We start from the raw sequence: 56,144 nt of genomic DNA, 5'->3' as shown, positions 1-56,144 counted from the left end.
TGAGCCCGTCGGTCCCTGAGTGGGCCGGTCCCTGAGCCCGTCGAAGGGCTCCGGTCCCTGAGCCTGTCGAAGGGTGGGGTTCATCGCTCTCGGCGCAGGTGTTGATCGGTGTTCGTGTCGTCTGCAGGAGTGGTGGGCCCAGGTGGTGACGTGTAGAAGTGCACGAGCCAGACGAGCGGGCCGACCATCGGAATCAGCAGGACGAGCGCGAGCCAGAGTCCCTGCGGCGCGTGTCTCCAACGAAGCATCACCGTGACGATCGCCCACAGGAGGAGCAGGAACCACACAGCGGTCAACGCTGTCTGACCGACACCCCATCCCGGAGGGAGCTGGACGTCGTCGGTCACCGCGGAACTCCTTCGATCGATGGTCTTGCACGTCACACCATAACAAATTCGATGTGTGATATGGGAGTACAGTTCGGCAGGCTCAGTGACCGGGTTCCGGCCCCTGAGCTTGTCGAAGGGTGGAGCTATCGACGAGGGTCAGCGGTACTCGGCGGCACGGAAGAGGCGCACCGGGCGGGGGAGCGACGCCGGGAGGCGCAACCGGAGCGCCCCCGGATCGATCGTCATCCTCGCCCAGACGACCTTGCCGATCTCATCGCCGTCGGCCTGCAACGTCGCCTCCGGGGTGATCCGCAGTTCGAGGCTCGTCGCCGTCGCATACCGGAAGGAATCCGTGTTCACGGTCGACGGACCCGACGGCACGATGACCTCTCTGGGCGCAGCGGGACCGCGGGAGGGTCGCCGCATGCGCGCGACCGGGTTGTTGAACCGGTGCAACCAACGGGTGACCCGCGGACCGTCGACGTGATCGAGCGAGCGGACCATCAGCACGTCGAGCAGCCCGTCGTCGATGAGCGCGTCCGGCAGCACGCGGAAGCCCGCCGTCAGGGTCCCGCAGTTGCCGACGAAGAGCGAGTGGAGCAGCGCGGCCTGTTCGCGCTCGCCGTTCAACGTGTAGACGACACGAGGACGGTCTCGACGGAGGAGCCCGCGCACGATGGGGCCGACGTAGGCGACCCAGCCGATCCGACGTTTGAGGACGGGATCGGTCAGCGTCACCATGTCCGCGTCGACGCCGAACCCCGTCATCACGAGGAACGGCGTCTCACCGGGTCGGTCATCGATCGTGCGGTACTCGAGGAGCCCGAGGTCGATCGGATGGTCGTTGCCCGTGAACGCCGCCTGCACGGCGGCGGGGAGGTCGCCGAGCGGGATGCCCGCGTTCCTGGCGAGGAGGTTCGCGGTGCCGGCCGGGACCACGGCGAACGCCTCCGGCCTGCCCCGCATCGCCGATCCCACCGCCCGGACCGTGCCGTCGCCGCCCGCTGCGATGATCAATTCCACGCCGGCCGCGACGGCCTCGGTGACGAGTTCGTCACCCGTGCGGTCGAGTGCGGTGGGGATCCACAGGCTCGGCGCCCAGCCAGCGTCCGCCTCGGTGCGCTCGACGGCGCGACGGAGCTTGGCGATGGCGACCCGAGCCGGGTTGTAGAGGACGGCGGCGCGAGGTCGAGCGACGCCGGGTTCGGGGCGGTCCGGACGGACGGACCGATCCGGTCGGTGTGCCGGAGCGTCACTCGTGCTGCTCATGCACCCATCCTGCACCGCTCACGCCGCGAGTGCCGGCCACAGCACCGAGAGCACCTGGTCGGCCCAGTCGTCGTCCATGTCCGCTCCACGGACCAATTGGCCGAGGACGGCTCCGAGGAGCAGCGTCGTGACGAGGACGGGATCGAGATCGTCCTTGAGGTCTCCCGTGCCGATCCGGTCCTCGATGAGCACGGAGAGCGTCCGGGCGCGGTCGCGGGTGAGGCCGCGGAGGAGTCCGGAGAACTCGGGGTCGTCCTGCAGCAGGATCGACGCGATCGTGCCTCGACCGACGACGTCCTCGATCATCATGCGGGCTTCGCCGAGGAGCCATCGGAAGGTGTCGTAGGTGGAGAGGTCGTCGGGGATCTCGACGGAGGTCGCCATCGCGCGACCCACCGCGGCCTGGAGGAGCTCGGAGCGGTTGCGGTAGCGACGGTAGATCGTGGTCTTGGCGACGCCCGTCGTCTCGGCGACGGCTTCGATGTTGACGGCGACGGAACCGCGAGTGCGCATGAGGTCGAGGGCAGCGTCGAGGATGCGATCGCTCATCACCTGCGAGCGGGTCGCTCGTCGTGACTCCGTCATGCGCACGCCCTCCTCACCTCGTGTCGAACCGGGCCGACCGGATAAAGCGCTACGCCTACCGTAGCGTAAGGCGACTTTCCCCGCCAAACCAGGGGATTTCACACAGTTGTTGGTCAGCTGGGCGCGAACATCGACGCCCGATCCGGCTCCGGGACGCCCCGCGGTCGGTCGAGGCGCGCCGACCGCCTACCCTTGGTGAGTGGCACATCTCCTCGGCGCAGAATCCCTCCATCTCGAATACCCGACCAAAGTCGTCTTCGACGACGTGACGATCGGCGTGAACGAAGGCGACCGCATCGGCATCGTCGGCCGCAACGGCGACGGCAAGTCGACGCTCCTCGGCCTGCTCGCCGGCCGCACGGAACCCGACGGCGGGCGCGTCACCGTCCGCAACGGCGTGACCGTCGGCGTCCTCGACCAGTCCGACACGCTCGACGGCAGCCGCACGGTCGCGGACACGATCGTCGGCTCCTTCGACGAGCACGAGTGGGCGGGCGACCCCAAGGTCCGCGACGTCATCTCCGGCCTCGCCTCCGACATCCCCTGGGAAGCGCTCGTCTCCGACCTGAGCGGTGGTCAGCGCCGCCGCGTCGCGCTCGCGGCCCTCCTCGTCGGCGACCACGACATCCTCTTCCTCGACGAGCCCACCAACCACCTCGACGTCGAGGGCATCACATGGTTGGCGGCACACCTCAACCGCCGCTGGTCGCGCAACTCCGGCGGCCTCCTCGTCGTGACGCACGACCGGTGGTTCCTCGATGCGATCTGCACGGCCACCTGGGAAGTCCACGACCGCATCGTCGAACCGTTCGAAGGCGGTTACGCGGCCTACATCCTGCAGCGCGTCGAGCGCGACCGTTCCGCGGCCGTGAGCGAGTCGAAGCGCCAGAACCTCATGAAGAAGGAGCTCGCCTGGCTCCGCCGCGGGGCCCCGGCACGCACGGCCAAGCCGAAGTTCCGCATCGAGGCCGCGAACGCCCTCATCGCCGACGAGCCGCCGGTCCGCAACACGGTCGAACTCGCGAGCATGGCCACGGCGCGCCTCGGCAAGGACGTCGTCGACATCCTCGACGTCACCGTCTCCTACGAGGACAAGACGGTGCTCAAGGGCATCGAATGGCTCATCGCCCCGGGGGAGCGGACGGGCATCCTCGGCGTCAACGGCGCCGGCAAGTCCACGCTCCTCGGCCTCGTGACGGGCGAAGTGCATCCGACGACTGGCCGGGTGAAGCGCGGCAAGACCGTGCGCGTCGCTACCCTGACGCAGCAGCTGAGCGAGCTCGCCGAGTTCGAGAAGGACCGCGTCAGCGACGTCATCGGCCAGAAGCGGACCACGTACGTGGCCGGTGGCAAGGAGATGACGCCGAGCCAGCTGCTCGAACGCCTCGGCTTCACGAGCGCGCAGCTCCAGACGCCCGTCAAGGACCTGTCCGGTGGGCAGCGCCGTCGCCTCCAGCTGCTGCTCATCCTCCTCGACGAGCCCAACGTCCTCGTCCTCGACGAACCGACGAACGACCTCGACACGGACATGCTCGCCGCGATGGAGGACCTCCTCGACTCATGGCCGGGCACGCTCCTCGTCGTCTCGCACGACCGGTACTTCCTCGAGCGCGTGACGGACCAGCAGTACGCGATTCTCGACGGCACCTTCCGGCACCTGCCCGGCGGCGTCGACCAGTATCTCGAACTCAACCAGCAGACCGCCGGTCAGCGATCACTTGAGCACGACCGCCCCACGGCGTCCGGTGCACCCGCGAGCGCAGCGTCAGGTGCGGCATCGGCTCCGGGGAGTTCCTTGAGCGGCGCGGAGCTGCGCGCCGTCCAGAAGGAGATCTCCGCCATCGGTCGTCGCCTGCAGAAGCTCGACGGGCTGAAGGCGAAGGCCCACGAGGACCTCGCCTCGCACGACCAGTCGGACTACGAGGGCATCACCGCGCTCGGCACCCAGCTGCGAACGCTCGAGGACGAGGTCGGCACGCTCGAGCTCCGCTGGCTCGAGCTCTCCAAACTCACCGAGTAGGGTCGTCCGCCCGACGGCACGCGATGCGCCTCGGGACGTCTCTCACACACCTCCCCGAGCAGCGCCCCGCGACCCGACACTCGTCGCGGATTTCACAGACCGGACACCCGCCACAAGCGACGGTCCGCGGCTCTGGACGGGTCCGACACCACGGACCGGAGTCCTTGTGTTACGTATCGGTTCGACCGATGCAACCCGCACGCCTAACGTTGAAGGATCGCGACTCACCCGTGGACAGCACCGCGGACGCAGCCCCCTTCGCTCCACCCGAACCACACCTAGAGGAACCACCATCATGAGACTCAGCAAGAAGCTCCTTGCGGCAGCAGCCGTCATCCCCCTCGTCGCACTCCTCGCCGGCTGCGCAAGCGGCGCCGGCGAATCCGGCGGCGACGACAAGGGCACCTCCGGCAACCCGGTCAAGATCGGCGTCGTCGGCGCGAGCGACCCCTACTGGGAGACCTACAAGAAGGCCGCGGCCGACGAAGGCATCTCCGTCGACATCGTCGACTTCGCCGAGTACACGCAGCCGAACCCGGCACTGACCGAGGGTGAGATCGACCTCAACCAGTTCCAGCACATCGTCTACCTCGCGCAGTACAACGAGTCCGCGAAGCAGGACCTGACGCCCATCGGTTCCACCGCGATCTACCCGCTCGGCCTGTACTCGACCAAGGTCAAGAGCGTCAAGGAGATCAAGGAGGGCGACACCGTCGCCATCCCGAACGACGAGAGCAACCTCTCGCGCGGCCTCCTCGTCCTCCAGTCCGCAGGGCTCGTGAAGCTCAAGGACGGCGGCAACATCTTCTCGACCGTCGACGACGTGCTCCCCGAGTCCAAGGTCAAGGTCACGACGCTCGAAGCGTCGCTCACCCCGACCTCGCTCCCGGACGTCGCCGCTGCGATCATCAACAACGACTTCATCACGGACGCGGGCCTCAAGGCATCCGACGCGATCGCGCAGGACGACCCGTCCGACCCGAACGCCCTGCCCTACGTCAACATCTTCGCCGCCAAGGCGAAGGACAAGGACAACGCGACCTACCTGAAGCTCGTCAAGATCTACCAGGACACGAAGGACGTCACCGATGGCGTCGTCGAGAACTCCGGCGGAACCGCCGTGGTCCTCAAGACCCCTGTCGCCGACCTCGTGAAGTCGCTCGCTACCGTCCAGAAGGACATCGCGAACAAGAAGTAATTTCGTCCGACAATCGTCGTGCAACTCTCGATGCGTTCCCGTGGCAGACTGTCCGTCTGTCGCTGGAACGCATCGGGCGTTTCATCCATCACCTGCAGCTGAGGATCCCGTGCCCCTAGTCAGCCTCCGCGGCGTCGCGAAACGCTACCCCTCACCGAACCGGGGAGGCGAACCGATCTCCGCGATCGACGGCGTCGACCTCGACATCGAAGCCGGCGACGTCTACGGCATCATCGGCTACTCCGGCGCGGGCAAGTCGACCCTCGTCCGGCTCATCAACGCGCTCGAACCGGCAACGTCCGGCAGCATCGTCGTCGACGGCACGGACATCACCGGACTTCCGGAGCGGGGCCTTCGCGAATTGCGCCTCGGCATCGGCATGATCTTCCAGCAGTTCAACCTCTTCAACTCGCGAACCGTCCGGCGGAACATCTCCTACCCGCTCGAGGTCGCGAAGCTCCCCAAGGCGAAGATCACCGAGCGCGTGGACGAACTCCTCGAATTCGTCGGTCTCGCCGACAAGGCCAACAGCTACCCCGACCAGCTCTCCGGGGGGCAGAAGCAGCGCGTCGGCATCGCCCGCGCCCTCGCGACGTCTCCGCGCATCCTCCTCGCCGACGAGGCGACGAGCGCCCTCGACCCGGAGACGACGCAGGAGGTGCTCGCGCTCCTGAAGCGCGTGAACCGCGACTTCGGCATCACGATCGTCATCATCACGCACGAGATGGACGTCATCCAGAGCCTCGCGACGAAGGTCGCGGTCATGGAGAACGGCCGCGTCATCGAGCACGGCGAAGTGTTCGACGTGTTCTCGAACCCGCAGCACGCCGCCTCCCGCAAGTTCGTCGCGACCGTGGTCAAGGGCGTCCCGTCACCCGCCGAACTGGACGTGCTGCGCGAGCGCCACGGAGGCCGCATCGTCACGCTCTCCTTCCGCGACGGCGACGTCTCGCAGGCGAGCGTCTTCCTCACCCTCGCGGAGGCCGGCATCGGTTTCGAACTCGTCTACGGCGGCATCAACGACATCCAGGGCAAGGCGTTCGGTCACCTGACCCTCGCCCTCCGCGGCGATGACGGGGCGATCGATGCGGCGCTCGCGACCATCGGCGAACGCACGACCGTGACGGAGGTGCGCTGATGGACCACCTCATCGACCTGCTGCCCAAGCTCCTCCAGGCGAGCTGGGAGACTCTCTTCCTCGTCGTCCTCAGCCTCTTCTTCGGCGGCATCGGCGGCTTCATCGTCGGCCTCGGGCTCTACACGACGAGGCCGGGCAACATCCTCTCCAACAAGTGGGTGTTCAACGTCCTCAACGTGATCGTCAACGTGTTCCGGCCGATCCCGTTCATCATCTTCCTCGCCGCAGCGCAGCCGCTCGCTCGTCTCGTCGTCGGCACGGGCATCGGCAATCCGGCGTTCATCTTCATCATCTCGCTCGCCGCGACGTTCGGGATCAGCCGCATCGTCGAGCAGAACCTGCTGACCGTGTCGCCCGGTGTCATCGAGGCGTCTCGTGCGGCCGGTGCCAGCCGCCTGCGGACGATCTTCCGGATCATCGTGCCGGAGGCGCTCGGACCGCTCATCCTCGGCTACACCTTCATCTTCGTGGTGCTCGTCGACATGTCGGCGGTCGCCGGCTTCGTCGGCGGTGGTGGCCTCGGCGCCTTCGCGATCCAGTGGGGCTTCCGGCAGTTCGAGCCGATCGTCACCTGGGCGGCCGTGCTCATCATCATCCTGCTCGTGCAGGCCGTGCAGTTCTTCGGCAACTGGCTGGCCAGGCGGATCCTGCGCCGCTGAGCTCGCCCCGCGCCTCCACGCCCTGCCCGCCCCCAAACCTCCGTTTTCGTGCAAGAAGTGCCGTGCAAAACGGGCGGATTGCATGAAAACGGAGGTTTGGCGGAGGGGATCGCGACGAACGCGGATGAACCCTATGCTCGTCGCATGAGCGAGGGCATCACCAATCGGTACCGCGAACTGTTCGACACAGGACGAAACACCGACCGCACCGTGTTCTTCAGCGACGCCGTCATGGCCATCGCGATGACCCTCCTCGTCCTCGAGATCCGGATCCCCGACGTGCCTGGAGATCGGCTGTGGCAGGCGATCGTGGGGGAGTGGGACACGATCTCCGCCTACCTGCTGAGTTTCGTGATCATCGGCATGAACTGGATCTTCCACCACCGCAAGTTCGTCGCGATCGGCCGGTACGACGCAGGTTTGCAGTGGATCAACCTCCTGTTCCTGCTGTTCATCGCGGTCCTCCCGCTCCCGACGCGCATGCTGAGCGAGTACGGCGCGAACCGTGTGGCGGTCATCTGCTACGCCGGCGTGCTGAGCGCCACTGCGCTCGCCCAGACCTGGCTCTGGGTCCACGCCTGGCGGCGCGGCCTCATGAAGCCCGAGATCGACCACGCCGCCTACCGCTACGTGCTCGACAACCAGTTGCCGCAGCCCATCGTGTTCGGCCTCTCGATCCTCATCTGCCTGTTCATCGATCCGCAGGTCGCGATGTGGTTCTGGATCGCGCTCTTCCCGGCCCAGTGGCTCGTCGGGAGGCTCGCGACGAGGCGCGCCGAAGTGGAGAGCGGGCGGGAGGGCTCTGCCGACGCCGGCACGAACACCGGACCCGGCACCGGACCCGCCTGACGTTCGACGCCGCCGCTCAGGCCTGCTGCTCGCCCGCCTGATCGAGGTCGAGGCTGAGCTTCCGGAGCAGGACGGCAAGTCGGGCCTGCTCGCCATTGCTGAGCCCTCCGAGGAGATCGGCCTCCGCATCGACGAGTCGGGTGATCGCGGCATCGACCGTGTTGAGCCCGGAGTTCGTCATCAGGACCAGGATGCCGCGGCCGTCGTTGGGATCGCCCTGGCGCTCCACAAGCTTCCGCTCGACGAGCCGGTCGATGCGGTTCGTCATCGTCCCGCTCGACACGAGGGTCTGCTGCAGGAGGGCCTTGGGGCTCAAACGGTACGGAGATCCCGCACGACGGAGCGCCGCGAGCACATCGAACTCCCACGGCTCGAGGTTCGACCGGGTGAAGGCGGCACGTCTCGCGCGGTCCACCTGGCGCGCCAGACGGGCGACGCGGGACAACACCTGCAGCGGCGCGAAGTCGAGATCTGGGCGCTCACGGTTCCACGCATCGACGATGCGATCGACCTCATCACTGCTTCCGGGCATCTGTCCATTATCGAGGGAGTCGTGTCCGGATTGGCCAGTCGAAGCCCTCACGGCTCGTTTCCGGCCGACCGTCTGGCAGAATTGACACGGCCGACCCGGTGTGGTCGGTGGTCCGCCATAGTGTAACGGCAGCACGGCAGCCTTTGGAGCTGTTCGGTCCAGGTTCGAATCCTGGTGGCGGAGCCGAAACAGACAGCAGCACCGAACGGGGATTCGGCCTGCACATCTCGAGAAGAGGGACCCGTGACCGACAACCGTCTCGCCATCGTCATCCTGGCCGCTGGCCAGGGCACCCGCATGAAGTCCGCGACGCCCAAGCTCCTGCACCCGCTCGCCGGCGTGCCGATCATCGGGCACGTGCTCGCCACCGCGCGGACGCTCGACGCGGTGCAGACGATCGCCGTCGTGCGCCATGAACGCGACCGCCTCGTCGAGGTCATCGGTGCGGAGCTGCCGGACGCCGTGATCGTCGACCAGGACGAGGTCCCCGGTACCGGGCGCGCCGTCGAGCTCGCCCTCGCTGCGATCCCTGCCGACTTCACGGGCGACGTCCTCGTCGTCAACGGCGACGTCCCGCTCCTCGACGCCGGAACGCTCAGCGAACTCATCGAGCGTCACCGCGAGCGCCCCGTCGCCGCCACCATCCTCTCCACCTTCCCCGAGGACGCCGCCGGCTACGGCCGCATCATCCGCACCGCGGCGGGCGCGCTCGACTACATCGTCGAGCAGAAGGACGCGAACGACGCCGAGCGGGCCGTCGGCGAGATCAACGCCGGCATCTACCTCTTCGGTGTCAACCAGCTCCGCGACGCCCTCGCCGAGGTCACGACCGACAACGCGCAGGGCGAGAAGTACCTGACCGATGTGATCGGCCTCCTCCGTCGCGCCGGATCCGAGGTCTCCGCGCTGCCCGTCGGCGAGTCCTGGCTCGTCGAGGGCATCAACGACCGTGCACAGCTGAGCGCTGCGGCGGCCAAGCTCAACGCGCTCCTCGTCCGCGGCTGGCAGCTCGCCGGCGTGACCGTTCAGGATCCCGCGACCACGTGGATCGACATCAAGGCGAAGCTCGCGCCCGACGTGACGCTCCTCCCCGGCACGCAGATCCTCGGCGCGACCGTCGTCGAGACCGGCGCCGTCATCGGTCCGGACACGACGCTCGTCGACACCGAGGTGGGCGAGGGGGCGCAGGTCCGCCGCACCGATGCCACGCTGTCCGTCATCGAGGCGGGGGCGACCGTCGGCCCGTTCTCCTTCCTGCGCCCCGGCACGGTCCTCGGCGCCGACGGCAAGATCGGCGCGTTCGTCGAAACGAAGAACGCGAAGATCGGCCGCGGCAGCAAGGTGCCGCACCTCAGCTACGTGGGCGACACGGTCGTCGGCGAACACTCGAACATCGGCGCCGGGACGATCACCTCCAACTACGACGGCGTGAACAAGCACCGGACGACGGTCGGTTCGCATGTCCGAACGGGCGCGCACAACACCTTCGTCGCGCCCGTCACCATCGGCGACGGCGCGTACTCCGGCGCCGGCGCGGTCATCCGCAAGGACGTTCCCGCCGGGTCGCTCGCCATGAGCGTCGCCCCGCAGCGCAACATCGCCGGCTGGGTCGCCGAGAAGCGGGCCGGGACCGCGGCCGACGAGGCGGCTCGTGCAGTGGAGACCGCTGCTGCTGTGGACGCTGCTGCCGCGGACGCCGCGCCGGAGACTGACGACGGGCACGCCGTCACCTCCGCGTAGACCGTATCCGTGTCGGACGACGACGCCACTCCTGGTAACGTCGACTAGTGGGCGACGCCGGCATTCCCGGCAGAAGGCAGGGGCTGTGTCAGGCATCACCACCGAGAACAAGAAGCGACTCGTACTCGTCTCCGGGAGGGCCCACCCGGCACTCGCCGAAGCGATCGCGGAAGAGCTCGAATCAGAACTCGTCCCCACGGACGCGAGGACCTTCGCCAACGGTGAGATCTACGCCCGCTACGACGACAGCATCCGCGGCAGCGACGTCTTCGTCATCCAGTCGCACTCCGCTCCCATCAACGAGTGGCTCATGGAGCAGCTCATCATGGTCGACGCGGCCAAGCGTGCCAGCGCCAAGCGCATCACGGTCGTCGCACCGTTCTACCCCTACGCGCGTCAGGACAAGAAGGGCCGAGGCCGCGAGCCGATCTCCGCCCGACTCGTCGCCGACCTCTTCAAGGCCGCCGGCGCCGACCGCATCATGTCGGTCGATCTCCACGCCGCACAGATCCAGGGTTTCTTCGACGGCCCCGTCGACCACCTGTTCGCGATGCCCGTGCTCCTCGAGCACTTCCGCGCGAAGCTCGACCCGTCGACGCTGACGGTCGTCTCGCCGGACATGGGTCGCGTCCGCGTCGCCGACATCTGGAGCGACAAGCTCGGTGCGCCGCTCGCCATCATCCACAAGCGTCGCGATCCGCTCGTCCCCAACCAGGTGAGCGTGCACGAGATCGTCGGCCAGGTCGAGGGGCGTGTCTGCCTCCTCGTCGACGACCTCATCGACACCGGCCGCACGATCGTCAAGGCCGCTGAAGCGCTCAAGAAGGCCGGCGCCATCGGCGTCGTCGTCGCTGCCACGCACGCGGTGTTCTCCGATCCGGCCGTCGAACTGCTGCAGAGCGACGCCATCGACTCGGTCGTCGTGACCGACACGCTCCCCGTCGAGGAGGCGAAGCGCTTCGACAAGCTCACGGTGCTGTCGATCGCTCCGCTCATCGCCCGCGCCATCCACGAGGTCTTCGACGACGGTTCCGTCACGTCGATGTTCGACGGCGCCGCCTGAGCACTGCTGCACCTGCACACGCACCTGCTGCACGAGTTCCACCACCCGAACGCCTTGGCTCCGGCCGGGGCGTTCGTCGTCTGCCGACGTCCTGGGCCGTCGTCCTGTGCCTCGCACCGGGCGCTGTGCTCGAGCCTCCCGCACCGCCACCGAGGGGTTGCACAATTCAGGACTATTTTCAGAATTCAGGACGATCGACCGGCGTGTCCGGCTGAATCGTCCTGCATTGTGCCGATGTTCCTGAATTGTGCGAACACAGTGGGGTCGACGGGCAGGACGCACTCGGAGCGTCAGTAGACGAAGAACTGCAGGATCGACGGGTTGTGCGAGTGGAGCAGCACGAGGAACAGGACGAAGTCGAACAACAGGTGCACGGTGACGATGTAGCTGAGGGACTTCGTGAGCGTGAACGTCCACCCCTGCACGAGCGCGAACGGGAAGATGATGAAGGGGCCGAACGATCGGAATCCGAGCTCCCAGAGGAACGACGTGAACAGTGCTGCCTGGATGAGATTCGCCTGCCAATCCGGCAGGTGTCGGCGGAGGAGTGCGAAACAGGTGCAGATGAAGAACAGCTCATCCCAGATGCCGAGGGCGTTCGTCCCGAGGAAGAGGCGGAACACCTCGTCGCCCGTCGTCGCGGCCGGCCAGTTCTGGTAGACGCCCGATCGGATGAGGTAGACCGGCAGGATCGCGTATCCGAGGCCGATGACGACGATGAGGTAGCCCCATTCGAGCTTCGTCCAGCTGTGTCCGGTCGCGACGGGGAAGCGGATCGCGTGGTCGCGGAACACGAAGCGTGACAGCAGGTATGGCGTGAGGACGGCGACCGCGAGGGCTGCACCCATCTGGAGCATGTGCGACCAGTCGATGCTCGTGTTGATGGGCACGAGGCTGAGGGCGACGAGGCCGACGGCGATGAGCGACAGATCGCGGAACATCCGTCGGTCCACGAACCAGGCCGCGACGAGGGCGGCAGCGAGCACCGGGTAGCCGGCCAGCGGCATCGCGAACCCGAAGAGGAGGACGCCAGACGCTGCGATGAGCACGCTGACGCCGAGTTTGAGCGCCGGTCGTTCGCGCTGTGCTGGTGTCGCAGTCGCCGACGTCATCGTCGCCCTTCCGTCGTGTGCCCTCATTCTGCCCTGCCCCGTTCCGATGTCGTTTTCACAATTCCGGAACTCTTGGTCGGGAATGCGTATGGCGAGGGCGGCCAGCGGTTGCTTCGTCACTCCTGTCACACGAATTCCGGAATTGTGAACACCAGGGCGGAGGGGAGGGGAGGGGAGGGCGGGAACGCGGAACGGGCGGGATCGGTCGCCCGATCCCGCCCGTTCCCGAGGTGCAGCAGCCCGTTCCCCAGGTGCAGCAGCCTGTTTCGAGGTGCAGCAGCTAGTGGCTGGAGCCCTCCTGCTCGACCTCGCTGCGGTCGCCAGACCACAGCGTGTGGAACGTGCCCTCGATGTCGACGCGCTTGTAGGTGTGCGCACCGAAGAAGTCGCGCTGGCCCTGGACGAGCGCGGCGGGGAGCCGGTCGGCGCGGAGGCCGTCGTAGTACGACAGCGACGAGGAGAATGCGGGCGAGGGGATGCCGGCGTGTGCCGCGGTCGCGACGACCCGGCGCCAGCTGTCCTGCGCCTCGCCGACCGCGTCGCGGAAGTACGGCGCCGTCACGAGGGCGACGAGCTCCGGGTTCTCCGCGTACGCGTCGGTGATGCGGTTGAGGAACTGGGCGCGGATGATGCAGCCGCCGCGCCAGATCTTCGCGATCTCACCCTTCTGGATGTTCCAGTCGTACTCATCCGCGCCGGCGACGATCTCGTCGAAGCCCTGCGAGTAGGCGATGATCTTCGATGCGTAGAGCGCCTTGCGGACGTCTTCGATGAAGGTGTCGGTGTCGTCGACGGTCCAGTCGTCCGACGGGCCGGGGAGGTCCGTCGCGGCCGCGCGCTGGGCGGGCTTCGAGGACAGGGAGCGGGCGAACACGGCTTCGGCGATGCCGGAGACGGGGATGCCGAGGTCGAGGGCCGTCTGCACGGTCCATGCGCCGGTGCCCTTGGCTCCTGCCTGGTCGAGGATGACGTCGACGAGCGGCTTGCCCGTCTTCGCGTCGACCTGCTTGAGGACCTCTGCGGTGATCTCGATGAGGTAGCTCTCGAGTTCGCCGCGGTTCCACTCGGCGAAGATGTCGGCGATCTCGGCCGGCGTCTTGCCGGTGCCGCGGCGGATGAGGTCGTAGGCCTCGGCGATGAGCTGCATGTCGGCGTATTCGATGCCGTTGTGGATCATCTTGACGAAGTGGCCGGCGCCGTCGGTGCCGACGTGCGTGACGCAGGGCTCGCCTTCCGCGACGGCTGCGATCGACTTGAGGATCGGGCCGAGGGTCTCCCACGCTTCGGCGGAGCCGCCCGGCATGATCGACGGTCCTTTGAGGGCGCCTTCCTCGCCGCCGGAGATGCCGGCGCCGACGAAGTTGATGCCGGTCTCGCGGACGGCCTTCTCGCGACGGATGGTGTCGGTGAAGAGCGCGTTGCCGCCGTCGACGATGATGTCGCCCGGCTCGAAGACCTCGGTGAGCTGCTGGATGACGGCGTCGGTGCCCTTGCCGGCCTGCACCATGATGATCGCGGTGCGCGGCTTCTGCAGTGAAGCGGCGAATTCCTCGATGGTGTGCGAGGCGATGAAGCCGGCTTCAGGGTGTTCGCTGGTGAGGAGGTCGGTGCGCTCTGGCGAGCGGTTGTACACGGCGACCGTGTTGCCTTCGCGGCTCGCGAGGTTGCGGGCGAGGTTGCTTCCCATGACGGCGAGGCCGACGACGCCGATGTTGGCTGTCGCCTGGGCGTTGTTCACCATGTGGTTCTCCTTCGATGTGTGGTGGTCCTTGCTGCATCGCCTTCGAGGCGGCAGCAGGCTCCGGGTGACCCTGGTACGGGCACGTTGCAACCGTAGCAAAGCGGTGATGTGACGGGTCGCCTGGAGGGTGGGTGGATGGGCCTCGTGGCCCGGTGTTCAGCTGCTGTTCGCGTTCAGCGGAGCAGCGGGTCGGTGGATGACGAGCTCGACGGGTTTCGCTCCGGGCCGATGGCACGCGTGCCGGTTGTGCGGCGGCGGTTCAGTCGACGACGGTTCGAGGTGGCGTGAGCGAATCGATGTAGGCGCGGGTGACGGAGATGTCCTGGTCGCCGTAGCCTTCCTCGGTGAGTCTTGTGAACTGGTCGAGGAGGGAGTGGAGCTGCGGGGCCGTGGTGCCGGTGCGCTCTGCTTCGATCGTTGCATATGTGAGGTCCTTCACCATGAACTTGGCCGGTCCGGAGGGGCTGTAGTCCTCGTCGACGATGCGCTGCTTGCGGGTCGCGAGGACGCGGCTGCCGGCGTATCCGCCTTCGAGGAGGTCGAACATCGCGCCGACGTCGAGGCCGCTGCGGTCGGCGAGCACGGCTGCTTCGCCGAGAGCCATGATGGTGGAGGCGACGATGATCTGGTTGCAGTACTTGGCGATCTCGCCGGAGCCGAGCGGGCCGAGGTGGACGGGTGTGCCGAAGGTCTCGAGGGTCGACCATGCGGCTTCGACGGGTTGCTTGTCACCGCCGACCATGATCGAGAGGGTGGCGGCCCTCGCCCCGTCCTCGCCGCCGCTCACGGGCGCGTCGATCACGCGGGCGAGGCCTCCGGTGGCTGCGGAGACCCGGCTGTCGAGGTCGCGGACGCCCTGCGCGGACGAGGTGGATCCGATCACGAGGACGGTGGGGGAGTCGATGCCGGCGAGCACGCCGTCCGCGCCGTCGAGGACCTCGTCGACCTGTGGGAGGTCGGGCAGCATGAAGACGATGACGTCCGCTGCGGCGAGCTCGCGGGGTGTTCCGGCCCAGACGGCGCCGGCCTCGAGGAGTTCGGCGGCTCGATCGCGACTGCGGTGGTTCACGAGGACGGTCGCGAGTGGCGTGGGTGGCGTGGGCGCCGGCGTCGGTGACGGGGAGACCGAGCCCGCTGCGGCGAGCAGATTCCGCGTCATGGGGGCGCCCATGGCGCCCAGTCCGATGACTCCGACGGTCGTGGGGAGGGCTGCTCGTGGCCCGCGCTGGCTCGACATGGCAGCAGTCTACCCACAGGACAGCCCACGGAACACTGTTCAACAGAATGAATCGATGGGTAGACTCGATCGGGAACCAGGCCGGTTCGATGAAGAACAGGACACCCACGTGACCCACTCCGCCCAGCGCCTCCGCGTCGTCGTCGCCACTCCGCTCCCCGAGGAGCTCTGCGAGCTCATCGAACGCCTCGAGCCGCGCATCGACCTCGTCCGCGAGCAGGAGCTCCTCCCTCCCATGCGACACCCCGCCGACTTCGCTGGCGATCCGTCGTTCGAACGCAGCCCCTCGCAGCAGGCGGCGTTCGAGGCGCTCGTCGACTCCGCGGAGGTCCTCTACGGCATCCCGGACGTCGATCCCAAGGCGCTCGCCCGCACGGCATCGGCGAATCCGGACCTGCGCTGGGTGCAGATCATGGCGGCCGGGGGCGGTGGCCAGGTGAAGGCTGCGGGGCTCGATGACGCGCAGCTCGAGCGCATCGCCTTCACGACCTCCGCCGGCGTCCACGGCGGTCCGCTGGCCGAGTTCGCCGTCTTCGGGGTGTTCGCGGGCGCCAAGACCCTGCCGAGGCTCCTCCAGCAGCAGCGCGACCACGAATGGACCGGTCGATGGACGATGAGCCAGGTGAGCGAGCAGACCGTTCTCGTGGCCGGGCTCGGTGGCATCGGTCGTGAGGTCGCGGCCAAACTCTCCGCCCTCGGCGCGACGGTCATCGGCACGAGCCGGCACGATGTGTCCGTTCCCGGCGTCTCGCGCATCATCCACCCGGATGCGATCGCCGACGTCGTCGGCGAGGTCGACGCCATCGTCACGACCCTCCCGGGAACCGCCGCCACCGAACGCCTCCTCGGCGAGCAGGTCTTCCAGGCGGTGAAGCCCGGCGTCACGGTCGTCAACGTCGGTCGCGGCACGGTCATCGATGAGGACGCGCTCATCGCGGCGTTGCAGGACGGCCGCGTCGGTTTCGCCGCACTCGACGTCTTCGCGGTGGAACCCCTCGATGCGGCAAGCCCACTGTGGGATCTCCCCAACGTGCTTGTGAGCCCGCACACCGCCGCCCTCAACGGTGCGGAGGAGCGTCTCATCGCGGAACTCTTCGCCGACAATGCGACGCGATTCCTCGACGGTCGTGAGCTGCGGAACCGCGTCGATACGATCGAGTTCTACTAGGCGCACGCCAGCACGGCAGGGCGACCGCGAGCGCAGGACGACGGACGCACGATGACGAACACAGGACGATCATGAGCACAGCAGAGCAGGAACCGACGGCGGAACGGGCTGTGGAGCCGACCTCGGAATCGCAGACGGACCGCGATCCGGCGCCGGCCGTCACCCGGTCGATCCGGATCCTCGGCATCCTTGCGGATGCGCAGGGCAGGCCGATGCCGCTCAGCGACATCGCGCGGGCGATCGGGGCGGCGAAGTCCTCGACGTCCAACCTGTGCGCAGTGCTCGAGGAGTCCGGTCTCATCCAGCGGGTGGATTCCGGGTTCACGCTCGGGCACCGCACGGTCGAGCTCGGCGGTGCGTACCTGCGCTCCTTCGACCAGGTGCGCGAGTTCTACCGGTTCATCGCGTCCTCCGAGTTCCTGAGTCACGAGGTCGTGCAGATCGCGATGCTCGACGGCACGGACGTCCTGTACCTCGCGAGGCATGAGGGGCGGGCGCCGCTCCGGCTCTCGGCGGGCATCGGCGATCGATTCCCGGCTGCCCCGACGGCGGTGGGCAACGCTCTGCTCGCCCATCTGGCGCCAGAGGAGGTCGACAGGCGATTCGCGGACGGCGACCACTTCCCGGTCCGGACGGAGCGCAGCACGACCTCGCTCGAACACCTGCAGGAGAAGCTGGCGCTCGTACGGGAGCGCGGGTACGCGATCGATGACGGTGAGGTCCACCCGGGCGTCTTCGGCATCGCGAGGTGGATCCCGCCGCGGGCGAGCGGTGCGCAACCCCTTGCCATCGGTGCGTCCCTCATGGAGGCTGCCTTGACCCCTGCGGTGCGCGCCGGCATCATCGCCGAGCTCGCGGAGGCGGTCTCGCTGCTGTCCAATCCGATGGTGCTGTCGGGACGGTAGTCGACGCCGGACGGCGGGTCAGACGGCTCATCCATCCGAAATCGTTCAATGTGTTGAACTCTGTTCAGCAGAGTGTTATCTTCGTCTCAGGTGTTCGCCGCCCCACTCGATGGGACCACGCGGCGCCCGATCAGCGCACCGCGCCGTTATCAAAGGAGATGACCATGTCAACGGGTTCAGCAGCCCCCACCGACCTCCGCGGGTCAGACGACCCGGAGTACGTCCGGAACCTCCGTCGGGCCACCCTCGCCAGCTCCGTCGGCAGTGCCCTCGAGTACTACGACTTCGCTCTCTACGGCCTCGCATCGGCCCTCATCTTCGGGCCCCTCTTCTTCCCGGCCCTCGGCCCGGGCGCCGGCATCGCGGCGGGGTTCGCCACCTACGCCGTCGGCTTCTTCGCCCGCCCGTTCGGCGGCCTCTTCTTCGGAGCCCTCGGCGACCGGCTCGGCCGCAAGCTCGTCCTGACGCTCACGATCGGCCTCATGGGCGGCGCATCGACCCTGATCGGCGTCCTCCCGACGGGCGAGCAGATCGGCGTCTGGGCGCCCATCCTCCTGATCCTCCTGCGGATCCTCCAGGGCTTCGGCGCCGGAGCGGAGCAGGCCGGGGCGACCACCCTCATGGCCGAGTACGCACCGGTCCGCAGTCGCGGCTTCTTCTCTGCGCTCCCGTTCGTCGGCATCATGGTCGGCACGATCATGGCCTCGGTCGTGTTCTTCTTCCTTGGCCTCGTGGACCAGCAGATCGTCCACGACTGGCTGTGGCGCATCCCGTTCCTCGCCTCCGTGATCCTTATCGGCGTCGCCCTCTTCATCCGCCTCCGGATGCAGGAGAGCCCCACGTTCATCACGCTCGAAGAACAGGAGGCGGTCTCGAAGAACCCCTTCAAGGAGATCTTCAAGGAGTCCTTCCCCACGATCCTCCGCGGCGTCGGCCTGCGGATGGCGGAGAACGGCGGCTCGGCGATCTACCAGACCCTCGCGGTCGCGTTCATCACGCAGTTCGCCGGCGCCGAGCCGTGGGAGGGGCCGCTCGCCATCGCGCTCGGTGCGCTCATCGGCATCCTCGTCATCCCGTGGGCCGGCGCGCTGTCCGATCGCTTCGGGCGCATGACGATCTACCGCATCGGCGCGATCGTCCAGATCGTCCTCGCCGTCCCCGCCTGGTGGATGCTCGCGAACGGGAATCCCGCGCTCGTCGTCGTGGTCCTCGCCGTCACCTACTCGCTCAGCGTCAACATCATGCTCGGCGCCCAGTGCGCGACGCTGCCCGAGCTCTTCGGCAACCGCCACCGCTACACGGGCGTCGCCATCTCCCGTGAGTTCTCGGCGGTCCTCGCCGGCGGCATCGCGCCCCTCATCGGCGCCCTGCTCCTCGGCTGGTTCTCCGACTCGTGGGTCCCGCTCGCCTGCTACGTGCTCGTGCTCGGCGGCATCACGCTCTGGGCCACCTTCGTCACACCGGAGACGCGCGGTCGCGATCTCAACAAGCTCCACGACGCGATCGATGACTCCCACATCGACGTCACGACGCGCCCCACGCCCACGATGTCGCGCCGCAAGCGCCTCGCTCGATCGGCGGGCTGAGCGGATGCGCATTGCACGGATCTCGACCGCTGACGGCCCGCGCCACGTCGTTCAGGACGGCGACGCCTGGCACGGGATCGCGGACCCGTTCACCGGCTGGGCAGGCGACCCGTTCGTGGGCTCGGCAGGCGGCCCGACGGGCGGCTCGCCCGCCACTGAACCGGCGCGGACGGGGGAGTCGTGGCCCGTCGCGGGTGCAACGCTCCTCAGCCCCGTCGTTCCCACGGTCGTCTTCGGCATGGCGCACAACGGCGGCCCCGCCGATCGAGAACTGCCGCCGCAGGCCTTCCAGAAGTCGGCGCGCACGGTCGCGGGTCCTGGCGACGCGATCGGACTCGACCCGTCGCTCGGAACCGTCAACGTCGAAGGGGAGCTCGCGGTCGTCATCGGTCGGACGAGCCGTTTCCTGACGGCGGACGACGTCCCCGGCGCGATCCTCGGGTACACGATCGCCAACGACGTCACCGCCGTCGACCAGATCCCGTCCGATCACCTCCTCACCCAGGTGAAGAACGGCGATGCGTTCACGCCGATCGGGCCGTGGATCGAGACCGAGTTCGACCCCTCCGACGCGCACATCCTCGTGCGGGTCGGACCGGCCGGGTCCGAGGACGGCGACCTGCCGATCGTTGCGGATGCGACGACCGCCTCCCTCGCCTGGGACGTCACGGAGCAACTCGTCTACCTGACGTCGTTCCTGACGCTCGGTCCAGGCGACATCGTCCTCACCGGTTCGCCGGCGACGTTCGCCCCCATCGTCGCGGGGGAGCGAGCCGTCATCACGATCGACGGGATCGGCACGCTCACGAACCCGACCGCGGTCGCGGGCCGTCCGACCGTCCTCGTCTCAGCCGCCCCCGAATCCAGCACAGGAGTCACCGCATGACCAGCGTCTTCGACCTCACCGGGCGCATCGCCCTCGTCACCGGTTCGAGCCGCGGCATCGGCAGGTCAATCGCGACCGCGCTCGCCGATGCAGGGGCCACGATCGTCCTCAACGGCCTCGACGAGACGCGTTTGGCCGGGGCCGCCGCGGACTTCACGGCCGTCTACGGCGGGGACCGCGTGTTCTCGCGGTCGTTCGACGTCACGGACGACGCGGCCGTCTCGGCGGGGATCGACTGGGTCGAGGAGCACGTCGGACCCATCCGCATCCTCGTCAACAACGCGGGCGTGCAGCACCGCGTGCCGATGCTCGACCTCGCGGTGGAGGACTGGGAACGGGTGATCCGTACCGACCTCACGAGCGCATTCCTCGTCGGACGAGCCGCCGCGAAGCACATGATCCCGCGCGGCCACGGCAAGATCATCAACGTCGCGTCGGTCCAGGCGGACCTCGCCCGTCCCACCATCGCCGCCTACACGGCCGCGAAGGGCGGCATCCGCAACCTCACCCGCGCGATGACGGCCGAGTGGGCCGGAAGCGGTCTGCAGGCGAACGCCATCGCGCCCGGGTACATCCACACCGAGATGACGCAGAACCTCGTCGACGACGAGACCTTCAACGGCTGGATCCTCGGACGGACGCCCGCCGCCAGGTGGGGGACGGTCGAGGACCTCGCCGGTCCCGCCGTGTGGCTCGCCTCGGACGGTTCCGACTACGTGAACGGCCAAACGATCTTCGTCGATGGAGGGATGACCGTTGTCGTCTGAGCAGAGCGGTCCGAGCAGCGCAGCCGGCGGATCCGGCGCCACGGACACGGCGGTCGTCGCCTACGCGGCCGGTGACCTCCGCGTCACCGAGGTCGCGCTCGCCGCGGCGGCGCCAGATGAGGCGGTCGTCGCGGTCGCCTACGGCGGCGTCTGCGGATCCGACCTCCACTACTGGCAGCACGGTGCGGCCGGGGAATCCATCCTGAAAGCTCCCATGATCCTCGGCCACGAGGTCGTCGGCACGGTCGTCGAGGCCGCCGCCGACGGTTCCGGACCCGCCGTCGGCGCCCGCGTCGCCGTGCATCCGGCGACGCCTGGACCCGGGGACGGCTCGCGCTACCCGGCCGACCGGCCGAACCTCTCGCCCGGCTGCACCTACCTCGGCAGCGCTGCACGCTTCCCGCACACCGACGGCGCGTTCTCCAGCAGGGCCGTCCTGCGGGCGGACATGCTGCGCGAGCTGCCGGAGGGCCTGTCGTTGCGAGCCGCAGCGCTCGCCGAGCCCGCCTCGGTCGCCTGGCACGCCGTCAACCGCGCGGGGGACCTCGCCGGCAAACGTGTCCTCGTCATCGGGGCCGGCCCCATCGGCTCGCTCATCGTCGCCGTCGCCAAGCGTGCGGGGGCAGCTGAGATCGTCGCGGTCGACATGTTCGACGCGCCCCTCGCCATCGCCCGTTCCGTCGGTGCGACGAGGACGATCGTCGCGACGGACGCCGATGCCATCGCGCAGGTCGACGCGGACGTCGCGTTCGACTCCTCCGGCAACCACCGTGGCCTCGCTTCCGCAGTGCGCGGCACGACCCGTGGCGGCATCGTCGTCATGGTGGGCCTCCTGCCCTCCGGCGAACAGCCCGCGCTCATCTCGCTCGCGATCACGCGGGAACTCGACCTCCGAGGCTCGTTCCGCTTCGTCGACGAGATCGATGACGTGCTCCAGGCACTCGCCGACGGCTCGCTCGATGCGGACGCGATCGTGACCCATGAGTTCCCCGCGACCGACGCCCTCGAAGCCTTCGCCGTGGCCGCCGACGCGAGCGCGTCCGGTAAGGTCCTCTTGTCGTTCAACCGACCGTCAGACGCGTGACCGACGCATCGACGGACGGGTCGGAAACAATGAAGTGGTCCGCGTGGGCCCTCGCAGAGGAGGTGGCCGCATGAGCGCACCGCTCGTGGTCGTGATGGGAGTGTCCGGTTCGGGCAAGAGCACGACGGGGGTGCTCATCGCCGACCGGCTCGGTGTGCCGTTCGTCGATGCCGACTCGCTGCACTCCATCGCGAACGTCACCAAGATGGCATCGGGCACGCCCCTCGAAGATGCCGATCGGTGGCCGTGGCTGCAGACCGTGGGACGGACGTTCGCCGATGCCGCGGACACCGGCCTCGTCATCGCCTGCTCTGCGCTGAAGCGCGCCTACCGCGAGGCGATCCTCGCGGAAGCGCCCGGCGTCCTGTTCGTGCACCTCCACGGAACGCACGACGTGCTCTCGCGTCGGATGGAAGGCCGCTCCGGGCACTTCATGCCCGCGTCGCTGCTCGACTCGCAGTTCGCGCTCCTCGAGGAACTCGACGCCGATGAACCCGGCTTCGTGGTCGACGTCGACGCGACCGTCGAATCCATCGTCGATGAGGCCGTCTCCGGCATCCAGGCGGTCGAAGCGCACCGCTGAACCGATGGCGCCGGCCGCGCTCTGCGTGCGCCCTGCGCTCACAGGCGGCATGGGGTAGACTCTCCCATTGAACTTCGGCGAGGGATGCAGCCGCACCGGCAGCATCCGTGATCGACGCGGTGGACAAGGCTCCTGGCTTTTCCTCACGCAGATACGCGTTCGAGTTGACACACCAATCCAACGAGCCTTCGGCACACGAGTCGCCGGTTCGCAGCATCGCGCAGGGCCATGCCCACGCGCATCACATTCGGGCCACGGCCCGAGAGGAGAACACCATGTCAGATGACCTCAAGGTCGTCGCGGAGATCCGCGAATCCTTCGGCAAGGGCGCAGCCCGCAAGCTCCGTGCCCTCGGCAAGATCCCCGCCGTCCTGTACGGCCACGGCACCGAACCGCAGCACGTCTCGCTGCCCGGCCACCAGATCGGCCTCATCCTCCGCAAGTCGAACGCCGTCCTCGAGCTCGACATCGAAGGCACCCAGCAGCTCGCCCTCGTGAAGGACGTCCAGAAGGACCCCGTTCGCCAGATCATCGAGCACCTCGACCTCATCGTCGTCAAGAAGGGCGAGAAGGTCACGGTCGACGTCTTCGTGCAGGTCGAGGGCGAGTCCGCTCCCGGCACCATCTCGAACCTCGAGAACACGACCCTCAGCCTCGAGGCCGAAGCGACCCACATCCCGGAGCGCATCATCCTCAGCATCGCCGGCCTCGAAGACGGCGCGCACATCCTCGCGAAGGACGTCGAACTGCCCAAGGGCGCGACGCTCCTGACCGACCCCGAGGCGCTCGTCGTCGCGATCTCCACGCCGTCCGGCTCGGACGAAGAGGACGCCGCTGCTGCAGCTTCCGAGGAAGCCGCAGCCGAATAGTCTCGGTTCACCGTGCATCCGAACCTGTCGCGTCGCCGTCCCCGAGTCTCTCGATGACGGCGCGCGGCAGGTTCGTTCGCGTTGAGTGCACGTCGGTGAGCGCCTCACGCCGGTCATCGTGCCTGTCCCGGTCATCGGGCCTGTCCCGGTTATCGGGCCTGTCCCGGTCATTGAGCCTGTCGAAATGCGCCCGATGAACCTCCTCACCACCTTCAGAACCCGGTTGTCGAACAGGAAGGCCCCCATGGCGGAGAACACGTGGCTCGTCGTCGGACTCGGCAACCCGGGCGAGCAGTACGCACGCAACCGGCACAACGTCGGGCAGATGGTCCTCGACGAACTCGCCAAGCGGATCGGTGCATCGTTCAAGGCGCACAAGGGCAACGCCCGAGTCGCCGAGGGGCGTCTCGTGCCCGGCGGTCCGAAGCTCGTCCTCGGCAAGCCGAACAGCTACATGAACCTCTCAGGCGGCCCCACTGCGGCGCTCGCCTCCTTCTACTCGGTCGACCCGTCGCACGTCATCGTCGTGCACGACGAGCTCGACATCCCCTTCGACTCCCTCAAGCTCAAGCAGGGCGGTGGTCACGGCGGGCACAACGGTGTGCGCGACATCGCCGCGGCCCTCAAGACGCCAGAGTTCATTCGTGTTCGGGTCGGCATCGGTCGGCCTCCCGGTCGGCAGGACGCGGCCGACTTCGTGCTGCGCGACTTCGCCAGCACGGAGCGCGAGCAGTTGCCCGTCCTGATCGCGGATGCGGCCGATGCTGTCGAGCTCGTTGTGAACGACAGCCTCCTCGCTGCGCAGTCCCGGTTCCACGGCGCGTCCTAGCAGCGTCCCTGCCGGTCCCCGAGCCTGTCTGCCCGGTCCCTGAGCCTGTCCCGCCCGGTCCATGGGCCTGTCGTCCCCGGTCCCTGGGCCTGTCGAAGGGTGTGTGGACGGACTGCACTTCGACAAGCTCAGTGACCGGTGCTCGGTGGGCGGTGACCGGTGACCGGTGCCCGGCGTTCGGCTCAGTGACTGGAAGAGTCAGCTCGCGAGGTGGAACGTGCTCGCGAAGCGGTCGAGCAGCTCGCCTCGGCCGCGAAGGACTTCCACAACGCCCGTGTCGATCGCCCGTTGGGGAGCCAGCGACCCCGAGATCAACCGGTGAATTCCGGGCCCCGTCGCGAATCCGAGATCGACGGGCCCGTTCCCGCGGGTCACCTGCAGCGACGATCCGTCCACCCTGATGAGGAGATCGTCGTCTCCGAGACGGGCCCCGTAGGACGTCGACGGCAATTCGGCGGCGATCCGAGAGCGGAAGGCCGTCCGCAGATCGATGATCATCGAATCCGGTGTGATGACCTGTTCGTCGCGCGGATCGCCCATCGCTTTGAACCCCCACGCTCCGAGTGCGATGACCACGGGTTCCAGTTCCCGGCCGTACGGGGTCAACTCGTAGACGATGACGCGCGAACGCGGCGCCCGGCGAATGACGCCGGCCGCCTGCAGTTCCTTGAGCCTCGTCGCCAGGATGTTGCTCGGGATGCGGGGGAGCCCCGCAGCGAGTTCTCCATAGCGGCGCGGTCCGACGAGCAGGTCGCGAACGATGAGCAGCGCCCACCGTTCGCCGACGAGCTCGAGCGCCTGGGTGACGCCGCCGAACTGTCCGTAGTCGCGTACCGCCATCGACCTCAGGCCTGCTGCTCCGCGTAGGCTTCCGGACCCTGCTCTGCCGCCACCGGGTCCATGTAGCCGAACTCGAGGATGTTGCCGTCGGGGTCGGTCAGCTGGCGCTGGTACATGAAGCCATAGTCGGTGGGGTCCTGCGCCTCCGAGCCGCCGGCTGCGAGTCCTGCGGTGACGCTGGAGTCGACGAGTTCGCGGGTGTCGAGGAAGATCGCGGTCGCGACCGACACATTGACCGACGGGTCGCCGATCGGGCGTTCGCTGAAGGTCTGGAAGTAGTCGCGGACGAGGAGCATGAACGCGCTGTGGTTCTCCTCGACGACAACGCAGGCCGCATTGTGGTCGGTGAACTTGGGGTTCACGGTGAAGCCGATGGCCGTGTAGAACGCTTTCGAGCGTTCGAGGTCGGTCACGGGCAGGTTGACGAACATCATGGTGGTCATCGTGGTCTCCTTGTCAGCGGTGTGTCACCGGTCCACGTGATCGCCCGATCGTCGGTGCTGTGTGGACTGCTGCTAACACTTGCAAAAAACAAGTGACGCGTCAAGACCGATTTCCGGTCCTCGTGGCATCGCTGTGCGTCATGGCTCCGTGACCCTCGGCGCCTGCACGGGGACGTCGTCGCCGCCGAACTCGATGGGGAAGCCGCTGTCGGCGCATCGCTTGCCGATGTCGTCGCGTCCGTTGATCCAGGACTCCTGGTACCTGCGCCGTTCGAGGGTGGTGCTCGCGTTCCATGCCGACTCGAAGCTCGCGTTGGCAATGCCATGTCGTACACGTCCCTCGGGCGTCCGCGGATCGGTGGACTGGGATGGTCTCCCTGCGGACCGGTCGTGCTGCGGAGGAGCTCAGCGGGCGTAGCGGGCGAGGAGGAGGCCCTCGGCCTCGAGGAGGTGCGCGAGACGGAGGCGACGCGGTGAGGGGGAGGCGTCACCGGACGCGATGCGCATGCCCTCACCGCCGACGAGCGTCGGGCTGATCGTGAGGCAGAGTTCGTCGACGACGTCGTCGCGGATGAAGGAACCGAACAGGCTGGGGCCGCCCTCGCAGAGGATCTGGGGGAGGCCACGTTCGACGAGCGCGGCGATGGCGCGCGCCGGGTCCACGTGCTCGTCGCCGCAGTCGATGATGTCGGAAACCTCTTCGAGCGCCGTTCGACGGGCGGTGTCGGCCGACGTCGCGGCGAGGACGATCGGCCGCACGGGAGCCTTCTGGAAGATGTCCGAGGATGGATCGAGGTCGAGTCGGCCGGAGACGAGGGCGAACACGGGGTGCGGTGGGAGCCCGTGTGCTTCGCGCCATGCGGCGGCATCCGGTTCGAGTCGCATCGCGCCGTAGCCTTCCGTCCGCACGGTTCCGGCGCCCACGAGGACGACGTCGGCGAGCCGCCGAAGCACGTCGAACACGAGCTTGTCGGCCGGACCGCCGAGCCCGCCGGAGACCCCGTCGACGGTCGCGGAGCCGTCGAGGCTCGTGACGAAGTTGACGCGGACGGTCGGCGCGCCGCGGTCGGCCGGCGCGTAGGCGTCGATGATGCCGTCGAGGTCGAGCCGGACGCCGCCGCCCGGCAGGAGGCGGGTGATCGTGGGTGAGCCGGTCACGGTGGTTCCTTCCGTCTGCTCCAGCGTACGGGGCACTTCGACAAGCTCAGTGACCGGATCCGCTCAGTGACCGGATCCGCACCCGGTCCCTGAGCCTGTCGAAGGGGCCCTCCCGAGCCGAACCGCCTACAGGTTGTGCTTCGGGTCGATCGGATCGCGGAAGCCGAGGATCGCCTCGGTCATCCGGACCGCCGCGATCGACTCCCGGACGTTGTGCATCCGCACGATCCGCGCGCCCAGCATGATGCAGACGGTCGCGGCTGCGAGTGATCCCTCGAGCCGTTCCGTCTTCGGTCTGCCGAGGGATTCGCCGATGAAGTCCTTGTTGGAGACCGCCGCGAGCGTCGGGTAGCCGAGCGAGGTGATCTCCGACAGCCGTCTCGTGAGTTCGAGCGTCTGCACGGTGTTCTTGTTGAGGTCGTGTCCCGGATCGATGATGATGCGTTCCGCGGGCACGCCGCGCTCGATCGCGAACGCCACGCGCTCGGTGAGGAATCCGGCGACCTCCGCAGCGATGTCGTCGTAGTGGGGGCGCGGGTGCGGCTTGCGCGGTTCGGCCAGGCTGTGGGTCACGATGAGCGTGGCGTCCGTGCCCGCGACGACGTCGGCGATCGCGGGATCGTGGATGCCCGTGGTGTCGTTCACGACCGATGCGCCGGCCGCGATGCACGCCGCGGCGACCTCTGGACGGAAGGTGTCGACGGAGATGACGACGTCGCTCGCGGCCGCGACGGCCCCGACGACGGGGAGCACCCGATCGAGTTCCTCCGCCGCGGAGATCTCCGGGCCGGGAGCGAACTTCGCGCCGCCGATGTCGATCCAGTCCGCTCCGTCCTCGGCTGCACGGAGAGCGGCTGCGACGGCCGCGTCGAGGGCGAATGTCGAGCCCTGGTCGAAGAAGGAGTCCGGGGTGCGGTTGATGATCGCCATGACCGCGACCTGGCGGGAGAAGTCGAAGGTGCGCCCGCCGATCCGCCGGGCAGGGTGGTCGAGCTCCGGGAGGACGTATCCGGCGGGGCTCGTGGTGGTCGTCATGGTTCCATCATCGAGCCTCTGGCCCCTCCTCTGCGCTGCCACACAGCCAATTCTCGACGAACCCGGGGTTGTGCAGCGCGATGCGCTCGCGCGTGCGCCGTGCCACGTTGCGAGCGCGGGTGCGGTCCAGCCCGCGCTGGCGGGCCAGACCCGCGCTCGCGCGAGCGCATCGCGCTGACCCGAACACGGAGGCCCGCACGCACATCGCCCTGGGCGTAACGCCACGGGAACGCCGTGTCGGTGGGTCCGCGTAGGCTGTGATGGTGACGCTTCAGGGTTTGACTCACGCGCTTTCGCGCGCCTCCACGATGGACGATGCCCTCGCGTACGCGGGCAAGAGCGCCGACTTCTCGGTGATCGACGGACTCAGGGCACCGCTCCTGGCGTCGCTCATCGACGAACGCGGCAGGCAGGGATCGCTGCAGGCGGCCCTCGTTGTCACCTCGACGGGACGTGACTCCGAAAGCCTCCGCGCATCGCTCGCGGCCCTCATGCCACACGCGGAGATCGTCGAGTTCCCCGCCTGGGAGACCCTCCCGCACGAGCGCCTCAGCCCGAGCGCCGAGATCGTCGGTCGTCGCATCGAAGCGCTGCACAGACTCAAGAACTGGGACGGCAAGCAGCCCTTCCTCCTCGTCGCCTCCGTCCGCGCAGCGCTGCAGCCGGTCGCGGAGAACCTCACCGACATCCCGCCGATCGAGCTCGTCCAGGGCGGCAGGGGCCACGACCTGCAGGCCATCGCCGGTCAGCTCGTCGACCTCGCGTACGCCCGTGTCGACATGGTGTCCCGCCGTGGCGAATTCGCCCTGCGCGGCGGCATCCTCGACGTCTTCCCGCCTGTTGCGGACCACCCGTACCGGGTCGAGTTCTTCGGCGATGAAGTGGACCAGATCCGTGCGTTCTCCGTCGCCGACCAGCGATCGATGCCAGAGCCGGTCGAGGGCGTGAGCCTGCCGCCCAGCCGCGAGCTGCTCCTCAACGACGCCGTCCGGCAGCGTGCGGCGGAAATGCTGCACGAGTTCCCGAGCCTCTCGTCGATCCTGGAGAAGATCTCGGAGGGCATCGCCGTCGAAGGCATGGAGTCGCTGACGCCCGCGCTCGTGGATCGTCTGGTCCCGATCACCCACTACCTGCCGGACGGCGCGGCCGTCGCGATCATGTCGCCCGAGCGCGTCGTGACCCGCTCCATCAGCCTCGCAGAGACGAACCGCGAGTTCCTCTCGGCCGCGTGGAGCGCCGCGACGGTCGGTGCGCAGGCGCCCATCGACCTCGCATCCGGCGACTTCATCACGCTCGGGCAGCTGCGCGACTCCGTCACGTACAGTGCTCCGGGCCAGCCCCACCCCGACCACCCGTGGTGGACGTTCAGCGGCTTCCGTTCCGGTCCGGACGAACCGCTGCCGGAGGAGCTCGAACTCGACGAATTACTCACGGTCAACGTCGGCGGCGAACCGGTCCCGGCGTTCCACGGCAACGTCGAGGGTGCCATCGAGCATGTCGCCGCTCGTATCCACGACGGCTGGACGGTCGTCGTCGCGGCCCGTGGCGTCGGGCTCGTGGAGCGTGCGGCGGACGTCCTCGCCGAGCACGAGATCGCGGCGCGCATCGTCCCGGAACTGCCTGATGCGTTCGAAGCCGGTGTCGTGTACCTGTTGCAGGCCGACGTCGAGGCAGGGTTCGAGCTGTCGGAATCGAAGCTCGCGCTGCTCGGCGAGACCGAGTTCTACGGGCGCACGGCCGGCTACGACGCGCGTCTCGTCAAGAAGCTCGCGACGCGTCGGAAGAACGTCGTCGATCCGATGCAGTTGAAGGCGGGCGACTTCGTCGTGCACCAGACGCACGGCATCGGCAAGTTCCTGGAGATGAGTCAACGCGAGGTCTCGAGCGGTGGTCGGAACCCCGTGAAGAGCACCCGTGAGTACCTCGTCCTCGAGTACGCGCCGTCGAAGCGCGGCCATCCGGGCGACAAACTCCTCGTCCCCACCGATCAGCTCGACCTCCTCACCCGCTACGTCGGCGGTGAGGCGCCGGCCCTCAGCAAGATGGGCGGCAGCGATTGGTCGCAGGCGAAGAGCAAAGCGCGCAAGGCGGTCCGCGACATCGCCGTCGAGCTCGTCAAGCTCTATTCGGCGCGGATGGCGTCGAAGGGGCACGCGTTCGGCCCGGACACCCCGTGGCAGCGAGAGCTGGAGGAGGCGTTCCCGTTCGCGGAGACGCCGGATCAACTCCAGACCATCGATGAGGTCAAAGCGGACATGGAGCGCGCCATCCCGATGGACCGCCTGTTGTCCGGCGACGTCGGCTTCGGCAAGACCGAGGTCGCCGTCCGTGCCGCGTTCAAGGCCGTTCAGGACGGCAAGCAGGTGGCGATGCTCGTCCCGACGACCCTGCTCGTCAAGCAGCATTTCGAGACGTTCCAGGAACGATTCGCCGGCTTCCCCATCCACCTGCGCCCCCTCAGCCGGTTCCAGACCGACAAGGAGGCCAAGGAGACGCTCGCCGGCCTCACCGACGGCACGGTCGACGTCATCATCGGCACCCACCGTCTGCTGACGGACAAGATCCAGTTCAAGGACCTCGGCCTCGTCATCATCGACGAGGAGCAGCGGTTCGGCGTCGAGCACAAGGACGCCCTCAAGAAGCTGAAGACGAACGTGGACATCCTCGCGATGAGCGCCACCCCCATCCCGCGCACCCTGGAGATGGCGGTCACGGGCATCCGTGAGATGTCGACGCTCGCGACCCCGCCGGAGGACCGTCACCCGATCCTCTCCTTCGTGGGTCCGTACAACGACAAACAGGTCTCCGCCGCGATTCGTCGTGAGCTGCTCCGTGAAGGGCAGATCTTCTTCGTCCACAACAGGGTGTCGTCGATCAGCCGGGTGGCCGCGCAGATCGCGGAGCTCGTGCCGGAAGCACGCGTCGCGATCGCTCACGGGCAGTTGGGGGAGGCGGCGCTCGAGCAGGTCGTCGTCGACTTCTGGGAGCGCAAGTTCGACGTGCTCGTCTGCACGACGATCATCGAGACCGGTCTCGACATCTCGAACGCCAACACGATCATCATCGACCGCGCTGACAAGTACGGCTTGAGCCAGCTGCACCAGCTGCGAGGTCGTGTGGGCCGTGGTCGGGAGCGCGCCTATGCGTACTTCCTGTACGACGAGCACAAGCCGCTGTCGGAGACGGCGCACGACCGCTTGTCGACGATCGCCGCGAACAACGAGCTCGGCAGCGGCATGCAGGTCGCGCTCAAGGACCTCGAGATCCGCGGCGCCGGCAACATGCTCGGCGGCGAGCAGGCCGGGCACATCGCCGGCGTCGGCTTCGACCTCTACCTGCGGATGATCGGGGAGGCCGTGTCGACGTTCCGCGGCGACGTGGCGGAGGGGCAGACGGAACTGCGGCTGGAACTGCCGGTCGATGCGCACATCCCAGAGGACTACGTCGACAGCGAGCGGTTGCGCCTCGAGGCGTACCAGAAGCTCTCGGCGGCGTCCGCTCCGGCGGCGAAGGACGGTCAGATCGATCTCGTGATCGAGGAGCTGACGGACCGGTACGGCGAACCGCCGGCGCAGGTCACGAACCTCGTCGCGGTCTCACGTCTCCGTCAGCGCTCGCAGAAGTCGGGGCTCAGCGAGGTCGTCGCGATGGGCAGCAACTTGCGTGTTGCGCCTGCGGACCTGCCGGACTCCATTCAGGCACGACTTCGGCGCATGTACCCGGGGGCCAAGTACCTGTCGCAGGCGAACGCTCTCGTGGTCCCCATGCCGCGTGTGAACGACGAGGCGTTGCCGGACGCAGACCTGATCGACTGGGTGCACCAGTTCCTGACGGCGATCTTCCCGTTGCCCGAGGTCGTGCACGAGCAGCAGTAGCCGTGGTCGGGGCCTGGAGCGGTCCTGGTCCCTGAGCTTGTCGAAGGGCACTCCGCCTGGGTGCCGAGCTTGTAGAAGGGCACTTCGACAGGCTCAGTGACCGGCGGGCTCAGTGACCGACAGGCTCGGTGACCGACAGTCTCAATGACTGAGGCGGAAGCGTCCTACGCCTCGACCTCGGCACGCTTCCCGCGGCGGTACTGCGCGGCGAGACGGCTCACCAGGATGCCCGAGAGCACGATCGAGATGCCCGAGCCGAGGAGCACGGCGAGCGTGCCCTCGTTGCGGATGAGCGGGTCGTCGGCGAATGCCAGGTCGTTCATGAGCAGCGACACGGTGAACCCGATTCCGCCGAGCGCGCCCGCGGTCAGGAGCCCCATGAAGCTGATCTCCGGTTTCGAGGATCGTGGTCCGACGAAGGTGCCGATCCACCCGCCGAGACCGATACCGATGATCTTGCCGACGGGCAGCGCCACGATGATCGCCCAGAACGGCGCGCTCAGCTCATCGATCGGCAGGTTGGGGATGGCGACGAGTGCCGCAGAGAACGCGAAGAGCGGCAGGACGACGCCGTTCGTGAACGGTTCGAGCGTGTGCCGCAGGTGCATGGCGGGGCGGTGTTTCATCGCGAGTCCGAGGGCGACGCCGGCGATCGTCGCGTGGACGCCGGACTGCGCGACGAGCCCCCACGTCACGAGGGCGAGCGGCACCATCAGGATGCCGGCGGGGATGCGCCACCGGCCGCCGAGCAGGCGGCTGAGGAGTCCGAACGCGGCGACGGTGAGCACGGCGATGCCGAGCAGGATGAGCTCGGGCTGTTCCGTGAAGAAGACGGCGATGATGATGATCGCGATGATGTCGTCGAGGATCGCGAGTGCGAGGAGGAAGATGCGCAGTCGGCTGGGGAGGCCTTTGCCGAAGACGGCGAGGACCCCGAGGGCGAACGCGATGTCCGTCGCGGTGGGGATCGGCCAGCCCTGCTGGTAGTCGCTGCCCGCGGTGATCGCGAGGAAGACGAGCGCGGGGACGATGACGCCGCCGAGCGCCGCGATGGCTGGCCGGATCGCTTTCGAGACGGTGTTGAGTTCCCCGGCGACGAGTTCGTGCTTCAATTCGATCGCGGCGACGAAGAAGAAGACCGCGAGCAGTCCGTCGCTGATCCAGTGGCCGATCGAGAGGTCGAGCGGGGTGCCGGGAACGGCGAGGTGGAACGCCTGGACGGCGAAGGCGCCGTCGGCGAGTGGGGAGTTCGCGATCACGAGGCCGAGGGCGGCTCCCAGGAGGAGCAGCATCGCGGCGACGCGTTCGGATCGGACAAAGCTCATGGGGCTCCTGATCGGGCTGGCCGCAGCAGGTGCGGTGTCTTTCGGGTCGTTGCAGTCATCGTCGACCAGACTTCCCGACACACCAGCCTCCAGCATATCCTGCGCCCCCGACGAACCCCTCCGTGTGTCGTCAGCTGTGTGTCGTCAGCGCGATGCGCTCACGGATGAACCGGGCGGATGCCCGAGTCCGCGGGTACGCTGGGACGGACGGCGAAGTCGAGTTGGAGGACTCTTATGGCGAGCACCACGGCACAGGCGGCATCGGACGGCGCGAAGCCGACGGCACGGACGAAAGCAGCCTCGACCAAGGCAGCCTCGACCAGCACCAGCGAAGCGAAGGCCAGTGATGCGAAGGCTATCCCGGCCCCTCCAATGAAGGCGACCGAACCCCTCATCGACCACCACGCGATCGCTTCAGCGGCAGTCACAGGCCTCCGCCGGACCTTCGACCGCGGGACGACCAAGCCCTACGACTGGCGTATCCGCCAACTGAAAGCGCTCAAGCAGCTCCTCCTCGAACGAGGCGATGAGCTCGAACGCGCGCTCCACACCGATCTCGCGAAGAACGGCACGGAGACGCAACTCACCGAGATCGGCTTGATCGTCGGAGAGCTCGACCACACGCTCCGCCACCTGCGCGGCTGGCTCCGACCGAGTCGCGTGCCCGTCCCCCTCGCGCTCGCGCCCGCGACCGCGAAGGTCGTACCGGAACCCGTCGGCGTCGCCCTCGTCATCGGGCCGTGGAACTACCCGGTCCAGCTGTGCCTCGGTCCCGTCATCGGTGCCATCGCGGCCGGCAACAGCGTGCTCCTCAAACCGAGCGAACTCGCCCCGGCCACGAGCACAGCGCTCGCCAGGCTCCTGCCGGAGTACCTCGACGACCGCGCCGTCGTCGTGTTGGAGGGCGGGCACGAGATCGTGACGGCGCTTCTGGAGGAACGCTTCGACCACATCTTCTACACGGGCAGCGGCGCCGTCGGACGCATCGTGGCGAGGGCAGCCGCAGAGCACCTGACCCCGGTCACCCTCGAACTCGGCGGAAAGTCGCCCGTCTACGTCGACGACACCGTCGACCTGGCCGACGCGGCCCGACGCATCGTGTGGGGCAAGCTCCTGAACGCCGGACAGACCTGCGTCGCCCCCGACTACCTCCTCGCGACCCGTTCCGTCGCCGATCGCCTCCTCCCGTACCTGCGCGATGCCATCCACGAGTTCTACGGGGAGGACCCGTCGACGAGCGCCGACTACGGCCGCATCGTCAACGAACGCCACCACGCGCGAATCTCGGGCCTCCTCGACGGGCTCACCCCCGCCATCGGCGGCGAGACCGATGCCGAGGATCGCTACATCGCGCCGACGGTCGTGAACGGCGTCGACCCCTCGGCCGAGATCATGCAGCAGGAGATCTTCGGCCCCGTCCTCCCGATCGTGCACGTCTCGGGGCTCGAACAGGCGATCGCCCACATCCGCGCCGGCGACAAGCCGCTCGCGCTCTACGTCTTCAGCGATGACGCGGAGACGCGCCGTCGGTTCACGAGGGACACATCGTCCGGAGCGCTCGCCTTCGGGGTCCCCGCCGCGCACCTGCTTGTGCCTGGCCTGCCCTTCGGCGGCGTGGGGGAGAGCGGCATGGGCCGCTACCACGGCAAGTACTCCTTCGACGCGTTCACCCACGAGAAGGCCGTGCTCAGCAAGCCGCTCGCACCGGACACGATGTCGCTCATCTACTCGCCGTACACGCAGACGAGGGACCGCATCGTCCGCATCATCGCCCGCACCGGGCTGCGGGAACGCGGTACCGCCAAGTGAGCGGTGCCGCACCGGACGGAGACACCTCGGTCGCACGGCTCGTCGATTCGATGCGCCAGATCCGCGATCGATGCGTGTGGACGCAGGGGATCGACCACGCGGAGCTCGTGCCCTACCTCATCGAGGAGAGTTACGAACTCGTCGAGGCGGTCGAGGCCGGGACCCGGCAGGAGCTCATCGAGGAACTCGGCGACGTCCTGTGGCAGGTCGTGTTCCACGCGGAGATCGCGTCACGCGACCTCGACGAACCGTTCGACTTCGACGATGTGGCGGAGGCGGTGACGGCGAAGATGGTGCGTCGGCACCCGCACGTCTTCGGTGACGAGGTGGCCCTGACGCCCGAGGACGTCGTGCGGGTGTGGAATGCGGCGAAGTCGGCCGAGAAGTCGACGCGCACGAGTGTGCTCGACGGGATCCCGCAGGCGATGCCGTCGCTCGCGCTCGCCGACAAGGTACTCGGTCGTGCGGCGAAGGTCGGGGTCGAGGCACCGGTGGTCGGCGATACCGCGGGGATGGTTCCGGAGGACGAGGACGCGCTCGGTGCGCAGCTTCTCGCGCTCGTCGCCGAGGCGCGCGGTCGCGGGCTCGATGCGGAGCGGGCGCTTCGTGGCGCCCTTCGCGCTCTGCAGCGCGACATCGGTGTTGCCGAAGGCGATTCGTCGGTCTCAGTGACGGGCGAGGGCACTTCGACAGGCTCAGTGACCGGTGACTCCGGTCCTTGAGCCGCACCCCGGTCCTTGAGCCGCACTCCGGTCCCTGAGCCTGTCGAAGGGGACGACTCGGCTCAGACGGTTGCCGGATCCGCCTCGGTCGCGGGCTCCGGCGCCGACTCAGGCACTCCCCGCGGCATGAACGACACGGCGATGAGCGCCCCGACCGCGACGACGGCCAGCGCGATGAACACGAGGTGCACGGCCGCGGTCAGCTGCGCGGGCGACGGGTTGCCCGCGTTCTCCCCGAGGTTCGCGTTCACGATCGCTCCGAGGACCGCGACGCCCACGGCGCTCCCGATCGAGCGGGCGAAGAGGTTCGTCGCCGTCACGACGCCCCGTTCGCCCCAGCCGACGCTCGACTGCGCGGCGATGAGGGTCGGCGTCGCGACGAGGCCCATGCCCGCGCCGATCACGAAGCAGAACAGTGCCACGAGCCACACGGCCGACTGCGCTCCGATGAGGAGCATGAGGCCCGTGCCGACGACCACGAGGCCCGTGCCGATCATGCCCGTCGCCCGGAAGCCGATCCGCAGGTACAAGCGCCCGCTCTGGGCGGCGGCGATGGGCCAGCCGATCGTGAGGGCCGCGAGAGCGAAGCCGGCAACGAGTGCGCTCGTCCCGAGCACCTGCTGTGCGAACGTCGGGACGTACGAGGACAGGCCCAGCATGATCGCTCCGACGCCGGCGGAGGTGATGCTGCTCGCGACGATCACCCGGCGCTTGAAGATCCACAGCGGCAGGATCGGATGCGACGCGCGCCGTTCCACGAAGACGAAGGCGACGAGCATCGCGAGCGACAGCGCGAAGACGCCGAATCCGAGCGGTGAGTTCCACGCCCAGGCCTGGCCGCCTTCGAGGAGGCCGAGGAGGAGCAGCGTGCTGCCGCCCGTGAGCAGGATCGCGCCCGTGTAGTCGATCCGCTGCTTCGTGCGCTCGAACCGCTCGCGGAAGTTGAGCCAGACAAGCAGGCCGGCGAGGAGGCACAGGGGGATGTTGACGAAGAAGATCCAGCGCCAGGAGATGAAGTCGGAGAACACACCGCCGAGGGTCGGCCCGACGACTGAGGAGATCGCCCACACGCTCGCGATGTAGCCCTGCGCTTTCGCACGTTCCTTCACGGTGTAGATGTCTCCGGCGATCGTGACGGACATCGGCAGGACTGCTCCTGCGCCGAGGCCCTGGAGGAGTCGGAAGGCGATGAGCGAGCCCATGTTCCAGGCGAAGCCGCAGAGGATCGACCCCACGAGGAACAGTCCGATGCCGATGAGCATGATGGGCTTCCGCCCGTACATGTCGGCGAGCTTGCCGTAGATGGGGACGGCGACGGCCTGCGCGAGGAGGTAGATCGAGAACAGCCACGGGAACTGGGCGAAGCCCCCGAGGTCCTTCACGATCGACGGAACCGCGGTCGCGATGATCGTCGAATCGATCGCGACGAGTGCCGTGCTGAGCATGAGGGCGATGAGAATGGGGCCGCGTTCCGAGCGGAATCCGACTCCGCCGACGCCGGGTGCTGCGGTCATTCGTCACGCTCCGATCAGGAGGCGGCAGAAACGTCCTCCAGGGGAGTCAAGGTGCCGGGCACGTCGGGTATTCCGCACTGGCCGGCGATCGAGCCAGGTCCCTCCCGGTCCCTGAGCTTGTCGAAGGGCGCTCAGCCCGCGGCAGAACTCGCTCCGCTCTCGTGATCGGTCTCCGCGCCGCGCTCGATCGGCGTCACCGGCCCGGCGATCCGCGCAGCATCGTCGAGGAGCTCGACCTCGATGCGACTCGGCCGCCCCATCTCCACACCCTGCGTGATGGTGAACCGTTCGCCGCTCTCGGCGTGCCCTCCCGCGAGGAGGTAGCCGGCGAACGCCGCCGCGGCGGAACCGGTCGCCGGGTCCTCGACGACCCCACCCCACGGGAACGGGTTCCGGGAGCGCCATTCCCCGCGGCCGGTTGGCGTGATGAGCTGCATGGTCACCCAGTCCTCGGTGCGGCTGAGGCGGCGCAGCCCGTCGAAGTCGTAGGCGAGTTCCGCGAGCCGCGTCAGGTCTCGGGCGACGAGGATCGGGTGCTGGTTGCCGCTGAAGCCGATGGCCGGCGCGTAGTCGGGGTGGAGGTCGGATCGGCTCCAACCGAGCAGTCCCAAGAGGACGTCCAGGCGCGCCCCGTCGATCGGCGAGCTCGAGATCGGAGGGCTCCGGAACGAACCGACGACGTGGCCGTCGCGTCGTTCCGCGGACACGGTCACCGGTCCGACAGCGGTCTCGATCACGAAGTCCCCGAAACCGAGTTCGCGCCCGAGCGCTGCCGCGAGCGCGATCGTCGCGTGCCCGCAGAACGCGACTTCGCCCTCCGGTGCGAAGTACCGGACGGTGATGGCGGCATCGGCCGTGAGCGGTGACGTGACGAAGACGGTCTCGCTGTAGCCCACATCCGCGGCGATGCGCTGCATCTCCGGCGCGGTCAGGTGCTGAGCGTCGAGGACGACTCCGGCGGGATTGCCGGAATCGGAGTGGTCGGCAAATGACGCGTATCGCTCGACGTCCGTCGTCCCGTGCATGTCAGCTCGCTCCCGAAGGTGGTCGGATCACCCTCCACAGGTGTCAAGACCGGGCCGTCCGCGGGTATTCCGCCGCGACCGGCCTCGCGTTCGCCGTCGCGTTCGCCGTGCCAGAATGTCAGTCATGGCTGCTCCCGTTACCCCGCCTCGTGGCATGCGCGATTTCCTCCCCACCGACAAAGCGAAACGGGAGCACGCGCTCGGCACGATCCGCCGCACCTTCTCCTCCCACGGCTTCGACGAGATCGAGACGCCGATGGTCGAGGACTACGACCGCCTGCACGCAGGGCTCGGCGGCGACAACGAGAAACTCGCCTTCAACATCCTGAAGCGCGGCCTGTCCGCCGACGACGTCGCCGCGGGGTCCGAGGACCAGGCGTCCCTCACCGACCTCGGCCTCCGCTACGACCTCACGGTCCCGCTCGCACGCTACTACGCCACCCACCGGGCGGAACTCCCGCCCGTGTTCCGCTCCATCCAGATCGGGCCGGTCTGGCGTGCCGAGCGTCCGCAGAAGGGCCGCTACCGTCAGTTCGTGCAGTGCGACATCGACATCATCGGTGAAGCGTCGAACCTGGCGGAGGCGGAGCTCATCACCGCCACGATCGCCACGTTCCGGGAACTCGGCATCGAGGGCTGCAGCGTCCGCATCAACGACCGGCGCCTGCTCATCGGCATGCTCGAATCACTCGGCTTCCCCGAGGCGAGTCACGCGCAGGTGCTCATCACGATCGACAAGCTCGACAAGGTCGGTCAGGACGGCGTCGTCGCAGAGCTCCGCGACCGTGGCGTCGACGCTGCTGCCGTCGACGCGCTCGATGCGTTCTTCCGCCGACCGCAGACGATGGAGTTCAACTCCTTCGGCGAGCGGGCGATCCGTAAGGCGCTGCCCGAAGGGGCCGACGACGCGGTCGTGGCGGAACTCGATGCGCTCGGTCGCGCCGTCGCCGCGGCGACCGGTGTCGGGAACGACGCGCCGGGCCCACTCGGCAGCCCGCTCGTCTTCGACCCCTTCCTCGTGCGCGGCATGGGGTACTACACGGGCACGATCTTCGAGATCGCCCACCCCGACCTCGGCTACTCGCTCGGCGGCGGAGGTCGCTACGACGGCATGATCGGCCGGTTCCTCGGTCAGGACGTGCCTGCGGCCGGATCGTCCATCGGGTTCGAGCGGATCGTCGACCTCGTCGAGCTGCCCGTGGACGCCATCGCCGATTCCGTGGTCCTCGTGCACGATCGCGACGTCGCCACCGAGACGCTCGTCGCGCTGAAAGCGGCGCTCGTCGCATCGGGCCGTCGCGTCCGCCTCGAACCGCGGGTCAAGAACCTCAAGGCGCTCCTCGATCGGGTGACCGCGGCGGGGTTCGGGTCCTTCGCCTTCGTCTCCTCCGAGGCGACGCCGGCCGCGCTCGACTCCCTCGAGTTCAAGCCCCTCGCCTGAGCGGCCGCCTCCATCCTCGCCACCGGCTCGCGAGGGGTCGCATATGGTCAGTCTGGCCTCTGACTGACCATTCGTGACACCTCGCGGGCTGAGGCGGCAGGCTGAGCGGCCTGGTATATCAGGTTGCGTTCAGGTCGGTCGGCGAGGATTGCAGCTTCCCCGAACCCAGCGACAGGATCCCCATGACGACGATCGCAGCGCCCAACCGACCACCGGTCAGTGGCGCGCCCGCGAACCGTCGCCGGGTCAGCCGCGCACGCCGACGAGCGACCGGATTCACGCTCGTCGTCGGCATCGTGCTCGCCGTCCTGCTCGGCGCTCACGCGCTCGTTCCGGACATCGCCGGCATCGGGCTCATCTGGGAGAGCGCACTCGTGTGGAGCTGGGTGCTGCTCCCGGTCCTCCTGGTCAGCCTGCTCGTCGCACGGACGCCCGGGGCGGTCGTCGGCTTCCTCGCACCCACGCTCGTGTGGACGCTCATGTTCGGCGGATCCCTCGTGCCGCTCGGCGATTCGCGGGCGGCCGTCGCTGCGGATTCGTCGCTCACCGTCGCGAGCCAGAACCTCGGCCCCAACGGTGATCCCGCCGTCATCGCCGCCGCGCTCGCCGCGAGCGGGGCGGACCTCATCGCGATGCAGGAACTCACGGGGGAGGACCGGGACCCCGTCGAGGGCGTGCTCGCCGCCGACTACCCGCACTCCGTCATCACGGGCACGGTCGGGCTCTGGAGCAAGTATCCGATCGACGACTCGATCGGCCTGAAGCTCGGCCTGGACTGGTACCGAGCGATCAACGCCGTCGTCGAGACGCCGGCAGGACTCGTGAGCGTCTACGTCATCCACGCGGACTCAGCGCGTCCCGGAGCCCATGAGGACCGCGACACGATGCTCGCCCAGCTCGCCGAGGAAGTCGGCACGAACACCCGCGAACACGTCATCGTGATGGGCGACTTCAACGCGTCCCCGTCCGATCGTGCGCTCGCTGCGTTGCAGGCAGAGGTGAAGGAGCCGAACCAGTCCGAGGGTGGGTTCGGGCTCACCTGGCCTGCGGTGGCGCCGTTGATCCGGCTCGACCACGTGTTCGCGCGAGGGCTCGAGCCGACGTACAACGGGGTGCTCGAAGCGTCGGGCAGCGATCACCACGGGGTCGTCGCTTCCTTCGACGTCGCGCGCTGAGCCGGTCCCGGTCGCCGAGCCGTTCCGGTCACTGAGCCGGTCCCGGTCACTGAGCTTGTCGAAGTGCGTCTTGGTCGGACTCACCCTTCGACGGGCCCAGGACCGGGGCTCTGCAGGTGGTCCCGCCCTCGGTCCCTGAGCTCGTCGAAGAGCGGAGGGACCGGAGCCGGTCCCTACTTCGCCGCGAGCAGCGTGAGCGTGTCGACAACGCGGTTCGAGAAGCCCCACTCGTTGTCGTACCAGGCGACGACCTTGATGTGCCGCCCCTCCACACGGGTCAATGCCGCATCGAAGATCGCCGACGCGGGCCGACCGGTGATGTCGCTCGACACGATCGGGTCCTCGGTGTACTCCAGGATGCCGTCGAGCGCTCCGGCGGCGGCGGTCCGGTAGGCATCGAGCACCTGTTCCAGGGTCACGTCGCGTGACACCGTCGTGTTGAGCTCGACGATCGATCCCACCGGAACGGGAACGCGGATCGAATCGCCGGAGAGCTTGCCTTCGAGCTGGGGCAGGACGAGCCCGATCGCTTTCGCAGCACCCGTGGTCGTCGGGACGATGTTGACGCCGGCCGCCCGTGCGCGGCGGAGGTCGCGGTGCGGTCCGTCCTGCAGGTTCTGCTCCTGCGTGTAGGCGTGGACCGTCGTCATGAACCCGTGTTCGATGCCCGCGAGCTCGTCGAGGACGGAGGCGAGCGGTGCGAGGGCGTTGGTCGTGCAGGACGCGTTCGACACGATCGTGTGGAGCTCCGGGTCGTACGCCTCCGTGTTGACGCCGTACGCGATGGTCACGTCGGCACCGGTCGCCGGCGCGCTCACGAGGACGCGCTTGGCGCCGGCCTTCAGGTGGGCGCCGGCTCCTTCGGCGGAGGTGAAGCGGCCGGTGGACTCGACGACGAGTTCGACGTCGAGTTCGGCCCAGGGGAGGTCCGCGGGGTCGCGTTCTGCGAGCACGCGGATGCGGTGGCCGTCGACGACGAGGCTGTCGCCGTCGATCTCGACCGAGCGGCCGAACCGGCCGAGGGAGCTGTCGTAGCGCAGGAGGTGTGCGAGGGTCGCGGGTTCGGTGAGGTCGTTGATGGCGACGACTTCGAGGTCGGTGTCGCGTTCGATGATGGCGCGGAGCACGTTGCGTCCGATGCGGCCGAATCCGTTGACGGCGATGCGGGTCATGAGGGGTGGTTCCTTTCGTCGCCATTCACGTTCGTCGACATCGCGAGTCTCCGGCAGTGGCCGTAGCGACAGTCATCGCAAGGATCGTGCCAAGCCCTGGCGTGATCGGCCCGGAGCCGCCGAGCGCAGCCTGCGCAGCCACACGTGCCCGACGCCGTCGAACCCCTACTCGGAGGGCCGCGCGAAGGTGTGCCGATACTCGCTCGGCGAGGTCCCGAGCACGCGGTGGAAATGCAGCCGCAGGTTGGCGCCAGTGCCCAGGCCGACTCGCGCGGCGATCTGCTCGACGCCCAGATCGCTGCGTTCGAGCAGCTCGCGGGCGAGGTCGATGCGGGCCCGCAGCACCCACTGCATCGGCGTGTAGCCGGTCTCTTCGACGAACCGGCGCGAAAAGGTGCGCGTCGACACGCGGGCGTGCGCGGCGAGATCGGCGACCGAGAGCGGAGTCTCGAGTCGTTCGAGCGCCCAGAAGCGGGTCGCCGCGAAGAACTCCCCGAGCGGCTCCGGGACCGACCGGGGCACGTACTGGGCCTGGCCACCGCTTCGGTACGGGGCCGCGACGAGCCGCCGTGCCACCTGATTCGACAGGGCGACGCCGTGGTCCCGGCGCACGAGGTGCAGGCACAGGTCGACACCTGATGCAGCGCCGGCGGAGGTCAGCACGTCGCCTTCGTCCACGAAGAGCACGTGCTCGTCGACCCTGATCAGCGGGTGCTTCTCCTGGAGGATCTTCGTGTAGTGCCAGTGGGTGGTCGCGCGTTTGCCGTCGAGGAGTCCCGTCGCTGCGAGGGCGAAGGCCCCCGTCGAGATCGCCGCCAGACGGGTGCCGCGCGCGTGCGCTGCGAGCAGTGCATCGACGACTGCCGCCGGCGGATCCTCCCGGGCCGGTTCGCGGTAGCCCGGGATGAAGACCGTGTCGGCCCATTCGAGCGCTTCGAGGCCCTCGGCGACGTGGTAGGCCAGGCCGTCGCCCCCGGTCACGAGCCCGGCGGCCGCACCGCACACGCGCACCTCGTACGGCATGCTCGATCGGGTCGTGAACACCTGTGCCGGGATGCCGACGTCGAGCGGCTTCGCGCCCTCGAGCACGAGGACGGCGACGCGATGGATGGCTCTGGCCACTGCCTGCTCCTCCCGGTTCCGGCTCAGTCGTCGAGGACGGCGTCGAGCGTGTTGCGTCCCATCGCCGCGAACACGGCATCGCCGTCGGACGAGATCGCGAGCGCCGTGCCGATGACGAGGGCCCAGCCGCGGGCGCGCAGCCACGTGGCGGCATCGACGGTTCGTCCCGCTTCGATGGCGCCGCGGAAGATCGCCCGCCCCTCCGCGTCGAAGACGAGCCAGGCTGCGGCGAGGTCCGTCGCGGGGTCTCCAGCGGTGAGGTCCCCGAAGTCGATCACGGCCGACAGCCGCGACTCGGACACGAGCAGGTTCGCGGGGTGCGGGTCGCCGTGGAGCCAGAGCGGTTCGTCGCGGTACGGCGCGGCATTGACGGCCCGGTCCCAGAGCGCGCGCAGCTCCGCGCGGCGGTGGATGCTGTTGTTCGCGAGCTCGTCGAGCCGCGCCACGACGTCCGCTCGGCGGTGCACCAGCGGAACTCCGCGGACGCGATTCGCGGGGGCGTCGGGGGAGGCCGGGCGATGCAGCTGCAGGAAGAACGTGGCGAGGTCCTCGGCGATCCAGCGTCGTTCCGCTCGGCTCGCCGCGGAAGCCGGGCGGCCGGACAGCCAGGGGACGACGCTCCACGGCCAGGGGAACGCATCCGATGGGACGCCGATGCGGTAGGGGACGGGTACGGCCGTCGTGAGGTTCCCCGCGAGGACCGGCAGCCACTGCTGTTCGTGCTCGATGAGGTGCGCAGCGGCTTCGCGACGTGGGATGCGCACCGCGAGGTCTCGGCCGAGCCGGAAGATCTCGTTGTCCCAGCCCGCGTTGACGAGTTCGAGCGGCAGCATCGCCAAGTCGGGATGCTGGGCTTCGAGCAGCCGCCGCACCAGCGCGAGGTCGGTAGCGATGTCCGCTTTCGGTTTCTCCGCCATCGTCCCCCCTCCCGCCCGGTGCTCCGATGCTACTGGGCCGGGTGTCCCGGAGGGGTGTCGGAGATGAATCCTCTGTGCGCGTCCGGCGGATCGATGCGGTCGCCCACTGCCCTCGGGTCGACCCGTCCAGGTCCCGCTCCCGTCGAGTCACTAGACTGTTCGCGGATCGAGGTCGTTCCGTTCCACATCACCAATCCCCACTAGGAGAACACCCGTGGCACTCATCGAGGCAGTAGGCGCTCGCGAAATTCTTGACTCCCGTGGCAACCCGACCGTCGAGGTCGAGGTGCTGCTCGAAGACGGTGTGGTCAGCCGCGCCGCCGTTCCATCCGGCGCATCCACCGGCGCATTCGAGGCGTACGAACTGCGCGACGGCGACAAGGGCCGCTACCTGGGCAAGGGTGTCGAGAAGGCGGTCGACGCCGTTCTCGACGAGATCGGCCCGGCGCTCGAAGGCCTCGAAGCCGACGACCAGCGCCTCGTCGACCAGACCATGATCGAGCTCGACGGCACCGAGAACAAGAGCCGACTGGGCGCCAACTCGATCCTCGGCGCGAGCCTCGCAGTCGCACGTGCCGCTGCCGACTCCGCCGACCTGCCGCTCTACCGCTACGTCGGTGGCGCGAACGCACACGTCCTCCCCGTCCCGATGATGAACATCATCAACGGTGGATCGCACGCCGACACCGGCGTGGACATCCAGGAGTTCATGATCCTCCCGATCGGCGCGTCGTCGTTCAAGGAGGCGCTCCGCTGGGGCACCGAGACGTACCACACGCTCAAGGGCCTCCTCAAGGAGCAGGGCTTCGCGACCGGCCTCGGCGACGAGGGCGGCTTCGCTCCCGACTTCGAGCACAACCGTGCCGCTCTCGACTTCATCGTCCAGGCGATCGAGAAGGCCGGCTTCACGCTCGGCACCGACATCGCGCTCGGCCTCGACGTCGCTTCGTCCGAGTTCTACAAGGACGGCGCGTACCACTTCGAGGGCAAGCAGCTGAACAGCACCGAGCTCACCGCGTACTACTCGGACCTCGTCGCCAACTACCCCCTCATCACGATCGAGGACCCGCTGGCCGAGGACGACTGGGAGGGCTACGCGCACCTCACCCCCGAGCTCGGCTCGAAGGTCCAGATCGTCGGCGACGACCTCTTCGTCACCAACCCGAAGCGTCTCGCGGACGGCATCAAGCGCGGTGCGGCCAACTCGCTCCTCGTGAAGGTGAACCAGATCGGCACGCTCACCGAGACGCTCGACGCCGTCGCACTCGCACAGCGTTCCAGCTACACGACGATCCTGTCGCACCGCTCCGGTGAGACCGAGGACACGACGATCGCCGACCTCGCCGTCGCGACGAACGCCGGCCAGATCAAGACCGGTGCGCCTGCGCGCAGCGAGCGGGTCGCGAAGTACAATCAGTTGCTGAGGATCGAAGAAGAGCTGGATGCGGCCGCGGTCTACGCGGGTCGTAGCGCCTTCCCCCGATTCACCGCCTGAATATCGACACCCTGAAGCTCTTGGGGGTGCCGATCGGCACCCCCAAGAGCTTTCGTCGTTCGCAGGAGGGCACGTCGTGAAGAAACCGCCGATGCCCCAGGCCAGCGGGCCACGCAAGGAGCCGAGGCCCCCCGGATCCGGTGAGAGCGCCGGCGCGTCCTCGAGCCGTGAATCGTCCGCGTCGAAAGCGCCTTCGTCGAAAGCGCCTCCGTCGAAATCGTCCGCGTCGAAATCATCGGCGTCGAAAGCGCCGAAGCAATCGCCCACGACAACCGGTGCAGGTCCCGGCACGCGTCCGATTGGCGGCAGGAACGCCGATGCCGCAGCAGCGGCCGGTCAGAACGGCACGCTCGCGTGGCTTCGCAGCCTGCGCGTCTCCGGGTTCTCGATCCTCCTCATCGGCATTCTCATCCTCGGCGTCATCGTCATCGCTCCGAACCTCAAGACCTTCGTGGAGCAGCGGCAGCAGATCGCGTCCCTGCAGCAGGACGTGCAGCGGAGCCAGGCCGAGGTCGACAAGCTCACCGAGCAGCGTGCGAGGTGGAACGACAAGACCTACGTCATGTCCCAGGCCCGCGACAAGCTCTTCTACGCCCTGCCAGGTGAGGTGAGCTACATCATCGTGAACGACATCGATCCGGCCACGGTGCCCTCGAACAACGCGCCCGTGAGCGACGCACTCGTCCCCACCCAGTCGAACTGGCTGCAAGGGATGCTGTCCTCGCTCGTCGCGTCAGGATTCGCCCCCGCCCCCACACCTTCGACCACGCCGACGGAGCCGCCCGCGCCCGGCTCGACGCAGGCACCCAGCCAGCCCCAGGGATAATGGTCCTATGACCACCCCACCTTTCGGCCCGGTGAGCGAGCAGGACGTCGCGATCGTTTCGGCCCAGCTCGGACGCCCGGCACGCGACGTCGTCGGCATCGCCGCACGCTGCGTCTGCGGTGCCCCGACCGTCGTCTCCACAGCTCCGCGCCTCGCGGACGGCACCCCGTTCCCCACGTTCTACTACCTGACGCACCCGGCCGCGACGGCCGCCGTGTCGTCGCTCGAGGCTACCCAGGTCATGAACGAGTACAACGACCTCCTGCAGGAGGACGAAGCGCTCCTCGCCCAGTACGGCGTCGCGCACCAGGCGTACCTGGCCGATCGCACGTCGATCGCGACCGTCGAGGAGATCGACGGCATCTCCGCCGGCGGCATGCCGACGCGAGTGAAGTGCCTGCACGCCCTCGTCGGGCACACGCTCGCGGCCGGGCCCGGCGTCAACCCGATCGGCGATCTCGCCCTCGAACGAGCCACGTGGAGTCCAGAGGTGTGCGCATGCGCCGACTACGGGGTGTCGACCAGCTGACCGCCCCGCGCCGCACATCCGAGCGGCTCGCGGGGGCGAGGAGGACCGGCGGATCACGCGTGGGGGCGCGTGGCCGAGGCATCGTCGCGCGCGTCGTGGCGGGAGCGTTGGCCGTGCTCGTCTTCGGCTCCGTCGCGAGTCCGGCGCACGCGGACACCGTCCGGGACATGCAGTACTGGTTGAACGACTACGGGTTCACGCAGGCCTGGAACACGACGAAGGGAGCCGGTGTCACCGTCGCCGTCATCGACACGGGGATCGCGAGTGGTCCAGCCGAATTGAACGGCGCCGTCGTCGGCGGAACGGACGTCTCGGGGCTCGGGAGTCCAGACGGCCGCAAACCGGTCGGTGCCGAGGGCAGCAACCACGGAACGCTCGTCGCATCGATGATCGCCGGTCGCGGTCGCAGCCCGGGTGCCGGCGTGATCGGCGTCGCCCCGGAGGCGTCGCTGCTCTCGATCTCCGTCGGTTTCGGTGCGGACGGGTCGAGCGTCACACCGTGGGACGACCAGATCGCCGAAGCCGTCCGCTGGGCCGTCGACAACGGTGCCGACGTCATCAACATGTCGCTCACACGCAACAGCCTCGACTGGCCGGAGAGCTGGGACAGTGCGTTCCTGTACGCGTTCCAGCACGATGTCGTCGTCGTGGCGGCTGCAGGAAACCGGGGGAGCGGGACGACCGAGGTCGGTGCTCCGGCCACGATCCCCGGCGTGCTCACCGTCGCGGGCGTCGACCGGTCCGGCAGTGCGAGCTTCGATGCGTCGAGTCAGGGCATCACGATCGCCGTGTCCGCGCCGAGCGAGCAGCTCGTCGGCGTCACTCCGGAGGGCGGCTACGTCATGTGGCAGGGCACGAGCGGCGCGGCGCCCATCGTGTCCGGCCTCGTCGCCCTCGTGCGCTCCGCTCATCCAGAACTCAGTGCGGCCGATGTGATGCAGCGCGTCACGGCGACGGCGAAAGCGGCCGGATCCAGCACGCCGAGCCCCATCTACGGCTACGGGTTGATCGATGCTGCGAAGGCCGTCACGGCCGATGTGGGACCCGCGACGACGACGCCGGCACAGCAGTTGAGCGACTGGATCACCCTCTACCGGCGGGCCGAGCAGACACCGGACCACCCGCAGAACACACCGACGACGGCTCCGCCGCCGCCCGCCGTCCCACCGGCGCAATCGGTCATCGTGCAGGCCAATCCGTTCCTGCCGACACCGGAGTCGTTGATGTACGTGTCCCTGCCGCTCGCCCTGCTCCTCGGAACTGGTAGCCTTGTAACGCTCGGTGCCATCGGCGCTACCAGGCATTTCAAGCGGGTGCTACGAAAGTGACGCCCTTCCGAACATCTAGTGTCTACGTAGGAGATCGTCCGTCGTGCCCAAAATTCTGATCGTCGGTGGTGGTTACGCCGGGTTCTACACCGCATGGAAGCTCGAAAAGCGGCTTCGCAAGGGTGAGGCCGAGGTCACCATCGTTGACCCGCTGCCCTACATGACCTACCAGCCGTTCCTCCCCGAGGTCGCTGCAGGGTCCATCGAACCGCGCCACGCGGTCGTCGCGCAGCGTCGTCACCTGAAGTCGACCAACGTCATCACGGCGAAGGTCACCGGCATCAACCACGCTGAGAAGACGGCGACCATCACGCCGCCCGTCGGCGAGCCCTGGCAGATCGAGTACGACCAGATCGTCGTCACTGCCGGTGCCGTGTCCCGCACGTTCCCCATCCCCGGTGTCGCCGACGAGGCCATCGGCCTCAAGACGATCGAGGAAGCCGTCGCCATCCGCGACCGCGTGCTCACCAACTTCGACCGTGCCGCCAACCTGCCCGCAGGTCCCGAGCGCGACCGCCTCCTGACCTTCGTGGTCGTCGGCGGCGGCTTCGCCGGCATCGAGGTCTTCGCCGAGCTGCGTTCGTTCGCGAGCTCGCTCATCAAGTTCTACCCGCAGCTGAGCTTCGAGGACACCTCGTTCCACCTCATCGAGGCCATGGGGCGCATCATGCCCGAGGTCACGCTGAAGACGAGCCACTGGGTGCTCAAGAACCTCGCAGAGCGCGGTGCCCTCGTGCACCTCGACACGCAGCTGAAGTCCGCTGTCGGCGGCGTCGTCGAGCTGTCGACGGGTGAGTCGTTCGAGAGCGACCTCATCGTCTGGACCGCCGGTGTGATGGCGAACCCGGGTGTCGTCCGCGGTGGCGACCTGCCCGTCGAGGAGCGCGGTCGCATCAAGACCCGTGCTGACCTCCGTGTCGGCACCGACGAGGAGTTCGTCGAAGGCGCTTGGGCTGCCGGCGACGTCGCAGCCGTCCCCGACCTCACCGGTGGTGGCGTCGGCGGCTACTGCGTTCCGAACGCACAGCACGCCGTCCGTCAGGGCAAGCTGCTCGCGAAGAACATCCTCGCCGTCCTCCGTGGTGAAGAGACCAAGCAGTACGTCCACAAGAACCTGGGCGCCGTCGCTGGTCTCGGCATCGGCATCGGTGTCTTCCAGTCCGGCAAGATCGCGATCACGGGCTTCCCGGCCTGGATCGCGCACCGTGGCTACCACGGTCTCGCCATGCCGTCCTTCGAGCGCAAGTTCCGCGTGTTCTGGGGCTGGTGGAACAACTTCTGGCTGGGTCGCGACATCGTGTCGCTCGAGGCTCGCCAGACGCCGCGCAAGGTATTCGAGGAGTTCGCTTCGCGTCCGAAGCCGCCGGCTGAGGCTGCGCCTGCTGCTGTAGCTCCGGCTGCTGCAGCCGGTGTCGCTGGTGCTGCTGCAGTGGCCGAGAAGCCTGCCGCGGCTGCGAAGCCCGCTCGCAAGGCTCCCGTCAAGCGCACGCCCAAGCCGAAGGTCGCAGCCGCTGACGCTGCTGCCGAGGCGGCTCCGGCTGACGCTGCTGCTCCCGCTGGTGAGGCTGCTGGGTCGGGTGCCGCACCCGAGGACGCTGTCGCGAACCCCGCCGAGTCGGTCGGCGCCAACAAGTAGTCCGCAGCTTTCGCTGTCCGAAACGGCGTCCGTGGTCATCCACGGGCGCCGTTTCGTGTTTCCATGTTCGGTCGCTGAGCCTGCCCGATGTCGTTCGGTCAGTCATCCTGCCGGACCCGCGTGAGGAGTGCCCTGAGACGCGCGCGAACCGGAGCCGCCAGCCCGATGGTGTCGAACGCGTCATCCGTTGCAGCGGCGGTCTGCCGCACGATCCACACGGTCTCTCCGAGCCAGGTCTCGACCTCTTTCGCCGTCCAGGTCGCCTGACGGTCGTGGGTCGGTGCGTGGGATGCGACGCCCGCCATCGCTCGAACTGATTGAGCGTAGTCCTCGGCGACCACGTCCGGCGGGACGCCAGCGTTGCCGAGCAGGAGCGCGCTGACCATCCCGGTGCGATCGCGACCTGCGCTGCAGTGGACGAGGATACCGGTGCGGGCGGTAGCGATCTGCTCGAACGTGGTTCGGACGAGATGGGGCAGGATCCGCAGGTTGTGCGCCCAGTAGGCGGGAGAATCGAGGATCGGGAAGCAGGTCTCGCGGAACTCTGCGTTGTCGTGGTCCTCGGTCGGGGCGTCGATGATCGCTACGCTGGCTTCGCTGGCGATATCGACCCTCGGGTCCGCTGGACGCCGGCCGATTTCATCGTCGCAGCGCAGATCGATGACTGTCTGCAGCCCCCACGATCGGGCCTGCCGCCACCCCGTGTCGGTCAGGAGCTCGCGTCGTGGCCCGCGGGCGATTCGTCCGGGGATGGTTCCTCCGGTCTCCGACAGCGCGGTGGGAAGTTGCCCCAGATCACGGACGTTGTGGATGCCCTGCCAGTCGAGGTCTCGCATCGCCTCACTCTAGGGGACGGCGGCACACGTCCGCCGAGTCGTTGTGCGGTTCATGCTCCTCCCGCATTCTTGACCGCATTGCGATACTGGGGCATGGACTTCCAGGAGATGACGACGAGGGCGCGCGAGGTTCGCGCGCAGTACGCAGGACTCGAGCGAGCGCGGTACGGACGTGCATGGACGGCGGAGGAGCTCATGCTCGGGTTCGTCGGCGACGTCGGCGACCTGGCCAAGCTCGTGCAAGGGAAAGCTGGAGTGCGGACACGGAACGGCCTCGACGAAGCCCTCGCGCACGAGTTGGCCGACTGCCTCTGGTCGGTTCTGTCACTCGCCGACGCTCACGGTGTCGACTTGGAGCTCGCATTCGACCGCACGATGAGGGAGCTTGCGGTACATCTGACAGACGCTGAGGAGGATCCCGAGTCCACCCTATGACGTCAGGGACGTTCCTTTGGAGGAGGGCGAGCTCGCGGGGTAAGCCCGTCACTCGCTCGCCGATGCACAGCAGCTGCCGCCTGCGTGAAGCCGGCTTAGGCCACGGGTGACGGGTAAAAGAGCTGATCATCGCTCCTTTTTGCGCAAGCATCAGTGTCAGTGGTCGATGCGATGATCGTTCCATGTCCAGCAACCCCGTCATCGCCTCCGAGGTCCCCTCGGCTCTGACGGGGCTGCGCGCGGCGGTGGACGGACTCTGCACCGAATGGGATGCGCGGATCGATCCGTTTGTACGCGGAGCCGAGCCAACTGAGCAGCTGGAGTCGATGTCGGACGCAGGTCTGCTCGCGCTGGTCGACGACATCGCTGCCGTCCAGCAGGCGCTCGACGCACGCAAGGCACTCATGGCCGGTGCGATCGCTTCCCGGTCCGGTCCAGAGCGGGGTGACAGCGGCTTGGCCAAGTCACAGGGTCATGCATCGACGGCGGTCTTGCTGTCGGAGCGGTGGCGGGTCAGTCGTGGGCAGGCGAAGGCGCTGTGCGAGGTCGGGACTGCGGTGATGCCCCGTCGCTCGTTCCTCGGTGAGGTTGTGCCCGCGGAGTTCCCGGAGGTCGCATCCGCGATCGAACCCGAGCGGAGGAGTGACGTCTCTGAGCACGGCACCGAGGCACCTGCCCAGTCACGGTTGACACTGGACGGTGCGGCGATCGTCGTTCGGGAGCTGCGGAAGACGGTGCACGCGGTCGGCGTGGAGGAACTGGCGCTGGGGGAGCGGATCTGCGTGGAGCACTGCGCGTTCGCTCCGCTGCACGAAGTGCGGGACATCGCCGGGCAGGTTCGGGATCGGCTGGACCAGGACGGCACGGAGCCACGTGAAGCGCTCCAACGCCAACGGCGTTCCTGCACGATCAGCACTGGACCGGGCGGCATTCTCGACGTTCGACTGCGGTTGGATCCGGAGAGCGCTGCTTGGGTCCAGGGCGGCATCGATGGGATCGTGGGCCGCGAACTGCGTCGTCCACGGTTCGTCCACCGGGAAGCCGAGCAACACGAGGTCGAGGCGGCAACGGAAGGAGAGGCCGCGCCAGGGGTCACGGAGATGCCGGATCCGCGGACGATGGAGCAGCGCCGCGCCGATGCGCTCGTGGACGTGTTCCGGCACGCGGCCGGGTGTTCTGGCGCGGCGCTGGAGTTGGCACCGGTGACGGTCGTGGTCCGGATGGATCTGCAGACGTTGCTCGACGGCGTCGGGACGGCAACGATCGATGGGATGGATCAGCCGATCAGTGCCGGAACGGCCCGTCGGATGGCAGTGGACGCGAGGATCGTCCCGATGGTGCTCGGTGGAGCGTCGCAGCCGTTGGATCTGGGCTACGGGAGCCGATTGTTCAGCCGGGCGCAGAAGCTCGCGCTCGTCGAGCGTGACGGTGGGTGCGCGTGGACCGGTTGCACGCATCCGCCCTCGTACACGGAGGCCCATCACCTCCGATGGTGGTCCAGAGAAGGTCCGACGGACCTCGACAACGGGATCCTGTTGTGCACGCACCATCACCATCGTGTTCATGCCGACGGGTGGGAGATCCGGGTCCGGGATCAGGTTCCCTGGTTCATACCGCCACCGCACGTGGATCGATCCCGCACGCCCCGCCGAGGTGGTCGTATTCGTCTCGATGCAGTCGGATGAGCCTCCCGATCCGGTCACTGAGCATGTCGAGGCGTTGGTCGTTCTGTTCTGGTGAACTCCCACCCTTCGACAAGCTCAGGGACCGGGGTGTCGGCAGCGGAGCCACGAACCATGGCCCTTCGACAAGCTCAGGGACCGGGGAGGCCCGGTCACTGAGCTCGTCGAAGTGGTGTGCGCTTCCGATGATGCCCACAGATTCCGACGGGCCGAACGACCGCGCCGTCGCAGCCCGCGCCGTCGCCACGAGCAGCTGCCGAGCCTCGATAGCATTGAGGGCGGGCCCCCGTAGCCCAACTGGCAGAGGCAGGCGACTTAAAATCGCCCGAGTGTGGGTTCGAACCCCACCGGGGGTACTCCTTCGCACAACATGACCGATGGTCCGATGCCCGCAGCGACGAGGCTCTGACCGTCCCTCACAACAGCAGCTCAGCGGATGCGCGGTGCGTCAGGACGGCTCGTCACGTGAGCGGTCGCTGCGATGAGAACCGCGCACGAGCTGCGTGACCGCAACGACGAGAGCGGCCACGAGCACGGCGAGCATCAGAGCCGATCGCACCGCGGCCGGCGTCGAGGAGAAGTCCACACCGAACACGACGAGCGCAACGATCGTCACACTCACGACGTACACGGCCCGATGCGCCCGCAGCCAATCGTTCAACCGGTCGAGCCAGGCGACTTCGTCCCACTCCCGAAATCCCATACCTCACCGTCGTCGCCGGCAGACGCATCGTCAGGGATCCGGTGAGATCGATCGCTGAGCGGCTCAATGCCGGCTGAACGCTGAACGGCCCACGACCGGCGGACAGCGATGTCAGCGAGTAGCACAGCGTCGACTGCGGTTCAAGCGTCGTCATCGGCAACGGGTGTCGATCTAGGCTGATCACATCGGATGGCGGGAACTTCTGAGAGTCGACTCGAGCGATGCCTCGAGGGCACGCACTGCGCGGTCGAAAACGCTCACGGCATCCGGAGGCGGCAGGTTCGGATCAGACCGAGCCCGCCGCCTCGCACTCAGATCGGTCACCCGCGCCGCTGGACAGCGATCGCCGCCTGCTCACACGCCGCTGTCGTGTGCGCCGCTCGGTACGGAGCCCACACGAGGGCGACGGTCATCGCTCCTGGAGAGCCAGCCGACCAGCGAGGAGGACGTAGGTCGCGGCGAACGTCCGACGCATCCAGGTGACGACTCGGGGCCGACTGATCACCGAAGCGCGCATGGCCGACGCGAAGACTCCGTACAGAGCGAACACGACGAGTGTCATCGCCATGAAGACGAGGCTGAGCCCACCCATGTGGAGCCACGCGTTGGGCTCATTCGCGTGCACGAACTGCGGGAGGAACGCGAAGAAGAAGATCGTCAGCTTCGGATTCAGCACGTTGATGAGGATCGCGGACCGGATGACCCGCCAGGATGACGCCGGCGCCGTCTGCTCGTCAGCGTCCATGGGGGACTTGTCCCGCCAGGTCTGCCAGGCGAGGAACAGGAGGTAGGCGACCCCGAGGTACTTGATGCTCTGGAACGCGATCGCGCTCGCGTTGAGAAGCGCTGCCAGACCGGTGATCGCAGCGACCATGTGCGGAATCACCCCAAGGGTGCAGCCGATGGCAGCCACGAAGCTGGCCTTGGTCCCACGAGAGATGCCCGCGGCGATCGTGTACAGCGCACCGGTGCCTGGAGTGGCGACGATGACCAGGGTAGTGAGGAGGAATGCAACAGTCATCGGTGCTCCGGGGTGAAGGGCCATCGGTGGTGATCAGGATGCTACGGCATCACCCCACCGAAGCACGGGGACTTGTGACCGCTCACCAGTGGGTGAGAGAATCCGGGCCCGAGGGAGAACCACCGCGTTTTCCGTCACACCACCGCGTTTCCGTCACTCGACGACGTCCTCCGTCACACCGGCGAGCACTGTCCCTTCGCGGACGCAGACGCGGAGCCATCCCGACGGAGCGGCACGTCAACCCCCTGCCGAGGATCCGGCTTCCCGCGTACGGTCGTTCATGGGGGTCGCATCCGCACGGCGGTTTGCGACCCAGTGCACACAGCGAGTGGACAAGGAGATGCAATGACGAAGCACGAGAACGATGAACGCTCACAGAATGCAGACGAACTTCCGGATGGATCCGGATCCGACGGCAGCCAGCCCAGTGACGGCGAAGACACGGCATCGGGCGGAGGCGCCGACGATGAGTGATCCCCGCCCCGACCACACGCCCAAGCCGGACGAAGTCGACCCGGAGCACGGAACAGAGCCCGACGGAACACCCGTCGAGAACCCCTCCGGACAGATCCTGGACGGCGAACGGGTCTTGGCACTCGCCTGACCTCATCGCTCGGTCGATCCGAGAGCGGCGAAAGCCGGGCAGACACCTCAGGTGTCTGCCCGGCTTTCTGCGTTCGCGACGTGCGCCTCCGGATCGGTCGCTTGTGCGGGCAGACCTTTTACGAGCGCCCCATGGAGCACCAGAGTCGCCAGGCGTAGGCTGCACCCATGTGTGGACGATTCGCTCTCGACAGCAGCACTGACGCCCTCATTCGCGAGTTCGTGGTCGCCGGGGGCGACTACAACGACTGGACACCTGCCTGGAACATCAGTCCGACGGACCCGGTCGCGGTGATCATCGAGACGCCTCGGCGTGACGGCGGGGACGACTCGGACGACTCGGACGGCTCGGACGGCTCGGACATCGAGTCGAACGAACGCGAGCTCGATGCAGCCGACCGCAACGCCGACCAGGAGTCGGACAGAGTGCGACGACTCGAAATCGCCCGATGGTCGTTGGTCCCGTCCTGGTCGAAAGAGCTGAAGATGAAGTTCCCGACCTTCAACGCACGCTCGGAGACGGCTGCGGAGAAGTCGATGTTCGCGGCATCGGTGAGGTCGAAACGCGCCATCATCCCCGCGACGGGCTACTACGAGTGGCGCACGGACCCCGACACGAACGTGAAGACGCCCTTCTTCATCCGTCCCGCCGACGGCGAACTGATGGCGATGGCGGGCCTCTACACGTGGTGGAAGGACCGGACCGCGACCGGTGACGACGACGGCTGGCGCCTCACCGCCACGATCCTCACGTCCGATGCCGTCGAGACGCTCGACCACATCCACGATCGCAATCCGGTCCCCATCCCGGAATCCTTCTGGGACGTCTGGCTCGACCCAACGGTCGTCGGTGATCAGGGCCTCGTCGACGAAGCCGTTCGAGCAGCGCTCCCCGTGGCTGAATCGCTCGAATGGTACGAAGTCGGCCCGGTCAAGGGCGACGGTCCGGAACTCATCGAACGACTGCGATAGCGCGTCGGAGAACCTCCGGACGCGTCAGTCAGATCTCCCACTCGGACCGATAGCTGCGGTCGAGCAGCGCTCCCGACAGTTCCGCGTGCACAGTCAATGTCTTCGCGAGGCGGTTCGTGCGTGATTCGACGAGGTCGCCTTCTGCCGTCCAATCCCGCTCGGAGACGTACGCGGTGTAGGGATTCACGATGCACTTGAAGTCGAGCATGAGCGAATTGGCGAGTTGCCCGGTCGCCATGTAGCTGTGGGGGAGGCCAGCTGCACAAACGAAGGTGACGACCTTGTCGAACCATGCGGCAGTTCGCACACCGTCACCGGTCGTTCCCGTCGCCTCGATCAGGTTCTTCACCGAACTC

At 68.0% G+C, this 56,144-nt stretch carries 52 protein-coding genes and 2 tRNA genes (1 of these 54 only partly in view); 33 read left to right on the top strand and 21 right to left on the bottom strand.

All coding sequences use genetic code 11. The annotated features are described in order from the left end of the window. Window positions 1-80: 80 nt before the first annotated feature. From ACQ3HB_RS08965 to ACQ3HB_RS08955, 3 genes are all read right to left on the bottom strand, one after another. The gene (locus ACQ3HB_RS08965) at window positions 81-347 is read right to left on the bottom strand and encodes a hypothetical protein (protein ID WP_430919619.1); all 267 of its coding nucleotides are present in this window, start codon (window positions 345-347) and stop codon (window positions 81-83) included. 138 nt (window positions 348-485) lie between these two features. Next, window positions 486-1,598 carry a diacylglycerol/lipid kinase family protein gene (locus ACQ3HB_RS08960; RefSeq protein WP_430919618.1) on the bottom strand — a complete coding sequence of 371 codons (1,113 nt, stop codon included), beginning with the start codon at window positions 1,596-1,598 and terminating at the stop codon, window positions 486-488. A gap of 18 nt (window positions 1,599-1,616) precedes the next feature. Continuing rightward, the gene (locus ACQ3HB_RS08955; RefSeq protein WP_430919617.1) at window positions 1,617-2,183 is read right to left on the bottom strand and encodes a TetR/AcrR family transcriptional regulator; all 567 of its coding nucleotides are present in this window, start codon (window positions 2,181-2,183) and stop codon (window positions 1,617-1,619) included. A gap of 199 nt (window positions 2,184-2,382) precedes the next feature. Between ACQ3HB_RS08955 and ACQ3HB_RS08950 the strand changes: the two genes are divergently transcribed. The 5 genes from ACQ3HB_RS08950 to ACQ3HB_RS08930 all read left to right on the top strand — a co-directional run bounded on the left by ACQ3HB_RS08950 (window position 2,383) and on the right by ACQ3HB_RS08930 (window position 8,047). Beyond that, on the top strand, window positions 2,383-4,203 hold the full coding sequence (locus tag ACQ3HB_RS08950) for an ABC-F family ATP-binding cassette domain-containing protein (RefSeq protein ID WP_430919616.1): 1,821 nt from the start codon (window positions 2,383-2,385) through the stop codon (window positions 4,201-4,203). A 295-nt stretch (window positions 4,204-4,498) separates the two neighbouring features. Next, window positions 4,499-5,401 (top strand): MetQ/NlpA family ABC transporter substrate-binding protein, encoded by a 903-nt coding sequence (locus ACQ3HB_RS08945; RefSeq protein ID WP_430919615.1) that lies wholly within the window; start codon window positions 4,499-4,501, stop codon window positions 5,399-5,401. Between the two features lie 109 nt (window positions 5,402-5,510). Continuing rightward, window positions 5,511-6,539 (top strand): methionine ABC transporter ATP-binding protein, encoded by a 1,029-nt coding sequence (locus ACQ3HB_RS08940; RefSeq protein WP_430919613.1) that lies wholly within the window; start codon window positions 5,511-5,513, stop codon window positions 6,537-6,539. Next, window positions 6,539-7,198 carry a methionine ABC transporter permease gene (locus tag ACQ3HB_RS08935; RefSeq protein WP_430919612.1) on the top strand — a complete coding sequence of 220 codons (660 nt, stop codon included), beginning with the start codon at window positions 6,539-6,541 and terminating at the stop codon, window positions 7,196-7,198. Before ACQ3HB_RS08940 ends, ACQ3HB_RS08935 begins: the two co-directional genes overlap by 1 nt. A gap of 144 nt (window positions 7,199-7,342) precedes the next feature. Beyond that, window positions 7,343-8,047, top strand: a complete 705-nt coding sequence (locus ACQ3HB_RS08930) for a TMEM175 family protein (RefSeq protein WP_430919611.1) — start codon at window positions 7,343-7,345, stop codon at window positions 8,045-8,047. Between the two features lie 16 nt (window positions 8,048-8,063). Here the strand turns inward: ACQ3HB_RS08930 and ACQ3HB_RS08925 are convergent, their stop codons facing one another. Next, window positions 8,064-8,579: a MarR family winged helix-turn-helix transcriptional regulator gene (locus ACQ3HB_RS08925; RefSeq protein WP_430919610.1), complete on the bottom strand. Its 516-nt coding sequence runs from the start codon at window positions 8,577-8,579 to the stop codon at window positions 8,064-8,066. Between the two features lie 111 nt (window positions 8,580-8,690). Here ACQ3HB_RS08925 and ACQ3HB_RS08920 point away from each other — a divergent pair. The 3 genes from ACQ3HB_RS08920 to ACQ3HB_RS08910 all read left to right on the top strand — a co-directional run bounded on the left by ACQ3HB_RS08920 (window position 8,691) and on the right by ACQ3HB_RS08910 (window position 11,382). After that, window positions 8,691-8,762, top strand: a tRNA-Gln gene (locus ACQ3HB_RS08920). 60 nt (window positions 8,763-8,822) lie between these two features. After that, window positions 8,823-10,319 carry a bifunctional UDP-N-acetylglucosamine diphosphorylase/glucosamine-1-phosphate N-acetyltransferase GlmU gene (gene glmU, locus ACQ3HB_RS08915; protein ID WP_430919609.1) on the top strand — a complete coding sequence of 499 codons (1,497 nt, stop codon included), beginning with the start codon at window positions 8,823-8,825 and terminating at the stop codon, window positions 10,317-10,319. An 85-nt stretch (window positions 10,320-10,404) separates the two neighbouring features. Next, complete coding sequence (locus ACQ3HB_RS08910) at window positions 10,405-11,382, top strand: ribose-phosphate diphosphokinase (RefSeq protein WP_430919608.1); 978 nt, start codon at window positions 10,405-10,407, stop codon at window positions 11,380-11,382. A gap of 290 nt (window positions 11,383-11,672) precedes the next feature. On the opposite strand, the gene ACQ3HB_RS08905 is transcribed toward ACQ3HB_RS08910, so the two are convergent. The 3 genes from ACQ3HB_RS08905 to ACQ3HB_RS08895 all read right to left on the bottom strand — a co-directional run bounded on the left by ACQ3HB_RS08905 (window position 11,673) and on the right by ACQ3HB_RS08895 (window position 15,472). Further along, window positions 11,673-12,494 (bottom strand): CPBP family glutamic-type intramembrane protease, encoded by an 822-nt coding sequence (locus ACQ3HB_RS08905; RefSeq protein WP_430919607.1) that lies wholly within the window; start codon window positions 12,492-12,494, stop codon window positions 11,673-11,675. A gap of 280 nt (window positions 12,495-12,774) precedes the next feature. Then, the gene (gene gndA, locus ACQ3HB_RS08900) at window positions 12,775-14,235 is read right to left on the bottom strand and encodes an NADP-dependent phosphogluconate dehydrogenase (RefSeq protein ID WP_430919605.1); all 1,461 of its coding nucleotides are present in this window, start codon (window positions 14,233-14,235) and stop codon (window positions 12,775-12,777) included. A gap of 259 nt (window positions 14,236-14,494) precedes the next feature. Further along, window positions 14,495-15,472 (bottom strand): NAD(P)-dependent oxidoreductase, encoded by a 978-nt coding sequence (locus tag ACQ3HB_RS08895; protein ID WP_430919603.1) that lies wholly within the window; start codon window positions 15,470-15,472, stop codon window positions 14,495-14,497. Between the two features lie 55 nt (window positions 15,473-15,527). Here ACQ3HB_RS08895 and ACQ3HB_RS08890 point away from each other — a divergent pair, with 55 nt between their 5' ends. The 9 genes from ACQ3HB_RS08890 to pth all read left to right on the top strand — a co-directional run bounded on the left by ACQ3HB_RS08890 (window position 15,528) and on the right by pth (window position 24,149). Then, on the top strand, window positions 15,528-16,640 hold the full coding sequence (locus ACQ3HB_RS08890; protein ID WP_430919601.1) for a D-2-hydroxyacid dehydrogenase: 1,113 nt from the start codon (window positions 15,528-15,530) through the stop codon (window positions 16,638-16,640). Window positions 16,641-16,711: 71 nt separating this feature from the next. Then, entirely contained in the window at window positions 16,712-17,545 is an 834-nt protein-coding gene (locus ACQ3HB_RS08885; protein ID WP_430919599.1) for an IclR family transcriptional regulator, read from the top strand. Window positions 17,546-17,709: 164 nt separating this feature from the next. Further along, window positions 17,710-19,131 carry an MFS transporter gene (locus ACQ3HB_RS08880; RefSeq protein ID WP_430919597.1) on the top strand — a complete coding sequence of 474 codons (1,422 nt, stop codon included), beginning with the start codon at window positions 17,710-17,712 and terminating at the stop codon, window positions 19,129-19,131. 4 nt (window positions 19,132-19,135) lie between these two features. Further along, on the top strand, window positions 19,136-20,017 hold the full coding sequence (locus ACQ3HB_RS08875; protein ID WP_430919595.1) for a fumarylacetoacetate hydrolase family protein: 882 nt from the start codon (window positions 19,136-19,138) through the stop codon (window positions 20,015-20,017). Further along, window positions 20,014-20,784 (top strand): SDR family oxidoreductase, encoded by a 771-nt coding sequence (locus tag ACQ3HB_RS08870; RefSeq protein ID WP_430919593.1) that lies wholly within the window; start codon window positions 20,014-20,016, stop codon window positions 20,782-20,784. The genes ACQ3HB_RS08875 and ACQ3HB_RS08870 overlap by 4 nt, the downstream gene beginning before the upstream one ends. Beyond that, entirely contained in the window at window positions 20,774-21,868 is a 1,095-nt protein-coding gene (locus ACQ3HB_RS08865; protein WP_430919591.1) for an L-idonate 5-dehydrogenase, read from the top strand. The genes ACQ3HB_RS08870 and ACQ3HB_RS08865 overlap by 11 nt, the downstream gene beginning before the upstream one ends. A 70-nt stretch (window positions 21,869-21,938) precedes the next feature. Further along, entirely contained in the window at window positions 21,939-22,451 is a 513-nt protein-coding gene (locus ACQ3HB_RS08860) for a gluconokinase (protein WP_430919590.1), read from the top strand. A 275-nt stretch (window positions 22,452-22,726) separates the two neighbouring features. Continuing rightward, window positions 22,727-23,320, top strand: a complete 594-nt coding sequence (locus tag ACQ3HB_RS08855; RefSeq protein WP_430919589.1) for a 50S ribosomal protein L25/general stress protein Ctc — start codon at window positions 22,727-22,729, stop codon at window positions 23,318-23,320. Window positions 23,321-23,564: 244 nt separating this feature from the next. Next, a complete protein-coding gene (gene pth / locus ACQ3HB_RS08850; RefSeq protein WP_430919588.1) occupies window positions 23,565-24,149 on the top strand; it encodes an aminoacyl-tRNA hydrolase in 585 nt (194 codons plus the stop codon). A 198-nt stretch (window positions 24,150-24,347) separates the two neighbouring features. Here pth and ACQ3HB_RS08845 read toward each other — a convergent pair whose 3' ends face one another. From ACQ3HB_RS08845 to folP, 4 genes are all read right to left on the bottom strand, one after another. Then, a complete protein-coding gene (locus tag ACQ3HB_RS08845) occupies window positions 24,348-24,989 on the bottom strand; it encodes a winged helix-turn-helix transcriptional regulator (protein ID WP_430919586.1) in 642 nt (213 codons plus the stop codon). A gap of 5 nt (window positions 24,990-24,994) precedes the next feature. Beyond that, window positions 24,995-25,432: a VOC family protein gene (locus ACQ3HB_RS08840; protein WP_430919585.1), complete on the bottom strand. Its 438-nt coding sequence runs from the start codon at window positions 25,430-25,432 to the stop codon at window positions 24,995-24,997. Between the two features lie 405 nt (window positions 25,433-25,837). Next, the gene (locus tag ACQ3HB_RS08835) at window positions 25,838-26,590 is read right to left on the bottom strand and encodes a pyrimidine reductase family protein (RefSeq protein WP_430919584.1); all 753 of its coding nucleotides are present in this window, start codon (window positions 26,588-26,590) and stop codon (window positions 25,838-25,840) included. Window positions 26,591-26,716: 126 nt separating this feature from the next. Then, window positions 26,717-27,625, bottom strand: coding sequence for a dihydropteroate synthase (folP, locus tag ACQ3HB_RS08830; RefSeq protein WP_430919583.1), 909 nt, complete (start codon window positions 27,623-27,625; stop codon window positions 26,717-26,719). A 263-nt stretch (window positions 27,626-27,888) separates the two neighbouring features. Here folP and mfd point away from each other — a divergent pair, with 263 nt between their 5' ends. Beyond that, window positions 27,889-31,500, top strand: a complete 3,612-nt coding sequence (mfd, locus tag ACQ3HB_RS08825) for a transcription-repair coupling factor (protein WP_430919582.1) — start codon at window positions 27,889-27,891, stop codon at window positions 31,498-31,500. A gap of 164 nt (window positions 31,501-31,664) precedes the next feature. Here mfd and nhaA read toward each other — a convergent pair whose 3' ends face one another. Beyond that, complete coding sequence (nhaA, locus tag ACQ3HB_RS08820) at window positions 31,665-32,825, bottom strand: Na+/H+ antiporter NhaA (protein WP_430919580.1); 1,161 nt, start codon at window positions 32,823-32,825, stop codon at window positions 31,665-31,667. 372 nt (window positions 32,826-33,197) lie between these two features. On the opposite strand from nhaA, the gene ACQ3HB_RS08815 reads away from it, so the two are divergent. Both ACQ3HB_RS08815 and ACQ3HB_RS08810 read left to right on the top strand, forming a co-directional pair. After that, window positions 33,198-34,634 (top strand): aldehyde dehydrogenase family protein, encoded by a 1,437-nt coding sequence (locus ACQ3HB_RS08815; protein WP_430919772.1) that lies wholly within the window; start codon window positions 33,198-33,200, stop codon window positions 34,632-34,634. Beyond that, complete coding sequence (locus ACQ3HB_RS08810) at window positions 34,631-35,356, top strand: nucleoside triphosphate pyrophosphohydrolase (protein WP_430919579.1); 726 nt, start codon at window positions 34,631-34,633, stop codon at window positions 35,354-35,356. Before ACQ3HB_RS08815 ends, ACQ3HB_RS08810 begins: the two co-directional genes overlap by 4 nt. Before the next feature lie 62 nt (window positions 35,357-35,418). On the opposite strand, the gene ACQ3HB_RS08805 is transcribed toward ACQ3HB_RS08810, so the two are convergent. Together ACQ3HB_RS08805 and ACQ3HB_RS08800 are read right to left on the bottom strand one after the other, a co-directional pair. Further along, window positions 35,419-36,870: an MDR family MFS transporter gene (locus ACQ3HB_RS08805; protein WP_430919577.1), complete on the bottom strand. Its 1,452-nt coding sequence runs from the start codon at window positions 36,868-36,870 to the stop codon at window positions 35,419-35,421. A 131-nt stretch (window positions 36,871-37,001) separates the two neighbouring features. After that, the gene (locus ACQ3HB_RS08800) at window positions 37,002-37,895 is read right to left on the bottom strand and encodes a PhzF family phenazine biosynthesis protein (RefSeq protein ID WP_430919576.1); all 894 of its coding nucleotides are present in this window, start codon (window positions 37,893-37,895) and stop codon (window positions 37,002-37,004) included. A gap of 124 nt (window positions 37,896-38,019) precedes the next feature. Between ACQ3HB_RS08800 and hisS the strand changes: the two genes are divergently transcribed. Both hisS and ACQ3HB_RS08790 read left to right on the top strand, forming a co-directional pair. Further along, on the top strand, window positions 38,020-39,336 hold the full coding sequence (hisS, locus tag ACQ3HB_RS08795; protein WP_430919574.1) for a histidine--tRNA ligase: 1,317 nt from the start codon (window positions 38,020-38,022) through the stop codon (window positions 39,334-39,336). Between the two features lie 182 nt (window positions 39,337-39,518). Next, the gene (locus ACQ3HB_RS08790) at window positions 39,519-40,511 is read left to right on the top strand and encodes an endonuclease/exonuclease/phosphatase family protein (RefSeq protein WP_430919572.1); all 993 of its coding nucleotides are present in this window, start codon (window positions 39,519-39,521) and stop codon (window positions 40,509-40,511) included. Between the two features lie 173 nt (window positions 40,512-40,684). Here ACQ3HB_RS08790 and gap read toward each other — a convergent pair whose 3' ends face one another. From gap to ACQ3HB_RS08775, 3 genes are all read right to left on the bottom strand, one after another. Next, window positions 40,685-41,683, bottom strand: coding sequence for a type I glyceraldehyde-3-phosphate dehydrogenase (gap, locus tag ACQ3HB_RS08785; RefSeq protein WP_430919571.1), 999 nt, complete (start codon window positions 41,681-41,683; stop codon window positions 40,685-40,687). A gap of 165 nt (window positions 41,684-41,848) precedes the next feature. Then, a complete protein-coding gene (locus ACQ3HB_RS08780; RefSeq protein ID WP_430919771.1) occupies window positions 41,849-42,793 on the bottom strand; it encodes a GlxA family transcriptional regulator in 945 nt (314 codons plus the stop codon). A gap of 35 nt (window positions 42,794-42,828) precedes the next feature. Then, on the bottom strand, window positions 42,829-43,722 hold the full coding sequence (locus ACQ3HB_RS08775; protein WP_430919569.1) for an aminoglycoside phosphotransferase family protein: 894 nt from the start codon (window positions 43,720-43,722) through the stop codon (window positions 42,829-42,831). 214 nt (window positions 43,723-43,936) lie between these two features. Here ACQ3HB_RS08775 and eno point away from each other — a divergent pair, with 214 nt between their 5' ends. The 5 genes from eno to ACQ3HB_RS08750 all read left to right on the top strand — a co-directional run bounded on the left by eno (window position 43,937) and on the right by ACQ3HB_RS08750 (window position 49,536). Continuing rightward, window positions 43,937-45,217, top strand: coding sequence for a phosphopyruvate hydratase (gene eno, locus ACQ3HB_RS08770; RefSeq protein WP_430919567.1), 1,281 nt, complete (start codon window positions 43,937-43,939; stop codon window positions 45,215-45,217). Between the two features lie 91 nt (window positions 45,218-45,308). Continuing rightward, window positions 45,309-46,043 (top strand): FtsB family cell division protein, encoded by a 735-nt coding sequence (locus ACQ3HB_RS08765; RefSeq protein ID WP_430919565.1) that lies wholly within the window; start codon window positions 45,309-45,311, stop codon window positions 46,041-46,043. Between the two features lie 7 nt (window positions 46,044-46,050). Continuing rightward, on the top strand, window positions 46,051-46,572 hold the full coding sequence (locus tag ACQ3HB_RS08760) for a DUF501 domain-containing protein (protein WP_430919563.1): 522 nt from the start codon (window positions 46,051-46,053) through the stop codon (window positions 46,570-46,572). Further along, window positions 46,542-47,900: a S8 family serine peptidase gene (locus ACQ3HB_RS08755; RefSeq protein ID WP_430919561.1), complete on the top strand. Its 1,359-nt coding sequence runs from the start codon at window positions 46,542-46,544 to the stop codon at window positions 47,898-47,900. The genes ACQ3HB_RS08760 and ACQ3HB_RS08755 overlap by 31 nt, the downstream gene beginning before the upstream one ends. 43 nt (window positions 47,901-47,943) lie before the next feature. Beyond that, window positions 47,944-49,536: an NAD(P)/FAD-dependent oxidoreductase gene (locus ACQ3HB_RS08750; RefSeq protein WP_430919559.1), complete on the top strand. Its 1,593-nt coding sequence runs from the start codon at window positions 47,944-47,946 to the stop codon at window positions 49,534-49,536. 98 nt (window positions 49,537-49,634) lie between these two features. On the opposite strand, the gene ACQ3HB_RS08745 is transcribed toward ACQ3HB_RS08750, so the two are convergent. Continuing rightward, the gene (locus ACQ3HB_RS08745; protein ID WP_430919557.1) at window positions 49,635-50,372 is read right to left on the bottom strand and encodes a tyrosine-protein phosphatase; all 738 of its coding nucleotides are present in this window, start codon (window positions 50,370-50,372) and stop codon (window positions 49,635-49,637) included. A gap of 93 nt (window positions 50,373-50,465) precedes the next feature. Here ACQ3HB_RS08745 and ACQ3HB_RS08740 point away from each other — a divergent pair, with 93 nt between their 5' ends. From ACQ3HB_RS08740 to ACQ3HB_RS08730, 3 genes are all read left to right on the top strand, one after another. After that, on the top strand, window positions 50,466-50,807 hold the full coding sequence (locus tag ACQ3HB_RS08740) for a MazG nucleotide pyrophosphohydrolase domain-containing protein (protein WP_430919556.1): 342 nt from the start codon (window positions 50,466-50,468) through the stop codon (window positions 50,805-50,807). 182 nt (window positions 50,808-50,989) lie between these two features. Beyond that, window positions 50,990-52,492, top strand: coding sequence for an HNH endonuclease signature motif containing protein (locus ACQ3HB_RS08735; RefSeq protein ID WP_430919555.1), 1,503 nt, complete (start codon window positions 50,990-50,992; stop codon window positions 52,490-52,492). Between the two features lie 279 nt (window positions 52,493-52,771). Continuing rightward, window positions 52,772-52,845 (top strand) — tRNA-Leu (locus ACQ3HB_RS08730). 92 nt (window positions 52,846-52,937) lie between these two features. On the opposite strand, the gene ACQ3HB_RS08725 is transcribed toward ACQ3HB_RS08730, so the two are convergent. Both ACQ3HB_RS08725 and ACQ3HB_RS08720 read right to left on the bottom strand, forming a co-directional pair. Then, complete coding sequence (locus ACQ3HB_RS08725) at window positions 52,938-53,192, bottom strand: hypothetical protein (protein ID WP_430919553.1); 255 nt, start codon at window positions 53,190-53,192, stop codon at window positions 52,938-52,940. A gap of 409 nt (window positions 53,193-53,601) precedes the next feature. After that, window positions 53,602-54,213, bottom strand: a complete 612-nt coding sequence (locus ACQ3HB_RS08720) for a LysE family translocator (protein WP_430919551.1) — start codon at window positions 54,211-54,213, stop codon at window positions 53,602-53,604. 345 nt (window positions 54,214-54,558) lie between these two features. Here ACQ3HB_RS08720 and ACQ3HB_RS08715 point away from each other — a divergent pair, with 345 nt between their 5' ends. The 3 genes from ACQ3HB_RS08715 (at window position 54,559) to ACQ3HB_RS08705 (ending at window position 55,788) form a co-directional block, all read left to right on the top strand. Continuing rightward, on the top strand, window positions 54,559-54,687 hold the full coding sequence (locus ACQ3HB_RS08715; protein ID WP_430919549.1) for a hypothetical protein: 129 nt from the start codon (window positions 54,559-54,561) through the stop codon (window positions 54,685-54,687). Next, window positions 54,680-54,817 (top strand): hypothetical protein, encoded by a 138-nt coding sequence (locus ACQ3HB_RS08710; protein ID WP_430919547.1) that lies wholly within the window; start codon window positions 54,680-54,682, stop codon window positions 54,815-54,817. The genes ACQ3HB_RS08715 and ACQ3HB_RS08710 overlap by 8 nt, the downstream gene beginning before the upstream one ends. A gap of 167 nt (window positions 54,818-54,984) precedes the next feature. After that, window positions 54,985-55,788 carry an SOS response-associated peptidase gene (locus ACQ3HB_RS08705; protein ID WP_430919545.1) on the top strand — a complete coding sequence of 268 codons (804 nt, stop codon included), beginning with the start codon at window positions 54,985-54,987 and terminating at the stop codon, window positions 55,786-55,788. Between the two features lie 28 nt (window positions 55,789-55,816). On the opposite strand, the gene ACQ3HB_RS08700 is transcribed toward ACQ3HB_RS08705, so the two are convergent. Continuing rightward, window positions 55,817-56,144, bottom strand: partial view of an NADPH-dependent FMN reductase gene (locus ACQ3HB_RS08700; protein WP_430919543.1) — the 3' portion only. The gene runs 257 nt beyond the window's last position; only the last 328 of its 585 coding nucleotides appear in the window; its start codon lies off the right edge, out of view; the stop codon is at window positions 55,817-55,819.

This window comes from Plantibacter lichenum (assembly GCF_050587525.1).
Classification (GTDB): Bacteria; Actinomycetota; Actinomycetes; order Actinomycetales; family Microbacteriaceae; genus Plantibacter.
Note: the sequence above shows the minus strand (reverse complement) of the source record. Positions and strands in the feature narration are given on the sequence as shown.

Coding starts and splice junctions, on each gene's coding strand:
- ACQ3HB_RS08960 (WP_430919618.1), bottom strand. CDS start 1,598: ATGAGCAGCACGAGTGACGCTCCGGCACACCGACCGGATCGGTCCGTC.
- ACQ3HB_RS08945 (WP_430919615.1), top strand. CDS start 4,499: ATGAGACTCAGCAAGAAGCTCCTTGCGGCAGCAGCCGTCATCCCCCTC.
- ACQ3HB_RS08840 (WP_430919585.1), bottom strand. CDS start 25,432: ATGACCACCATGATGTTCGTCAACCTGCCCGTGACCGACCTCGAACGC.
- ACQ3HB_RS08725 (WP_430919553.1), bottom strand. CDS start 53,192: ATGGGATTTCGGGAGTGGGACGAAGTCGCCTGGCTCGACCGGTTGAAC.
- ACQ3HB_RS08720 (WP_430919551.1), bottom strand. CDS start 54,213: ATGACTGTTGCATTCCTCCTCACTACCCTGGTCATCGTCGCCACTCCA.
- nhaA (WP_430919580.1), bottom strand. CDS start 32,825: ATGAGCTTTGTCCGATCCGAACGCGTCGCCGCGATGCTGCTCCTCCTG.
- ACQ3HB_RS08890 (WP_430919601.1), top strand. CDS start 15,528: ATGGGTAGACTCGATCGGGAACCAGGCCGGTTCGATGAAGAACAGGAC.
- ACQ3HB_RS08760 (WP_430919563.1), top strand. CDS start 46,051: ATGACCACCCCACCTTTCGGCCCGGTGAGCGAGCAGGACGTCGCGATC.
- ACQ3HB_RS08905 (WP_430919607.1), bottom strand. CDS start 12,494: ATGACGTCGGCGACTGCGACACCAGCACAGCGCGAACGACCGGCGCTC.
- ACQ3HB_RS08710 (WP_430919547.1), top strand. CDS start 54,680: ATGAGTGATCCCCGCCCCGACCACACGCCCAAGCCGGACGAAGTCGAC.
- ACQ3HB_RS08885 (WP_430919599.1), top strand. CDS start 16,712: ATGAGCACAGCAGAGCAGGAACCGACGGCGGAACGGGCTGTGGAGCCG.
- ACQ3HB_RS08870 (WP_430919593.1), top strand. CDS start 20,014: ATGACCAGCGTCTTCGACCTCACCGGGCGCATCGCCCTCGTCACCGGT.
- ACQ3HB_RS08925 (WP_430919610.1), bottom strand. CDS start 8,579: ATGCCCGGAAGCAGTGATGAGGTCGATCGCATCGTCGATGCGTGGAAC.
- ACQ3HB_RS08935 (WP_430919612.1), top strand. CDS start 6,539: ATGGACCACCTCATCGACCTGCTGCCCAAGCTCCTCCAGGCGAGCTGG.
- ACQ3HB_RS08800 (WP_430919576.1), bottom strand. CDS start 37,895: ATGCACGGGACGACGGACGTCGAGCGATACGCGTCATTTGCCGACCAC.
- ACQ3HB_RS08815 (WP_430919772.1), top strand. CDS start 33,198: ATGAAGGCGACCGAACCCCTCATCGACCACCACGCGATCGCTTCAGCG.
- ACQ3HB_RS08755 (WP_430919561.1), top strand. CDS start 46,542: ATGCGCCGACTACGGGGTGTCGACCAGCTGACCGCCCCGCGCCGCACA.
- gap (WP_430919571.1), bottom strand. CDS start 41,683: ATGACCCGCATCGCCGTCAACGGATTCGGCCGCATCGGACGCAACGTG.
- ACQ3HB_RS08880 (WP_430919597.1), top strand. CDS start 17,710: ATGTCAACGGGTTCAGCAGCCCCCACCGACCTCCGCGGGTCAGACGAC.
- ACQ3HB_RS08765 (WP_430919565.1), top strand. CDS start 45,309: ATGCCCCAGGCCAGCGGGCCACGCAAGGAGCCGAGGCCCCCCGGATCC.
- ACQ3HB_RS08875 (WP_430919595.1), top strand. CDS start 19,136: ATGCGCATTGCACGGATCTCGACCGCTGACGGCCCGCGCCACGTCGTT.
- ACQ3HB_RS08895 (WP_430919603.1), bottom strand. CDS start 15,472: ATGTCGAGCCAGCGCGGGCCACGAGCAGCCCTCCCCACGACCGTCGGA.
- gndA (WP_430919605.1), bottom strand. CDS start 14,235: ATGGTGAACAACGCCCAGGCGACAGCCAACATCGGCGTCGTCGGCCTC.
- ACQ3HB_RS08740 (WP_430919556.1), top strand. CDS start 50,466: ATGGACTTCCAGGAGATGACGACGAGGGCGCGCGAGGTTCGCGCGCAG.
- ACQ3HB_RS08955 (WP_430919617.1), bottom strand. CDS start 2,183: ATGACGGAGTCACGACGAGCGACCCGCTCGCAGGTGATGAGCGATCGC.
- ACQ3HB_RS08860 (WP_430919590.1), top strand. CDS start 21,939: ATGAGCGCACCGCTCGTGGTCGTGATGGGAGTGTCCGGTTCGGGCAAG.
- ACQ3HB_RS08745 (WP_430919557.1), bottom strand. CDS start 50,372: ATGCGAGACCTCGACTGGCAGGGCATCCACAACGTCCGTGATCTGGGG.
- ACQ3HB_RS08735 (WP_430919555.1), top strand. CDS start 50,990: ATGTCCAGCAACCCCGTCATCGCCTCCGAGGTCCCCTCGGCTCTGACG.
- ACQ3HB_RS08805 (WP_430919577.1), bottom strand. CDS start 36,870: ATGACCGCAGCACCCGGCGTCGGCGGAGTCGGATTCCGCTCGGAACGC.
- ACQ3HB_RS08790 (WP_430919572.1), top strand. CDS start 39,519: ATGACGACGATCGCAGCGCCCAACCGACCACCGGTCAGTGGCGCGCCC.
- hisS (WP_430919574.1), top strand. CDS start 38,020: ATGGCTGCTCCCGTTACCCCGCCTCGTGGCATGCGCGATTTCCTCCCC.
- folP (WP_430919583.1), bottom strand. CDS start 27,625: ATGACGACCACCACGAGCCCCGCCGGATACGTCCTCCCGGAGCTCGAC.
- ACQ3HB_RS08705 (WP_430919545.1), top strand. CDS start 54,985: ATGTGTGGACGATTCGCTCTCGACAGCAGCACTGACGCCCTCATTCGC.
- ACQ3HB_RS08845 (WP_430919586.1), bottom strand. CDS start 24,989: ATGGCGGTACGCGACTACGGACAGTTCGGCGGCGTCACCCAGGCGCTC.
- ACQ3HB_RS08930 (WP_430919611.1), top strand. CDS start 7,343: ATGAGCGAGGGCATCACCAATCGGTACCGCGAACTGTTCGACACAGGA.
- pth (WP_430919588.1), top strand. CDS start 23,565: ATGGCGGAGAACACGTGGCTCGTCGTCGGACTCGGCAACCCGGGCGAG.
- ACQ3HB_RS08855 (WP_430919589.1), top strand. CDS start 22,727: ATGTCAGATGACCTCAAGGTCGTCGCGGAGATCCGCGAATCCTTCGGC.
- ACQ3HB_RS08775 (WP_430919569.1), bottom strand. CDS start 43,722: ATGGCGGAGAAACCGAAAGCGGACATCGCTACCGACCTCGCGCTGGTG.
- ACQ3HB_RS08715 (WP_430919549.1), top strand. CDS start 54,559: ATGACGAAGCACGAGAACGATGAACGCTCACAGAATGCAGACGAACTT.